Below are 54503 nucleotides of genomic sequence, written 5' to 3'. Positions count from 1 at the left end.
CGGCAACATCAACGACGGCAAGGCCGGCCGCACGGTTTGGCGCGGCAAGCGTCCGCACAATCGCGGCGTGACCATGAACCCGGTCGACCATCCGCACGGCGGCGGCGAAGGCCGCACCTCCGGTGGCCGTCATCCGGTCAGCCCGTGGGGCAAGCCGACCAAAGGCAAGAAGACGCGGTCCAACAAGGCGACCGACAAGTTCATCCTGCGCTCGCGCCATCAGCGCAAGAGCTAAGAAGAGGTAACGCCAAGTGACTCGTTCTATTTGGAAAGGCCCCTTCATCGACGGCTACCTTCTCAAGAAGGTGGATAAGGTTCGTGAAGGTGGTCGCAATGAGGTGATCAAGATGTGGAGCCGTCGCTCCACCATCCTGCCGCAGTTCGTCGGCTTCACCTTCGGTGTCTACAACGGCCAGAAGCACGTTCCCGTCGCGGTGAACGAGGACATGGTCGGTCACAAGTTCGGTGAATTCGCTCCGACGCGGACCTATTACGGTCACGGCGCGGATAAGAAGGCGAAGAGGAAATAATCATGGGCAAGGCCAAAGCTCCGCGCAGGCTTGCTGACAACGAAGCGCGCGCCGTGTTGCGCACGATCCGTATCAGCCCGCAGAAGCTGAACCTGGTTGCCGCGCTGATCCGCGGCAAGAAGGTCGCGACAGCGCTTTCCGATCTCGAATTTTCGGCCAAGCGGATTTCCGGCACGGTCAAGAAGACGCTGGAATCGGCAATCGCCAACGCGGAAAACAACCACGACCTCGACGTCGATGCGCTGATCGTGGCGGAAGCCTATGTCGGCAAGTCGATCGTCATGAAGCGGTTCCACGCTCGTGGCCGCGGTCGCGCCAGCCGTATCGAGAAGCCGTTCTCGCACCTCACGATCGTCGTTCGTGAAGTCGAAGAAAAAGGGGAGGCCGCATAATGGGCCAGAAAGTCAATCCGATCGGTCTTCGCCTCGGCATCAACCGCACCTGGGATTCGCGCTGGTTCGCGAACACCGGCGAGTACGGCAAGCTGCTGCATGAGGACATCAAGATCCGCAAGTATCTTGAGAAGGAACTCAAGCAGGCCGCGATCTCCAAGGTCGTGATCGAGCGCCCGCACAAGAAGTGCCGCGTCACCATCCATGCCGCGCGCCCGGGTCTGATCATTGGCAAGAAGGGCGCCGACATCGAGAAGCTTCGCAAGAAGCTGATGGAGATGACGAAGTCCGAGACGCACCTCAACATCGTCGAAGTGCGCAAGCCGGAAATCGACGCGACCCTGGTCGCCCAGTCGATCGCCCAGCAGCTCGAGCGCCGCATCGCGTTCCGCCGCGCCATGAAGCGTGCCGTGCAGTCGGCCATGCGCCTCGGTGCCGAAGGCATCCGCATCAACTGCGCCGGCCGTCTTGGCGGCGCCGAGATCGCGCGCATGGAATGGTACCGTGAAGGTCGCGTTCCGCTGCATACGCTGCGCGCCGATGTCGACTACGGCACGGCCGAGGCGAATACGGCCTACGGCATTTGCGGCGTCAAGGTCTGGGTATTCAAGGGCGAGATCCTCGAGCACGATCCGATGGCTTCGGAGCGTCGTGCGACTGAGGGTGATGCCGCGCATGGCGGTGGTGGTGATCGCGAACGCGGTCGTCGTCGCGAAAACGCCTGAGACATTTAGGAATTTGGAGTTAGAACGATGCTGCAGCCAAAGCGCACAAAGTTCCGCAAGCAGTTCAAGGGCCGTATCCATGGTACCGCAAAGGGCGGCACCAACCTGGATTTCGGTGGTTTCGGGCTGAAGGCGCTTGAGCCGAACCGCGTCACCGCGCGTGAGATCGAGGCGGCCCGCCGCGCGATCACTCGCGAAATGAAGCGCGCTGGCCGCGTCTGGATCCGTATTTTCCCGGACGTGCCGGTCACGTCGAAGCCGACCGAAGTCCGCATGGGCAAGGGCAAGGGCGCTGTCGACTACTGGGCGGCGCGCGTCAAGCCGGGCCGCATCATGTTCGAGATCGACGGCGTCAATGAAGAAACCGCCCGTGAGGCGCTGCGTCTCGGCGCGGCCAAGCTCTCGGTCAGGACGCGCTTCGTACAGCGCATCGCAGAATAAGGACGGGCTGATCATGAAAGCCGAAGACATCCGGACCAAGACCCAGGACCAGCTGACCGACGACCTGGCCAGCCTGAAGAAGGAGCAGTTCAACCTGCGCTTCCAGAAGGCCACCGGCCAGCTCGAGAAGACCGCGCGCGTGAGGCAGGTTCGTAAGGACATTGCGCGTATCAAGACCATCGCTGCGGAAAAGTCCGCGGCCAAGAAGGCTTAAGGACGAAAACCATGCCAAAGCGCATTCTGCAGGGCACCGTCGTCAGCGACAAGAACGAGAAGACGGTTGTCGTCAAGGTCGAACGGCGCTTCACGCATCCCGTGATGAAGAAGACCGTGCGCATGACCAAGAAGTACAAGGCGCACGACGAGAACAACGCCCACAAGGTCGGCGATCAGGTGTTCATCCAGGAATCGAAGCCGATTTCCAAGGATAAGCGCTGGATCGTCGTGTCCTCGGACCAGGCGTAAACAAACGAATTTTGGACAGACCGGGGAGGGGCTTCGAGCCCGTCCCGTTAGAAAAGAAGAAGGCGGCCAGTCATGATTCAGATGCAAACAAACCTCGACGTGGCGGATAATTCCGGTGCGCGTCGTGTCATGTGCATCAAGGTGCTGGGCGGCTCGAAGCGGAAATACGCTTCCGTGGGCGACATCATCGTGGTGTCGATCAAGGAAGCCATTCCGCGCGGCCGCGTTAAGAAGGGCGACGTGATGAAGGCGGTCGTGGTTCGCACGGCCAAGGACATCCGCCGCCCGGACGGCAGCGTGATCCGTTTCGACAAGAACGCGGCCGTTCTCGTCGACAACAAGAAAGAGCCGATCGGCACGCGTATCTTCGGACCGGTTCCGCGCGAACTTCGCGCCAAGAACCACATGAAGATCATCTCGCTCGCGCCTGAAGTGCTGTAAGGAGCCGGACCAATGCAAAAGATTAGAAAAGGCGACAAGGTCGTCGTGCTGGCCGGCAAGGACAAGGGCCGTTCGGGCGAAGTCCTCTCGGTTCAGCCGAAGGATGACACCGCGCTGGTGCGCGGCGTCAACATGATCCGTCGTCACCAGAAGCAGTCCCAGTCCCAAGAGGGCGGGATCATTACCAAGGAAGCGCCGATCCAGCTGTCGAACATCGCGCTGGCCGACCCGAAGGATGGCAAGCCGACCCGCGTCGGTTTCATCTTCCAGAAGGACGGCAAGAAGGTGCGCGTCGCCAAGCGCTCGGGAGAAGTCATCAATGGCTAAGGCTCAAACCAAGCAGGCGACTGCCAACAACACGCCGCGCCTCAAGCAGGTCTACAACGAGACCATTCGCAAGGCGCTGCAGGAGCAGTTCGGCTACGACAACGACATGCAGGTTCCGCGCCTCGACAAGATCGTGCTGAACATGGGTGTCGGCGAAGCGACCGCCGATTCGAAGAAGCCTTCGGTCGCCGCCGAAGACCTGGCGATGATCGCCGGCCAGAAGGCCGTCGTCACCCGCGCCCGCAATTCGATCGCTGGCTTCAAGGTCCGCGAGAACATGCCGATCGGCGCCAAGGTCACGCTGCGCAAGGAACGTATGTACGAGTTCCTCGACCGCCTCGTGAACATCGCGCTGCCGCGCGTCCGCGACTTCCGCGGACTGAACCCCAAGAGCTTCGATGGCCGTGGCAACTACGCCATGGGCATCAAGGAGCACATCGTGTTCCCGGAGATCAACTACGACAAGGTTGATCAGATCTGGGGCATGGACGTCATCGTTTGTACGACTGCGAAGACGGACGACGAAGCCAGGGCTTTGCTCAAGGCTTTCAACTTCCCCTTCCGCCAGTAACGGCAGCGAGAAAAGGAAAAATCTGAAATGGCAAAGACCAGCTCAGTCGAGAAGAACAACAGGCGCCGCAAGCTTGCAGACCAGTACGGTCCCAAGCGCGCTGCGCTGAAGGCGATCATCATGGATCAGTCCAAGCCGATGGAAGAGCGCTTCCGCGCTCAGCTGAAGCTTGCTGCCCTGCCGCGCAACTCGGCCAAGATCCGCATCCGTAACCGCTGCGAAGTCACCGGCCGTCCGCGGGCCTATTATCGCAAGCTCAAAGTATCGCGCATCGCGCTTCGGGATCTCGGCAACAACGGCCAGATCCCGGGCCTGGTCAAGTCGAGCTGGTAAGGAGGACATAACATGTCATTGAGCGATCCTCTCGGCGATATGCTGACCCGCATCCGCAACGCCTATGGCCGCAAGAAGTCGAGTGTCTCGACGCCGGCCTCGCGTCTGCGCACCCGCGTCCTCGACGTGCTGAAGGCTGAAGGCTATATCCGCGATTACAGCCAGACCGACTTCGACAACGGCAAGTCCGAGATCGAAATCGAGCTGAAGTATTTCGACGGTGCTCCGGTCGTGCGTGAAATCGCCCGCGTTTCGAAGCCCGGCCGCCGCGTTTACGTTTCGGCCAAGTCGATCCCGCACGTCGCCAACGGCCTCGGCATCGCCATCCTTTCGACACCGAAGGGCGTGATGGCCGACCACGAAGCACGCGAGCAGAACGTCGGCGGCGAGATCCTCTGCCAGATCTTCTGATCTGGCAGCTCACCGCAAATTGGAATCCGGTCTTCGGATCGTTCCGAAGACAGAGACCTGAAACAAGAGAAGTGACGAGGACAACAAAATGTCTCGTATTGGAAAGAAACCCGTTTCGCTGCCGCAGGGCGTGACCGCGACCGTCAACGGCCAGACCGTGACGGCGAAGGGCCCCAAGGGCGAGCTGAAGTTCGTGGTGAACGACGAAGTGCTGGTCAAGATGGAAGGCAGCGAGATCGCTGTCCAGCCGCGCGACCAGACCAAGACCGCCCGCTCCAAGTGGGGCATGTCGCGCACGCAGATCGTCAACATCCTGCAGGGTGTGAAGGACGGCTTCGAGAAGAAGCTCGAGATCACCGGCGTCGGCTATCGCGCCGCTTTGCAGGGTAAGAACCTGCAGCTGGCTCTTGGCTTCAGCCATGATGTCGTCTACGAGACGCCGGCCGGCATCACGATCACCGTGCCGAAGCCGACCGAAATCACCGTGGCCGGCATCGACAAGCAGCAGGTGGGCCAGGTTGCCGCGGAGATCCGCGAATACCGCGGTCCCGAGCCTTACAAGGGCAAGGGCGTCCGTTACGCTGGCGAGAAGATCGTCCGCAAGGAAGGCAAGAAGAAGTAATCGGCTTGGCTTGGAAAAGTCGCGGACTTTTCGGACAGGACCAAGCCACGGAAGTGTAACGCCGCGGGGAGCGGTCGCGGGAGGCGCTTCGCCTACCGCATATGACGGCCCCCGTTTTTTGAAGGCAAGGAAGACATCATGGGTACCAAGGAAGCCATCCAGCGCCGTGCGCAACGCGTCCGTCGCCAGATCAAGAAAGTTGCCGGCGAACGTCCGCGTCTTTCGGTGCACCGCACGTCGAAGAACATCTACGTTCAGGTGATCGATGACGCCAAGGGCCACACCATCGCTGCCGCCTCGACGCTCGAGAAGGACCTCAAGGGGTCGCTCAAGACCGGCGCCGATACCGCCGCCGCCGCCGCAATCGGCAAGCTGATCGCCGAGCGCGCCACCAAGGCCGGCATCAAGGAAGTCGTTTTCGACCGTGGCCCGTACATCTATCACGGCCGCGTCAAGGCGCTGGCCGAGGCTGCCCGCGAAGGCGGTCTCAGCTTCTGATTTTTCACCGTCGGCGACCCAAAGTGGCGCCGGCAATCAGCAACCCGTGCTTCCGGAAAAGAACAAGGAACAGGATATGGCACAGGAACGTAGGGAAGGCGGCCGCGGCCGCGAGCGTGAAGAGCGCGATGACGGCATGGTGGACAAGCTGGTCCACATCAATCGCGTCGCCAAGGTCGTCAAGGGTGGCCGCCGCTTCGGCTTCGCCGCGCTCGTCGTCGTCGGCGACCAGAAGGGCCGCGTCGGCTTCGGTCATGGCAAGGCGCGCGAAGTGCCGGAAGCCATCCGCAAGGCGACTGAATCGGCCAAGCGCGACATGATCTTCGTGCCGCTGCGCTCGGGCCGCACGCTGCATCACGACGTCGAAGGACGCTGGGGTGCGGGCCGCGTGCTGCTGCGCGCCGCCAAGCAGGGTACCGGCATCATCGCCGGCGGCCCGATGCGCGCTGTCTTCGAGACGCTCGGCATGCATGACGTGGTCGCCAAGTCGATGGGGTCGTCGAACCCCTACAACATGGTTCGCGCCACCTTCGACGCGCTGAAGAGCCAGATGCATCCCAAGGATGTGGCTGCCGCGCGCGGCATCAAGTATTCGACCCTTCAGGCCCGCCGCGGCACCGCCGTTGCGGCTGAAGAATAGTCGATCTGACCAGGGATTTTGACCATGGCCAAGAAAGCAACCAAGACCATCACCGTTGAGCAGATCGGTTCGCCGATCCGCCGCCCGAAGGAACAGCGCGCGACGCTGGTCGGCCTCGGCCTCAACAAGATGCACAAGCAGCGCACGCTGGAAGATACGCCCTCCGTGCGCGGCATGATCGCCGCCGTCCAGCACCTCGTCCGCGTCGTGGACGAGGGCTGAGCCAAAGCGCAGGAGAAGCAAGATGAAACTCAACGATCTGCGTGACAAGGACGGCGCGACGCACTCCAAGAAGCGTCTCGGCCGCGGTATCGGTTCCGGTTCGGGCAAGACCGCCGGTCGCGGCGTCAAGGGCCAGAAGGCGCGCTCCGGCGTTGCCGTCAACGGCTTCGAGGGTGGCCAGATGCCGCTTTACCGGCGCCTGCCGAAGCGTGGCTTCAACAACATCTTCGCCAAGAGCTTCGTTGTCGTCTCGCTGGCCCGCATCCAGGAAGCCGTCGATGCCAAGAAGCTCGACGCCAAGGCGACCGTGACGGCCGAGGCGCTTGTCGCCGCCGGCGTCATCCGTCGCGTCAAGGATGGCGTGCGCGTGCTGTCCGATGGCGAACTCAAGGCCAAGCTCGCCTTCGACGTCGCTGGCGCCTCCAAGGCCGCGATCGAGAAGATCGAAAAGGCCGGTGGGTCGGTCAAGCTGCCGGAAAAGGCAGCTGCCGAGTAACGGCAATTTGAAGCGCGGTCGGCAAGAGTGGCATCCGTTTTTGCTTTCGATAGCGCTTTGATCTGCTCAATTTAGCGGCCGCGTCAACGCGGCCGCTTGCATGTTTACAGCCCGGAGCTTATCTCGTGAGCTTCGGTGAAACGCACCGCCTGACCTCACGGGCCATCAAGCGTTACCAAGCGGAGAATCAGGCATGGCTTCGGCTGCTGAACAACTAGCCTCGAATCTGAATTTCTCGGCCTTCGCCAAGGCGGAGGACCTGAAGAAACGCATCTGGTTCACCATCGGCGCGTTGCTCGTCTATCGCCTCGGCACCTACATCCCGCTTCCCGGCATCAATCCCGATGCCTTCGCCCAGGCCTTCTCCTCGCAGAGCAAGGGCGTGCTCGGCATGTTCAACATGTTCGCCGGCGGCGCCGTGCAGCGCATGGCGATCTTTGCGCTTGGCATCATGCCCTACATCTCCGCCTCCATCATCATGCAGTTGATGACATCGGTCATTCCCTCGCTGGAAGCGCTGAAGAAGGAAGGCGAGCAGGGCCGCAAGGTCATCAACCAGTACACGCGCTACGGCACCGTGCTGCTGGCGCTGGTGCAGGCCTACGGCATTTCGGTGGGGCTGGAGAACGGCAACGGCATCGTCAGCGATCCCGGCATGTTCTTCCGCATCTCCACCGTCGTCACGCTGGTCGGCGGCACCATGTTCCTGATGTGGCTCGGCGAGCAGATCACCGCGCGCGGCATCGGTAACGGTATCTCGCTCATCATTTTCTCCGGCATCGTCGCTGGTCTTCCGCACGCCATTTCCGGCACGCTGGAACTCGGCCGCACCGGCGCCCTGTCGACCGGCCTGATCCTGGCGATCATCGTGCTGGCCATCGTCGTCATCGCGCTCATCGTCTTTTTCGAGCGCGCCCAGCGCCGCCTGCTGATCCAGTATCCGAAGCGCCAGGTCGGCAACCGCATGTTCCAGGGCGATACCTCGCATTTGCCGCTCAAACTCAACACGTCGGGCGTCATCCCGCCGATCTTCGCGTCGTCGCTTCTCCTGCTGCCGGCCACCGTCGCCGGCTTCTCGCAGACGACTAACATGCCGGCCTGGGCGAGCACCATCCTGGCCTCGCTCGGCCACGGCCAGCCGCTCTACATGGCATTCTACGCGGCGATGATCGTGTTCTTCGCCTTCTTCTACACTGCGATTGTCTTCAACCCGAAGGACACCGCCGACCAGCTCAAGAAGCATTCGGGCTTCATCCCGGGCTATCGCCCGGGCGAGCGCACCGCCGATTACATCGATTACGTTCTCACCCGCATCACCGTCGTCGGCGCCATCTATCTGGTGCTGGTGTGCCTGCTGCCGGAGTTCCTGATCTCGGCGACTGGCGTACCATTCTACCTTGGTGGCACATCGCTTCTGATCGTGGTCAGTGTCACGCTCGATACGGTTGCGCAGATTCAGGGTCATCTGATCGCGCACCAGTATGAAGGCCTGATCAAGAAGTCGAAGCTGCGCGGGGGGAAGAAAGCCAGATGAGGTTGATTTTGCTTGGGCCGCCGGGGGCGGGCAAGGGGACACAAGCACAAAGACTGGTAGAAAAACACGGCATTCCCCAGCTCTCGACGGGTGACATGCTGCGTGCCGCCGTCCAGGCGGGTACCGAGGTCGGCAAGCGCGCCAAGGCGGTGATGGATGCTGGAGAATTGGTATCCGACGCCATCGTCAACGCCATCGTCGCAGAACGTATCGATCAGGCCGACTGCGCCAAGGGGTTCATCCTCGACGGCTACCCGCGTACGCTTGTGCAGGCCGATGCGGTTGAATCGATGCTCTCGGAGCGCGGCATTGGTCTCGATACGGTTATAGAACTGGTCGTCGATGACAGGGCTTTGGTCGGCCGCATCGTCAAGCGCGCCGATGATGCCAAGGCCGCCGGCCAGCCGGTGCGCAAGGACGACAATCCCGCTGTGTTCGAAGAGCGCCTGCGGGAGTACTACAAGAAGACCGCTCCGCTGACCGGCTACTACTATGCCAAGGGCAAGCTCAAGACTGTGGACGGCATGGCCAGTATCGACGCGGTGACCGCCGAGATCGAGACCGTGCTCGCCGCGGCCGCAAAGGCGCGGTAAGGGAATTTAAAGATTAAGCTTGACGGAGACGGTTCGCTGCGGTATGGCGGCCCGTCTTCCTATCAGGTGCGCACTTTGCTTGTCCGCAAGGGCAAGGCAGTCGCTTTGAACTGGAAACTCCCGCAAGGGCCGGCCTCCACCGGACGCGGGGCAATTTGAACAGCGCCGGGATCTGCCTTGTTTAAGGTCGTCCGGTCCACATGGAGAAGAGAAGAACATGGCTCGTATAGCCGGCGTCAACATTCCGACCAACAAGCGCGTCGTCATCGCGCTTCAGTACATTCACGGCATTGGCAAGAAGTTCGCCCAGGAGATCGTCGACAAGGTCGGCATCCCGGCCGAGCGCCGCGTCAACCAGCTGACCGACGCGGAAGTGCTGCAGATCCGCGAGACCATCGACCGCGATTACCAGGTCGAAGGCGACCTGCGTCGCGAAGTGTCGATGAACATCAAGCGTCTGATGGATCTCGGCTGCTACCGCGGCCTGCGTCACCGCCGCTCGCTGCCGGTTCGCGGTCAGCGCACCCATACCAATGCACGTACCCGCAAGGGCCCGGCCAAGTCGATTGCCGGCAAGAAGAAGTAATTTTTTAGGGGAATAAGGGAGTAGGGGAGTAAGGCAGTAGGGAATGCCCGTCGATCGGGTCGCATTTTTCCCTACTCCCTTACTGCCCTATTCCCCTACTCCCTTGGTAAGGTGGAGCCGCTGGCATTACGGCGGTGTAGAGATCAACTGAAAGGACTACCATGGCCAAGGAAGCCGCACGTGTTCGCCGCCGCGAACGCAAGAACATTTCGTCGGGCGTTGCCCACGTCAATTCGACCTTCAACAACACGATGATCACCATCACTGACGCGCAGGGCAATTCGATCGCCTGGTCGTCGGCCGGTGCCCAGGGCTTCAAGGGTTCGCGCAAGTCGACCCCGTTCGCCGCCCAGATGGCTGCCGAGGACGTTGCCAAGAAGGCCCAGGAACACGGCATGCGCATGCTCGAAGTCGAGGTCTGCGGACCGGGCTCCGGTCGTGAATCGGCGCTGCGCGCCCTGCAGGCGGCCGGCTTCACCATCACCTCGATCCGTGATGTGACGCCGATCCCGCACAATGGCTGCCGCCCGCGCAAGAAGCGCCGCGTCTAACATTATTGAACGCCGCGCGAACGCTCACAAAAGCGTTCCTCCACGGTATTCCAGGTCGCCCGCCACGATTGGATGGTGGCGGGTCAACGGAAGGAAAGCATCATGATCCAGAAAAATTGGCAGGAACTGATCAAGCCGAACAAGATCGAGTTCTCGTCGAAGAAGAAGACGCTGACCACGCTGGTCGCCGAACCGCTCGAGCGTGGCTTTGGTCTTACCCTCGGCAACGCGCTGCGCCGCGTGCTTCTGTCTTCGCTGCGCGGTGCGGCTGTCACCGCCGTGCAGATCGACGGCGTCCTGCATGAATTCTCGTCCATCGCCGGTGTGCGCGAGGACGTGACCGACATCGTCTTGAACATCAAGGAAATCGCCATCCGCATGGAAGGCGACGGCCCCAAGCGCATGGTCGTGCGCAAGCAGGGCCCGGGTGCGGTTCTCGCCGGCGACATCCAGACGGTTGGCGACGTCGAGATCCTCAACCCCGACCACGTCATCTGCACGCTGGACGAAGGCGCTGAAATCCGCATGGAATTCACCGTCGACACCGGCAAGGGTTACGTGCCGGCCGAGCGCAATCGCGCCGAGGACGCGCCGATTGGCCTGATCCCGGTCGACAGCCTCTATTCGCCGGTCAAGAAGGTCTCCTACAAGGTCGAGAACACCCGTGAGGGCCAGGTTCTCGACTATGACAAGCTGACCATGACCATCGAGACCGATGGCTCGATCTCGGGCGAGGACGCGGTGGCTTTCGCCGCCCGCATCCTGCAGGACCAGCTTGGCCTGTTCGTCAACTTCGACGAGCCGCAGAAGGAAGTCGCCGCCGAAGCCGTCACCGAGCTCGCCTTCAACCCGGCGCTGCTCAAGAAGGTCGACGAACTCGAGCTTTCGGTGCGTTCGGCCAACTGCCTGAAGAACGACAACATCGTCTATATCGGCGATCTCATCCAGAAGACCGAAGCCGAGATGCTGCGCACCCCGAACTTCGGCCGCAAGTCGCTGAACGAGATCAAGGAAGTGCTGGCGGCTATGGGCCTGCACCTCGGTATGGAAGTGCCGGACTGGCCGCCGGAAAACATCGAAGACCTCGCCAAGCGTTACGAAGACCAATATTGAGCATGAACTCCAAGGATCGGCGGCGTGAGCCGCTCGATCCGACGGTCATGCGGAAAGCCATCAGAGGCCGTGGCCTCTTGAACAACTGAAGAAGGAAAAGAGCCATGCGCCACGGTTTCAAAGGCCGCCGCTTCGCCCGCAGCATAAGCCACCGCAAGTCGATGTTCGCCAACCTGGCGGTGTCGCTGCTCGAGCACGAGCAGATCGTCACCACCTTGCCGAAGGCGAAGGACCTGCGTCCGATCGTCGAGAAGCTGGTGACGCTCGGCAAGCGCGGCGACCTGCACGCCCGCCGCCAGGTGATCGCGCAGATCGGCAATGAAGGCGTCGTCAAGCGCCTGTTCGACACCATCGCCCCGCGCTATGCCACCCGCAACGGCGGCTACCTGCGCATCATGAAGGCGGGCTTCCGTCACGGCGACAATGCCGCGATGGCCGTCATCGAGTTCGTCGACCGCGACACCGACGCCAAGGGCGCCGGCGACCGCGCCCGCCTTGAGGCGGAAGGCACGGACGAAGCCGCGGCCGCATAAGGCTTCGTCCTTTCCAGATTGAATTAAAGGGGCCTGCGGGCCCCTTTTTCATATTCTGTGCGCGCCAAGCCGTGCCCAAAACTATTGATTGGCGCGAAAATAATCGGATTTCAGCGGCTTAGCCTTTCATTTTGCACATTCGTCGGGACAATGCGCCCGAACTCGCCTTGGAGGATTCGCGAATGCTCGCCAAAAGACTGTCCCTTGTTCTGCTTTGCGCCTTCATGGTGTTCGCAGCCGCACCGGCAGTCCGGCAGGCGCTGGCCGAGGACGCCGCCAAGCCCGCCGATCCGGGGCTCTCCGATGTGCTGACCGACCTGCTGCATGGCGTTGAAGGCGAGAATGCCACTTCAGGCCCGGACAAGCGCGTGCCGTTCGGTCGTGAGGAAGTGCAATTGTCGTTCGCGCCTCTGGTCAAGCAGACCGCGCCGGCCGTGGTCAATGTCTATGCCTCGCAGACAGCCAAGGTGACATCGCCTTTCGAAGGCGATCCGTTCTTCGAGGAGTTTTTCGGCCGCGCCCAGCCGCGTGCTCAGTCTTCCCTGGGCTCGGGTGTGCTCGTTGATCCGAGCGGTGTCATCGTCACAAATTTTCACGTCATCAAGGACGCCGACGAGGTCAAGGTGGCGACCGCCGATGGCCGTGAATTCGCCAGCAAGGTGATGCTGAAGGACGAAACGCTCGACCTTGCCGTGCTCAAGATTGAGTCCGACAAGCCGTTCCCGGTGATCGCCATCGGCGATTCCGACGCGCTCGAAGTCGGCGACCTGGTGCTGGCCATCGGCAATCCCTTCGGCGTCGGCCAGACCACCACCAGCGGCATCGTTTCCGCCCTTGCGCGCAGCCATATCGGCGTCTCGGACTCGGGCTATTTCATCCAGACCGACGCCGCCATCAATCCCGGTAATTCCGGCGGCGCGCTGATCAACATGGGCGGCCAACTGGTCGGCATCAACACCGCCATCTACAGCCGCAGCGGCGGCTCGATCGGTATCGGCTTTGCGATCCCAGCCAACATGGTGCGGGCTTTCGCCGATGCCGCCAAGGCCGGCCTCGATTTCTTCGAACGGCCCTATATCGGCGCCGAGTTCGAAGCTGTGACGCCGCAGATCGCCGAATCGCTCGGCATGGAAAAGCCGACCGGGGCGCTGGTCTCGTCCGTCGACGCGACAGGCCCCGCCGGCAAGGCAGGACTGAAGCCGGGCGATGTCGTGCTGCAGATCAATGGCAAGCCGGTCGAGAGCATCGAGGCGCTCGACTATCGCATGGCGACGCTGTCGATCGGCGCCAAGGCGAATTTCGCGATCCTGACCAAGGGCCAGCAGGCAGCGATGGATATCGCGTTGGAGCGGGCGCCGGAGGGTGCGAAAGCCTCGGAAGTGACGCTGCATGGCCGCAGCCCGTTCTCGGGCGCCAAGGTCTCGGAACTGTCGCCGCGGCTTGCCCAGAAGCTCGGCCTGCGCACGGACCTCAAGGGCGTGACGGTGATCGACATCAACCGTGATTCGCCGGCCGCCGATTTCGGCTTCCAGCCGGGCGACATCGTGCGCGAGGTCAACGGCACCAGCATCGACACCGCCGCAACGCTGGCGCAGGTAGCCCAGCAGGATACGCGCTGGTGGCGCTTTACCGTCGAGCGCGGCGGGCAGATACTGCGCCAGGTGTTGCGTTACTGAGTTCGATCTGAAGGATCGCGCTCCAAACCAAAAGAAGTGCATGGCCGATCTGTTCAGTGTCGATGAACCGGAAAAGGTGCCGCCCGGGCGGCCGCTGGCCGACAGGCTGCGGCCGAAAAACCTTGGCGAGGTCGTCGGCCAGGAGCATCTGACGGGTCCCGATGGCGCGCTGACCCGGCTGATCGGTTCCGGTTCGCTGGGGTCGATGATCTTCTGGGGTCCGCCCGGCACCGGCAAGACCACGGTGGCAAGGCTGCTTGCCGGCGAAACCAGCCTTGCGTTCGAGCAGATATCGGCCCTGTTTTCCGGCGTCGCCGACCTGAAGAAAGTGTTCGAGGCGGCCAAGCTGCGCCGCGCCAACGGGCGCCAGACGCTGCTTTTCGTCGACGAGATTCACCGCTTCAACCGTGCCCAGCAGGACTCTTTCCTCCCCGTCATGGAGGACGGGACGGTCGTCCTGGTCGGCGCCACCACCGAAAATCCATCCTTCGAACTCAACGCGGCCTTGTTGTCGCGCGCACGGGTCATGGTCTTCCATTCGCTCGGCGAAGACAGCATCGCCAAGCTGATGATAAGGGCGGAGGAGACGGAGGGCAGGGCGCTGCCGCTCGATGACGAGGCGCGGGCGATGCTGATCCGCATGAGCGATGGCGACGGACGTGCATCGCTGACATTGGCCGAGGAAGTCTGGCGTGCAGCCAAGCCTGGCGAGATATTCGATCCCGAAGGGCTGCAGCGCATCGTCCAGCGCCGTGCGCCAATCTACGACAAGGGCCAGGATGGCCATTACAATCTGATCTCGGCGCTGCACAAGTCGGTGCGCGGCTCGGATCCGGATGCCGCGCTCTACTATCTGGCGCGCATGTTCGATGCCGGCGAGGATCCGCTCTATCTTGGCCGCCGGCTGGTGCGTATGGCGATGGAGGACATCGGGCTGGCCGATCCGCAGGCACTGGTCGTCGCCAACGCCGCCAAGGATGCCTATGACTATCTCGGCTCTCCCGAGGGCGAGCTCGCTTTCGCCGAGGCCACCGTCTATCTCGCCACCGCGCCGAAATCCAACGCCGTCTATACGGCCTTCAAGGCAGCCACGCGGGCCGCGAAGGAACATGGCTCGCTGCTGCCGCCCAAGCATATCCTCAACGCGCCGACCAAGCTGATGAAAGAGGAGGATTACGGCGCCGGCTACCGTTACGACCATGATGAGCCGGACGCCTTTTCAGGCCAGGATTATTTTCCCGAAAGAATGGGTCGACAGACCTTCTACGATCCGCCCGAACGTGGTTTCGAGCGCGATATCAGGAAGCGGCTCGACTACTGGGCAAAGCTGCGCAAAGAGCGGGAATAGCCGGTTTGCGGAGTCCGGTGGCCTTGGCGGTGCGAAACGAGGCCTCGCCCTGGGGGATTTCCACTTCGGTTCTCCTGCACGCGCTGCTCGCCGCCACGGTTATGTTGATACCACTGCAGAAGCCCCCGAACCGGCGTGAGGAGGAGGAGCGCGTGTCGGTCGCCATCCTGACGCCACAGCAGTTCGAGGCTTCGACAAGACCCCCTTCACCGCCCGCTGAGGAGGCGCCCAGCGCGCCTATGCCTGAGGCACCGGTGGCGGCGCCAAGCGCTCGTCAGTCTCCCGCCGCGCCGGCCATGATTCGCCCGACGCGGATGCTGTCGGCCAAGACGCTCGCCGATCCGCGCAGCAAGCAGGCCCGCGCCGATCTCGAGACCTTCGCGTCCGACGAGCGCATGGTGCAGCTTTGCAATCTGGAGGCCATGGATCAGATCCGCCAATGGCGCGCGGATTTCCAGCCGGAGCGGGTGGTGCCCTATGCAACCGCCGAGGAAAAGATCGCCGGCACGACGATCGCCGCCGATGGTGCGGCTTTTCGCAGCGGTAAAAACTGGTACAGTCTGAAGTTCAAATGCCAGCTCGCGCAGGACGGCGAAAGTGTCATCGGCTTTGAGTTTCTGGTCGGCGATCCCGTGGCCAGGGACAAATGGGACGAGCTTGGCTTGCCGGCGGTGCATTGACAGCCCGGCATGCTCCACCAGGCAGCCAGCCCGGCCGGATACCATGGCCGTTGTGCGGTGACCCAAAAAACCTTATCAAGGCGCACGGTCGGGCGGTGGCCGTTGCCATGATTTGGGCACCTCATTCGCAACAGGATCGCGCGTCGCGCGTGGAAAAATGACAAAAACCCTTCGCAAATCCCTTCGCAAATTCGCCATTGCCATCCCGCTTCTCGCCCTTGGCTTCTATTTCATCCCGATGCTGACGACGATCTTCATCGTCTGTGGCCTGATCGACGTGCTGCGCAACAACAGGAAGGATCTGGCGCTGTTCAGCGGCTACTTCCTTGGCAACGGGCTCTTCACCTGGTTGCTCTCACCCTTCAACCTGCTGGTCGATCTTCTGTGCTACAGAAATCCGGGCGTGTGGAAGCTGGAGCAGTTTCCCGCCGACTATCAGCGTGAGGTCAACGAGGTCCTTGATGTCTTCAAGGCGCGCAAGGACGAGATCATCGCCGACATCGACGCCAATTTCGGCACCGGCCGGCGTGGCATGTATGTCTATCAATGGTACGGCAAGCACCGGATCGACAACGTCGCTGAATTCAACAAGGATTTCAAATACATCAAGACCATTGCCGTTTCGGTCTTCAGGGGCAAGGAATCGACCTCCTGGCATTTCGGGCCGCTGCGGCTCAGCCTGCGCATTCTCTACAATCTGCTGCCGGTAAAGGCGGAGGTTTTCGTCGAGTGCAACAACGCCAGGAACTACTGGCATGACAATCCGCTCTACATTTTCGACGACACGCTGCTGCATCGTTCGGTCAACGAATATGACGGCCGCCGCTACTGCGTGTTCATGGACATTGTCAGGCCGTCGCCATTCCCGGGCCTCATCGCGGGGCTTCTCGCCATCGTCTCGGTGAGCGTCGAGCGCATCAATTCGATGTTCTACAAGAACTGGAAGATGATTGGCTCCACAAAGCCGAAGAAGGTCGAAACCACCTGAGTTGAAGATCCATCGATGCTGCCGGCTCTGCCGGCAGCATCCTGAATGCGTTAGGGCAGTTCCAGGAAACGCAGACGGCTTTCCGTCGCGAATTGCGTCAAACCAAGAGCCGCTGCCGGCGCTCCTGCATTGGTTTGAGCACCGCCAGGCAATGCTCTGACAAGCCATGCTCTGACAAGACGGGCAGCTTTAGCGTTACATCGGTTCAGACCTCGGCCTCTTTGGGCCGTCGCCAATTCATTATATGACCTATGTCGCAGGATTCGCATTTGCCCGCACGGCTCCGGCTGCGTCAGGGTATCTCGATTCTGCCCTCGGCAGTTCTGTCTCTTCCTTCCTTGGCGGATCCAAGTGTCAAAGCACAAAGCCTTCGGAGTCTGGGCGGGAACCTACATATGCACCGTGATGCTAGGCATTGCTATCAGCGCCGCGTACATAAATCTTGAAGAACCGGTCTACTATTGGGACTACGCTGCTTATTTCAATGTGTTCAACCAGCAGGGCGCGCTCCTGGTCGAGAGCCCCTTCAACTGGCTGAGCCAGGTGGGTACCTCCATTGCCACGCAGGACTATGGTGTGGCTATCCTGGTGCCGTTGATGCCCTTTCACATCGTCTTCGGTGGTTCGAGGCTTTCCTTCGTCGCTGGAATAGTCTCGGTCTACCTGGTTCCAGCGGTTCTTTTCATAGGCAGGATAAGTTATCTCGAGGCGGTCTCCGAGGCACCTTCTCGCAGCTGGCCAGCCGTTTGGATCGCGGCTTTGCTCTACACGCCGTTCTGGGCGCCGACACTGCGTGGAATGCCTGATGTTGCCGGCTGTCTCGCTCTCACCGCGGCAACCTATTTCCTGTGGAAGTCAAAATTCCTGACCCGCGAACCGGTGGTGGGCGGAATATCGGTCGGCGCCAGCCTATGGTTGGCCTTCATGCTGCGGCGCTGGTACGCCTACGCCGCTATCGGGGTCACCCTTTCCGCGGCGTTCCTGGGCCTGCTGCAGATCGCAAGGGATCGGGATCTTCCGGCATTCCGCGCTGCGGCTGGGGGTGGCCTGTGTGCGATCTTCGTTGTCACCGCAACCGCATTGAACTTCCAGCTGCCGCTGATCGCCAGAATTCTGGGAACGAGCTACGGCGACCTCTACAGCGGATACAAGACGACCTTTGGCACTGAACTCGGTGAAATGGGGAGCCGGCTCAGCTATGTGAATTGGCTGCTGATCATTGCCGGGCTTTACATCTCCATTGCTCGCCGCAACAGGTTCTCCCTGTTCTGCGCCATCGCCTCGCTGCTGACATTTTTGATTTTCACCCGGACGCAGGATCCGGAACCCCATCATTCACTGCCGATGTTCCTTTGGCTTTTCCCTGCATACGCCCAAGCCATTGTCGCGATCGTTTCCGTGCCGGCGCTGAAATCGCGATGGTGGACCGCAGGCATGGCGGTTGCCGCTGGGCTCGCTTTCCTGGGCACATTTTTCCCGACAGGTCGTCAGCTCCTGTCTCCGGTCGATTTCTTTTTTGCGCGGGAGGCCACGCTCCCGCTCCATCTCGATAATCTCCCCGAATACAGGCGCATGATCGATGATCTGGCCGGCAGAATGGGGCCACAGGATCGCTTTTCGGTTTTTGCCTCGGGGGCAGTCATGAGCGACGCGCTGTTGTTCGGGATGGATCGGGACCTCGTTCCCCATATCGGCTGGATTTGCCAGGTGGATAGTCGTGATCGGTTTCAGCCGGACGCATTGAAATCCAGATTTGTGATTGTGACCGACCCGCCGGTTACTCATCTGCAACCGGGCGCGCAGATTTGCGTCACGCTTCCGAACCAATATATTCTTGACGGGCAAGGCATCGGTGCCGCGTACAAGCGCATTGCGCGGTACCAATTGTCCGGCGGCGTTACCGGCTATCTCTATGAGCAGATGCGTCCAGTCACGCAGCAGGAACTCAATGCGCTGTACGGCGAATTCAAGAAGAGATATCCGGACTGGACAACACCTGTCTGGTGAACCGCGACAGGCGGATCTGGCGCTGACCGAGCCCAAGGGATTGACGCCGGCGCCCTCTCAGGGGCAGTAACGGCTATGTTCAATCTGCTTCTTGTTGCCGTTGGCGGCGGCATCGGTGCCGGCATCCGCCATTTGACCAGTATGGGCGCGCTGCGCCTCGTCGGCCCCAACTATCCCTGGGGCACGATGGCGATCAACATCATCGGCTCCTTTGCTATGGGGCTGTTCATCGCCGTTCTGGTGCGCCGCGGCGGATCGAACGAGCTCAGGCTATTCGTCGCCACCGGCATCCTTGGCGGCTTCACCACCTTTTCCGCTTTTTCGCTCGATTTCGCGACGCTGTGGGAGCGGGGCGCCACGTTGCCGGCGTTTGGTTACGCGCTTGCAAGCGTCATTGGCGCGATCATTGCCCTGTTTCTGGGACTTTGGCTTGCAAGAAGCCTGCCATAAAGCATGCCATGGCGTGCTTTATGGTTTTGGGCGGCGTGCATTAATGCTATTGCCGCGCCAAACGCAGGCCAAGAGCCCTGCTCGGGAAACGGATAAGCGAAAAAGACATGGCAGGCGTTGAACAGATCACGGTGGAGGCCGGCGAGGCGGGCATGCGGCTCGATCGCTGGTTCAAGACCCATTTCCCGGGTCTTGGCTTCGGCCATCTGCAGAAGCTGTTGCGCTCCGGCCAGATCCGCGTCGATGGCGGTCGGGTCAAGGCCGACACCCGCGTCGAGCCGGGCCAGATGGTGCGTGTGCCGCCGCTCGAGGTGGACAAGAAGGGCGAGAGCGCGCTCACAGGCCACTCGATCCGCAACCAGGGTGACGCCGATGTGCTCGCCAAGATGCTGATCCATGAGGATCCGAAGGTCTTCGTCTTCAACAAGCCGGCGGGCCTCGCCGTTCAGGGCGGCTCCGGCGTCACGCGCAATGTCGACGACATGCTGGAAGCCTGGCGCAACCAGAAGGGCGAGAAGCCGCGGCTGGTGCATCGGCTCGACCGCGATACGTCGGGCGTGCTGGTCGTCGCCCGTACCAGGCTGGCCGCCATGAAGCTCTCCGAGGCGTTCCGGGCACGGGAAACCAAGAAGACCTACTGGGCGCTGGTCAAGGGCGTGCCGCCCAAGCGCGAGGACAAGATCTCGACCTGGCTGATCAAGGAGGCGACGCCGGACGGCGACCGCGTGCGCATCGCCGCGCATGGCGAAAAGGGCGCCGACCACGCCGTGTCCTATTACCGCATCATCGAGCAGGCGGCGCAGACCATGACCTGGCTGGAGATGGAGCCTTATACGGGCCGCACGCACCAGCTCCGCGTCCACGCCGCCTATATCGGCTGTCCGATCATCGGCGACCCGAAATACTTCGAAGCCGACACCAACTGGGATTTTCCCGGCGGCATTCAAAACCGCCTGCACCTGCACGCGCGCCGCATCATTATTCCGCACCCGGACAAGGGCGTCATCGATGTCACCGCGCCGATGCCGCCGCACATGCGCCAAAGCTGGAACCTGATCGGCTTCGACGACGCCAGCGCGGAGGATTGACCGTGAGCGGCGCCACCGACGCGCTTGATCGGCGCGACGCTGTCGATATGGCCGCCGCCGCCATCATGGTCGGCCTGACCTTTTCCTGGGGGCTGAACTACGTCGCCGCCAAAATCTCCTATGCCGGCTACGACCCGGTCTTCCTGTCGATCGCGCGTTCGGTCATTGGTGGTTTCTGCGTTTTCCTCTGGTGCCGATGGCGCGGCATCGCGCTGTTCACCAGGGATGGGACACTGCTGGCCGGCATCGCGGTCGGCGTGCTTTTCGGCGTCGAGTTCCTTTGCCTCTATGTCGGCCTGGAGCATACGACCGTTGCCCGCAATACGCTGCTGGTCAACTCGATGCCGTTCTGGATGCTGATCGGCGGCCACTTGCTGCTCGGCGAACGGATCACCACGCGCAAATTCCTTGGCCTGCTGTTGGCCTTTGCGGGTCTCGCCACCGTTTTTTCCGACAAGCTCGGCGGTAGCGGAGACATGCTGTTCGGCGATCTCCTGAGCCTTGGTTCCGGGTTTTTCTGGGCTCTGACCAACATCCTCATCAAGCGATCGAAACTGGTCGAGGCAACCGCGGAGAAGCTGCTGCTCTATCAACTCGCCGGCGCGGCGGTTGTTGGCGTGTTGGTGATGCCTCTCGCGGGCCCGCCGGTTCGCGATCCAGCCTTGCTGCCGACATTGGCGCTGCTTTTCCAGGCGATCTATATCGTGGCCTTTACCTATGTGCTGTGGTTCTGGCTGCTGCGCCGCTATCCGGCCTCCGGCCTGTCGAGCTTCACCTTCCTCTCGCCGGTTTTCGGTGTTTTATGCGGCGCGATGTTCTTGAATGAGCCGCTGACCATTCGCATCTTCCTGGCACTTGGTCTCATCGCGGCGGGCCTGATCATCGTCAACCGGCCGGCGCGCAAGCTGACGCCGGTGTGAAAGAGATTTTCATGCGCGATATCCTCAACGACCTCGAAGCGGGCAAGTATCTTTCCGATCCGGATCCGGTGCGTCGCGCCCAGATCCAGATGAAGACGCCGCTGCCCAAGCGCTTCTACAAGGAGGTTTCGGTCGTGCCGGTGGAAGCTGGCTTTGCCGTGCAACTCGACGGCAGGCCGGTGCGCACCCCGGGCAAGGCGTTGCTGGCGCTGCCGACCGAGGCGGCCGCGACGCTGGTTGCAGGCGAGTTCGCCGAACAGGGCGAGACGATCAATCCGGTGACGATGCCGGTGATGCGGCTTGTCAACACCGCCATCGATGGCGTGGCCAGCGATCCGCAGGCGGTGCTGGAAGACATTCTGCGTTTCGCCTCGTCGGACCTGCTCTGCTATCGCGCCGACGCCCCACAAGGGCTGGTCGAGCGGCAGAACGAGCAGTGGGATCCCGTCATCGACTGGGCGCGCGCTTCGCTCGGCGTTCGCTTCAACCTTGCCGAGGGCATCATCCATGTCGAGCAGCCGCGCGAGACCATTGCCGTGCTGGGCAGCCGTCTGGCGCAGCGCGCCCAACCGCTGCGCCTTGCCGCCATTCATGTCATGACGTCGCTGACCGGCTCGGCACTGCTGGCGCTGGCGGTCGATTTCGGCGAGCTCGACGGCGAGGAAGCCTGGGCCGCCGGCCATGTCGACGAAGACTGGCAGATCGCCCAGTGGGGACAGGACGCCGAAGCCGTCGCGCGCCGCACCGCGCGCAAACGAGATATGATGGCCGCCGTCAGCCTGCTCGAAGCGCTGCAGGCCTGAGCGCTTCGCTCCGCCTTCGCACTGCACCTAATACGAAAGTCATAATCCCATCGTCGCGGTGCCTTTCCCCGGCGCTTTCTGCCATTTTTCCTGTGTTGGCTGCGTCTTGTGAGTCCGCGTTCCGAGGAGAACGCGGACGTTGGCGCACAGCATCGAGGACTGGGTCTCACGGGAGGATAACTCAATGGCAATGGCATCGACCGCCGGCGGAACGAGCCGCGGCATGACGCGAGAGGAGAAGAAAGTCATCTTCGCTTCCTCGCTCGGCACCGTTTTCGAATGGTACGATTTCTATCTCTACGGCTCGCTGGCGGCTTTCATCGGCTCGACCTTTTTCAGCCCGACCATTCCCGAGGCAACGCGCAACATCTTCGCGCTGCTTGCCTTTGCCGCGGGCTTCCTGGTGCGCCCGTTCGGCGCGCTGCTGTTCGGTCGCATCGGCGACCTCGTCGGCCGCAAATACACATTCCTGGTCACCATGACGATCATGGGTCTCTCGACCTTCCTGGTCGGCCTTCTGCCCGGCTATGCGACCTTGGGCATCGCGGCTCCGGTGATCCTGATCGCCCTGCGCATGCTGCAGGGCTTGGCGCTGGGCGGCGAATATGGTGGTGCGGCCACCTACGTCGCCGAGCACGCGCCCGATGACCGCCGCGGCTTCTACACCTCATGGATCCAGACGACCGCGACGCTAGGCCTGTTCCTGTCGCTGATCATCATCCTTATCGTGCAGGGATCGCTGAGCAAGGAGACTTACGCCGCCTGGGGCTGGCGCATTCCTTTCATCGTCTCTTTCCTGCTGCTCGCCGTCTCGATCTGGATCCGGTTGTCTCTGTCGGAGTCCCCGACCTTCCAGAAGATGAAGGAAGAAGGCAAGGGCTCCAAGGCGCCGCTCTCGGAAGCCTTTGGTCAGTGGAAGAACGCCAAGATCGCGCTCCTGGCGCTGCTCGGCCTCACCGCCGGTCAGGCCGTCGTCTGGTACAACGGCCAGTTCTACGCGCTGTTCTTCCTGCAGAACGTGCTGAAAGTCGACGCGCAGTCGGTCAACATCATGATCGCCATCGCGCTGGCGCTAGGCTCGATCTTCTTTGTCGTGTTCGGCTGGCTCTCCGACAAGATCGGCCGCAAGCCGATCATCATGGCTGGCCTTGCGCTGGCCATCGTCTGCACCTTCCCACTCTTCAAGGCGTTGACCTGGGCCGCCAATCCGGCGCTCGCCAAGGCACAGCAGAGCACCCGGGCAACGGTGACGGCGGCACCCGGCGACTGCAGGTTCCAGTTCAATCCGGTCGGCACGGCGAAATTCACGACATCCTGCGACATCGCGACTTCGTTCCTGACCAAGAACTCGGTTCCGTACGATGTGGTGTCGACGGCGGCCCCCGGGACGGCTGCGTCAGTCAAGATTGGTACAGAGACGGTGCCGTCCTACGATGCGGTCGCGGCCGGCGATCAGGCCAAGGCCAAGGACGCGGTCTTCGTCAAGGCCGTCAACATGTCCCTGCGGGACAGCGGTTATCCGCTGAAGCGTGCGGCAATTAAGGTTGCGGACCAGAAACTCGATGCCTTCATCGCAGCCAATCCTGAACTCAAGCTCGACGCAGCCGCGATCCGCGGCGGCGAGAAGGCAGCGGTGCCGACCGATCAGGCGGTCAAGGACAAGCTCTTGACCGCCGATGAGGCCGCGGGCGCACCCGAGGTCACCGTCTACAACATACCGGGCGGCGGTGCCTTTGCCATGTTCGCCGATCCGGCGGCGGTGAACTGGCCGATGACAATCGGTATCCTGTTCATCCTGGTGCTGTTCGTGACCATGGTTTACGGGCCGATCGCGGCGATCCTTGTCGAGATGTTCCCGACTCGCATCCGCTACACCGGCATGTCATTGCCCTACCACATCGGCAATGGCTGGTTCGGCGGCCTGCTGCCGGCGACGGTGTTCGCGCTCAGCGCCTACAAGGGCGACATCTACTATGGCCTTTGGTACCCGGTGGTCATCGCGGCGATGACGCTGATCATCGGCATGATCTTCGTCAAGGATACGCTGGGAACCGACCTGCACGCCAAGGAGTAGTCGATAGGCTCTTACGAACGAAAAGCCCGGCGCGAGCGATCGCGCCGGGCTTTTTCATGCGAGATCGACGTGGAGCGGCTTCAGCTTTTCCGTTGCGGGTTTTCTTCCTCGACGGCGGCCTCGTGGTACCAACCATCGAAATCGGCGTGCTCGCCGCGAAGCGCGGCAAGCTCTGCCGCGAATTTGGCCTTGGCGCCTAAATTTAAGGCAGTCCTGCGCGCTGCCAGCGGGAACATCAGGATTTTCGCCGACGGACGCGATTGCGTGACTTGCATTGCCGATCTCCCTGCTTTTTCAGAAGCTCGTCGATTCAGTTCTCACCAAAATAGGTTCTGCGATTCATTTAGGCAATATGCCTACGAAAAGATCATGATTTGCCTATGATTTAAGCAGTATTGCCGCTTGTGCGATCCGGACGCATTGCTGAGACGGCTCAGCAAAATCAAAGCCTTGGCATGAGCATTTTGCCGCACCCGTCGGAGGCCGAGTGGCATACGAATTGCTTTTTAATCATCGGCAGGCCGGCCTGTTTCGGCCATGCATCGACACCGCCTGCTTGCGGTGTCCAAGCAACGAGAGGCTCTAGAATGACCAAATACAAGCTCGAGTATATCTGGCTCGATGGATACACCCCGGTCCCCAATCTTCGCGGCAAGACGCAGATCAAGGAATTCGCCGAGTTCCCGACGCTCGAGCAGCTGCCGCTGTGGGGCTTCGACGGGTCCTCGACACAGCAGGCCGAAGGGCATAGCTCCGACTGCGTGCTGAAGCCGGTCGCGGTCTATCCCGATCCGGCCCGCACCAACGGCGTGCTCGTCATGTGCGAAGTCATGATGCCCGATGGCGTGACGCCGCATGCATCCAACAAGCGCGCCACCATCCTCGACGACGAAGGCGCCTGGTTCGGCTTCGAGCAGGAGTATTTCTTCTACAAGGACGGCCGTCCGCTCGGCTTCCCCGAGAGCGGCTATCCCGCACCGCAGGGCCCGTACTATACCGGCGTCGGCTATTCGAACGTCGGCTCCGTCGCGCGCCAGATCGTCGAGGAACATCTTGATCTCTGCCTCGCGGCCGGCATCAACCACGAAGGCATCAACGCCGAAGTGGCCAAGGGCCAGTGGGAATTCCAGATTTTCGGCAAGGGTTCCAAAAAGGCCGCCGACCAGATGTGGATGGCCCGCTATCTGATGCAGCGCCTGACCGAGAAATACGGCATCGACATCGAATACCATTGCAAGCCGCTCGGCGACACCGACTGGAACGGCTCGGGCATGCATGCCAATTTCTCGACCGCCTATATGCGTGAAGTCGGCGGCAAGGCCTATTTCGAAGCGCTGATGGCGGCTTTCGATAAGAACCTGATGGACCACATCGCCGTCTACGGCCCGGACAACGACAAACGTTTGACCGGCAAGCATGAGACAGCGCCGTGGAACAGGTTCAGCTATGGAATCGCCGATCGCGGCGCCTCGATCCGCGTCCCGCATTCGTTCGTCAAGAACGACTACAAGGGCTATCTGGAAGACCGCCGTCCGAACTCGCAGGGCGACCCCTACCAGATCGCCTCGCAGATCCTGAAGACGATCGCTTCGGTGCCGGCGAGCGCGGAGGTTTCGGCCGCCGCCTGATGTCTTTGCGGCGCATGCAACTCCGCGCCGCGAACGGATGCCCATTATGAAAAAGGCCCGGGCGGAAGCGCCCGGGCCTTTTTCGTCAAGCAGTTTGCCGGATTGGCCTCCGTTACTGTCAATCGGCCATGACTCCACGCGCGTTCAGTGCCGTCACCACCTTGGCATGCGGCAGGGCAGGGCTCCGATTGCCGTCGCGGCCGATCATGTCGCTGTTGGCAACAAGCGCGTTGAGCACGGCCTCTTCGGCTGCTTGCACGACGGCTGCGTAGAAATCATCCATGCGACCCCACGGGATGAAATCCATGTGCCCATAGCTGTGTTCGGTCGCCGGTCCTTGCGGGAAGCGGCCGTTGAGGGCGTCGCGGTTGGCGGTCGAGAAAGCGAGAAAGATATCGCCGGAGAAATGCGAGCCGGTGGTGCCTGTCCGTGCGAGGCCGAGCGGCACGCGCCTGGCCAGCGCCTTGCACTGGCCAGGCAGCAGCGGCGCATCGGTGGCGACGATGCCGATGCAGGATCCGGCGCCCGTCGGGCCGCCGCTGAAATAGGCCTCCATCGGGTTGTCGTCGACCAGTTCGTTGCCGATTGGCGCGCCGGCAACGGTGAGTTCGCGGCGCGAGCCGAAATTGGCTTGCAGGAAGACGCCGACCGTGTAGGCGCGATGGCCGTAGTCGACGATCCTTGAAGCCGTGCCCGAGCCGCCCTTGAAGGCGTAGCAGTTCATGCCCGTGCCGCCGCCGACCGAGCCTTCCTCGATGTGCCCGCTCGTCGCATTGTCGATCGCCGCGATCGCATGGTCGACCGTGACATGCGAGCCGTTGATATCGTTGAGATAGCCATCCCAGGTTTCGGCCACCACCGGCAGCAGCCACTGGTTGGCGACGTCGGGCTTGTGGCGCGCCACCCAGTCGATGATGCCGCGATGACAGGGGCCGACCGCATGGGTGTTGGTGATCAGGATCGGCAGGCTGATGCAGCCGGCTTCCTCTATCCACGAGGCGCCGGTCATTTCGCCATTGCCGTTGAAGGAGTGATAGCCGGCGGCGCAGGCCATGCCGACGCCGTCATGGCCGAACGGCAGTATGGCCGTCACGCCGGTGCGCACCGGTCCCTGTCCGAGCGTGAGCCTGCCTTCGCCCTTGATGATCGTGGAGTAGCCGACCAGGACGCCTCTGACATCGGTGATGGCATTGGCGGGGCCGGGCGTGCCCTGCAAGGGAATGGCGAGCGCCCGGGCGCGGGCCTTGCCGGCTGGCGTGGTGGTATGGGTCGGCAGTTGGTCCATGCTGGGGTTCCGCTCCGTTGACTGATATTCTGGCTCAGCGAAGGCTGCAGCCCGTCGCAAGCTCGGCATAGCTGGTCAGGATCGCCATCGCCGAAGGCTGATCGACCGCGGGCACGACATTGACGAGATGCAGCCCCAGGCCGTCCTCCAGCACGACCAGGCTGCGTGCGATCGTCTCGCTGGTCGCCCGTAGTTTAAAGATGCCGGTGGCGGCGCCCGCCTCCAGTATGCCGACATAGATCGACACCTGCCGCTCGAACAAAGTGATGTGGCGGGCCGCGTAGCTCGCATCCGAGCGCGAATAGGCGCCAAGTTCGAGCAGCAGCCGGCAGAGCTGATCGTCCGTGTCCGTCGGCAGTCCGCTTTCAATCATCGTTTTCAGCCGCAGCCGCGGATCGGCGATCTCGGCAGCCGACGCAGCGCGTATGGTGCAGAACCGCTCGACGGCTTTGCGTTGCACATCGTCCAGCAGGTCCTTCAGCCCCGGATAATAGTAGAGCAGGGCGCTCGAACTCATCCCTGCTTCATTGGCGACGTCGCGCAACGTGACGCCGGCAAGGCCGCGCTTGGCGATCATCGATTCCGCTGCCGCGACGAGCGTGAGGCGACGATCGGTCTGGGTTTTGGGTCGTCCCATCTTCGTTTCCTGAATTTGATTCAGTTTAAAACAGCCTCATGAAATTTCGCAAGCACCAATGCGCTATATTTATTGACGATATCTGACTCCGTCGATAGGTTCCTCATCGGAGGAAATTTTTATTTTATTAAAAAAAGAGGAGGAAGATGTCTACAAACGAAGCAACGACAGGGGCAACCGCCAAGGCCGCGCCCGCCGCCAAGGGACTGGATCGGGCACTGAATGCGCTCGGCACGCTGATGATCGTGCTGTCGGCAGTGACGCCGGCATCCTCGGTGTTCATCATCGTGCCGGGCGTCATCGCGCTGGCCGGCACCGGTTCATTCCTCAGTTTCGTCATTGCCGCGGTCATCGGGCTGTTCATGGCCTTCGTGTATGCCGAGCTCTCGTCGGCCTATCCGATGGCCGGCGGCGAATACACCATGATCGGCCGCACGCTCGGCCGCTTCTGGGGCTTCGTCACGCTGGTGCTGGTGTTTGTCTCGATCGTGCTGATCGTCGCCGTCATCGCGCTTGGTGTCGGCACCTATCTCGGCGTGCTCATCCCCAACCTCAGTCCGCAATGGGTCGGCGTGGTGACGATCGGGCTGGCCGGCACGGTCGCGGCGATGCGAATCAAGCTCAATGCCTTCGTCACCGGCATTTTCCTCGGCATCGAGATGCTGGCGCTGCTGATCCTGACGGGTCTCGGCTTTGCCCATGTCGAACGGCCGCTCTCCAGCCTGTTCACCTCGCCGCAATTGCTCGACGCCACCACGAACACGCTTGTTCCGGCCTCGGCCGGCATCATCCTGGCATCAACCGCTGTTTCGCTGTTTGCCTATAACGGCTATGGCGCGGCCGCTTATCTTGGCGAGGAGACGCAGGATGCCAGGCGCAACATCGGCAAGGTGGTGCTCTGGGCATTGGTGATTACCGTCGCGGCCGAACTCATTCCGCTGACGGCGGTGCTGCTGGGGTCTCCGGACCTTCCCGGCCTGCTCGCGGCACCCCAGAAGATCGAGTATTTTCTGGAAGCGCGCGGCGGCCATGCGCTGACGGTTCTGATCAGCCTTGCCATCGTCGTCGCCATCTTCAACGCCGTCATCGCCATCATCCTGCAGGCCGCCAGGCTGCTGTTCAGCTCCGGCCGCGACAAGACCTGGTTCGGCCCAATCAACGCCGCCGTCGCCTCGGTCCATGGCAGCTACGCATCGCCCTGGATCGCCACCATCGTCGTGGCGGTGCTGGCTGCGCTCGCCTGCTTCATCGATCTCAATCTGCTGCTGGTGGTCAGCGGCACGTCGCTGGTGGTGATCTACGCGCTTTTGTGCGTGGCGGTGTTTGCCGGCCGCCGCAATGGCACCACGGCTGGCGGACACTACCGCATGCCGCTGTTCCCGGTGCCGGCCGTCCTTGCCTTTGTGGCGCTGGTCTATGTCGCCTACCAGAACCTGCTCGATGCCGCTTTCGGGCGCCCGAGCCTGATCGCGACGCTGCTGATCATGGCAGTGGCGGCAATCTACTACCTGCTGATCCTGGCCAGGCGAACGGACTGGAAGCTGCACGGTCCCGACGAGCTTGCTGGATAGGCGTTACCCTCCGACGCTCTGTCCTTGCGAGAACCCCGGCCGTCGCCGGGGTTCTCTTTTGTGGCGGCCCGTCCATTCCGGAGAGACTCGCTCCGGGATGCCACGTTAGCAGCGAGTGGGCGGAACAGGCGCTGAACGTCCATCAAAACCGATCGAACGGCTGCGACTTGAATACACCCAAAAAAAGTCAGGCTGAAAAGGTCGGGTCAGCTTCAGCGAATGAGGAGGCTTTTGGCCGGCATGCCATACCCTTCATCGATGGCTTGCTTTTCTGTATTTGGTGAAAAAGCCCGGAAAACTGCCTGTTTCCGGCTCGTCCGTACACCAACGAACCCTTGTATAAGCCACTGTTCATGCAAGGAAATCGCCAGTTGGTGCCATACCTCCGTGGCGTTGACATATGACGCCGCGGCATGCGTATTCATGGCTATGGGTTACGCCAAGCGATGCTGTTCGAACGGGGCGGGGGTTTCGTGAACGACTGCATTGGCGGGGGCGCCGGACGAGCGGGCATTGCAGCCTGAGGCAGTGCGCCGCTCGCTCCTGGCGTTCGATTGCGCTCGAAAGGCTACGGCTACTTGCTCGAATGGGCACTGGCTGGGTCCTGCCGCCCGTGACCTGAGGTCTTTCGCCGGCGGCCGCCGCGAGGCCCGGCAGCTCCAGCTGCGATCCGTCCTTCAAAACCTAAGCAAGTTGACCATCGTGCGTGGCTGTCCGCAAACAATCCATCGACAGAGCCCTTTGGATCAGCAAAAAGCCCTTGAAGGGGGAAATCCTTCAAGGGCTTTGAAACATTATCCGAACGGAATCCTAGACCGAATAGTACATGTCGTATTCGACCGGATGCGGGGTCATTTCGAAGCGCATCACTTCCGCCATTTTCAGTTCGATGTAGCTATCGATCTGGTCGTCGTCGAAGACGCCGCCGGCCTTCAGGAAGCCGCGATCCTTGTCGAGGCTTTGCAGCGCTTCACGCAGCGAGCCGCAGACGGTCGGGATCTTCTTCAGCTCCTTCGGCGGCAGGTCGTAGAGATCCTTGTCCATCGGCTGTCCCGGATGGATCTTGTTCTTGATGCCGTCGAGGCCGGCCATCAGCATGGCGGCGAAAGCGAGATAGGGGTTCGCGCCCGGATCCGGGAAGCGGACCTCGACGCGCTTGGCCTTTGGCGACGAGCCGAATGGGATGCGGCAGGAGGCCGAGCGGTTGCGCGCCGAATAGGCGAGCAGCACCGGCGCTTCGTAGCCAGGCACCAGACGCTTGTAGGAGTTGGTCAGCGGGTTGGTGAAGGCATTGATCGCCTTGGCATGCTTGATGATGCCGCCGATGTAGAACAGGCAGCTCTCCGACAGACCGGCATATTCATTGCCGGCGAAGGTCGGCTTGCCGCCCTTCCAAATCGACTGGTGGACGTGCATGCCCGAGCCGTTGTCGCCGAAGATCGGCTTCGGCATGAAGGTGGCGGTCTTGCCATAGGCGTTGGCGACCTGGTGCACGACATACTTGTAGATCAGCATCTTGTCGGCGTTGCGGACCAGCGTGTCGAACTTGATGCCCAGTTCGTGCTGGGCGGCGGCCACCTCATGGTGATGCTTTTCGACGCGCACGCCCATTTCGGCCAGCACCGTCAGCATTTCGGAACGCATGTCCTGCGCCGAATCGATCGGCGGCACCGGAAAATAGCCGCCCTTGATGCGCGGCCGGTGACCGAGGTTGCCGGTTTCGTAGTCGGTGTCGTCGTTCGACGGCAGTTCGGTCGAATCGAGCTTGAAGCCGGTGTTGTAGGGATCGGCCTTGTACTTGACGTCGTCGAACACGAAGAACTCGGCTTCCGGGCCGACGTAGATGGTGTCGCCGATGCCTTCCGCCTTCATGTAGGCCTCGGCCTTCTTGGCCGTGCCGCGCGGATCGCGGTTGTAGGATTCGCCCGAGACCGGGTCGAGGATGTCGCACAGGATAACCATGGTCGACTGCGCGAAGAACGGGTCCATGTGGACCGTGTCCGGATCGGGCATCAACACCATGTCGGACTCGTTGATGGCCTTCCAGCCGGCGATCGAGGAGCCGTCGAACATGACACCGTCGGCGAACATGTCTTCCTCGACCTCGACGACATCCATCGTCACGTGCTGCAGCTTGCCCTTCGGGTCGGTGAAGCGCAGGTCGACGAATTTCACGTCGTTGTCCTTGATCTGCTTCATGATGTCTTTGGCTGTCGTCATGTCATGTATCCCTGTGTGCTGACGTTTTTTGATGGATGACGTTTCTTAGAGGATGGCCGGGTCGGATCAAACCGCGTCCATGCCGGTTTCGCCGGTGCGGATGCGCACGACTTCCTCGATGTTGGAGACGAAGATCTTGCCGTCGCCGATACGGCCGGTCTGGGCCGCCTTGCGGATGGCCTCGATCGCGCCTTCCACGGCATCGTCGCCGAGCACGACCTCGATCTTCACCTTGGGCAGGAAGTCGACGACATATTCGGCGCCGCGGTAGAGTTCGGTGTGACCCTTCTGGCGCCCGAAACCCTTGGCCTCGGTCACGGTAATGCCTTGCAGTCCAGCCTCCTGAAGCGCTTCCTTCACTTCGTCCAGCTTGAATGGCTTGATGATCGCTTCGATCTTTTTCATGTAAAAGGTGGCCTCCACTGCCAAAAAAACGGGTTGTGAGCCCCCGCTTGCGCCTCCATCAAGCACGAACTGTGCCAGTCGGAGGGAACAGAAGCGGTGTCATACGATTTCAAAGCCATGTCACCCCCAGATGTAAATTCGCGTCATTCGCTGCATTGGAAGCGGCATGAAGGGCAACAGCCTATCCGGCGTCACTGTACGTGTCTGCCCAATATCTGGGCAAATTGCTCATCTTGCGGGCAGCTTGGTGCCTGCGATCCTTGCGCCGATCGACGTGGCCATGACAGCGGCAACTCCTCCCCGTTTGCGTCGAGCCGAAAACTGGACAATGCTTGATCGAATGCGGATCGGCAATCCATGAGCCACGAACTTCTTACTTCCGCCGATATGGGCGAGGCGGATCGGCTGACTATTGCAGCAGGTCCAACCGACGGCATTGGATTGATGCGCCGTGCCGGGCAAGCCGTCGCGGCGCAAGTGCTCAGGCGCTATCCCGCGGCGGCGCACGTCCATGTGTTGTGCGGCCCGGGCAACAATGGCGGCGACGGTTATATCGTTGCCCAGGTCCTTGCCGGCAGCGGCGTCGCCACCACGGTCTGGGCGCATGGTCCGCCAAGGCCGGATAGCGACGCGGCACTCGCCGCCGCGGAATGCTCCGTCAGGCCCCAGCCGCTATCGGACTTTAATGCCGGACCCGGCTCGATCGTGGTCGATGCGCTTTACGGGGCAGGGCTGTCCAAGCCGCTGTCCGGCGAGGCTGCCAGGGCGGTCGATCTCGTGAGCGACCTGCATCTGCCGGTTGTCGCGGTCGACCTGCCTTCCGGTATCTCCGGTGACAGCGGCAAGGTGCTCGGCACATCGTTCTCAGCCGACCTCACCGTGACCTTCGCGCGCAAGAAACCCGGCCATATGCTCCTGCCCGGCCGGGAACGATGCGGCGAGATCGTGCTTGCCGATATCGGCATCGGCGCGCAGATCATCGCAACGCTCCAGCCCCGGACATTCGAGAACGGACCGGAGCTTTGGTTGCGCGGTTTGCCGGTGCCGGCCGTCGACGCGCACAAATACAAGCGCGGCCATGTCGGTGTCTTTTCCGGTGGACCCAACGCTACCGGCGCGGCGCGGCTCTCGGCGCTTGCCGCCGCCCGAAGCGGGGCAGGGGCGGTGACGCTTCTGTCGCCGGGCAACGCCATGCAGGTCAATGCCGCGCACCTGACCTCGATCATGTTGCGCAGGACCGACGACACTGCCGACATTGAGGCATTTGTCGGGGAACGTCGGCCATCGGCCTTTGTTCTCGGACCCGGCTTTGGCGTCGGTGAAAAAACCAAGGCGTTCGCGCTCGCGCTGCTCGCGTCGGGCAAGCCAGCGGCCGCCTCCACCGGAATTGACGGCCTGGTCTTCGACGCCGACGCGATCACGAGTTTTCGGGAGGCGCCAGACGTTTTGTTCGAAGCCGCCCGTGGGCCGGACGCGCCGGCGCTGGTGATGACACCGCATGAAGGCGAGTTCGCCAGGCTGTTTCCTGGTATCGCCGACGACAATGCCTCCTCGAAGCTGGACAAGGCACGCTCGGCTGCCGCGAATGCCAATGCCGTCATCGTCTACAAGGGCGCCGATACGGTGATCGCCGCTCCGGATGGCAGGGCGGCGATCAATTCCAACGGCGTGGCCTGGCTTGCCACAGCGGGGTCGGGCGATGTGTTGTCCGGCATCGCGGCCGGACTGCTTGCCCAAGGCATGCCGGCATTCGAAGCGGCCTGCGCGGCGGTCTGGATCCATGCCGAGGCGGGCAGTCGGTTTGGGCCGGGGCTGATCGCCGAGGACTTGCCGCTGGCGCTGGTGCCGGTGCTGCGCGACCTGGTGGCTGCAGGAGACGGGCGCTGATCAACCGCGATGCCCGCGACACCAGTTCACAGCGGAATGTTGTCGTGCTTCTTCCAGGGGTTCTGCATGTCCTTGTTGCGCAGCATGCGAAGCGCCCGGGCGATACGGCGGCGGGTCGAGTGCGGCATGATCACCTCGTCGACATAGCCGCGCTCGGCGGCCACGAAAGGCGACAGGAAGCGATCCTCGTAAGCCTTTGTATGGGCAGCGATCTTTTCGCCATCGCCGATGTCCTTGCGGTAGATGATCTCGACCGCGCCTCTGGCGCCCATCACCGCGATCTGCGCCGTCGGCCAGGCATAGTTCATGTCGCCGCGCAGATGTTTTGACGCCATCACGTCATAGGCGCCGCCATAGGCCTTGCGGGTGATGACGGTGATCTTCGGCACGGTCGCCTCGGCATAGGCGAAGAGCAGCTTGGCGCCATGCTTGATCAGGCCGCCATATTCCTGCGCGGTACCCGGCAGAAAGCCGGGAACATCGACGAAGGTGACGATTGGGATTGAAAAACAGTCGCAGAAGCGCACGAAGCGTGCCGCCTTGCGGCTGGCGTCGGAATCGAGCACACCCGCCAGCACCATTGGCTGGTTGGCGACAAAGCCGACCGTGCGGCCCTCGACCCGGCCGAAACCGGTGACGATATTCTTCGCAAAGCTCTGCTGGATCTCGAAGAAATCGCCCTCGTCGGCGACCTTCAGGATCAATTCCCTGATGTCATAGGGCTTGTTGGCGTTGTCGGGGATCAGCCGGTCGAGCGACATGTCATGATCGGTGACCGACTGGTAGCATTCGATCTCGGGAATCTCTGATGTGTTGGAAGCCGGTAGCAGGTCGATCAGCCGGCGCATCTGCAGGAGTGCTTCGACGTCATCGTCATAGGCGCCATCGGCGATCGAGGATTTCGTCGTGTGGACGGAAGCACCGCCGAGGCTCTCGGCTGTCACCGTCTCGTTGGTCACGGTCTTCACCACGTCCGGCCCGGTGACGAACATGTAGGAGGTGTCGCGCACCATGAAGATGAAATCGGTCATGGCCGGCGAATAGACGTCACCGCCGGCACAAGGGCCCATGATGACGGAGATCTGCGGTATGACGCCCGAAGCGAGCACGTTGCGCTGGAAGATTTCGGCATAGCCGCCGAGTGCCGCCACGCCTTCCTGGATGCGCGCCCCGCCGGCATCGTAGAGGCCGATGATCGGCGCACGGTTGCGCAGCGCCATCTCCTGCACCTTGATGACCTTTTCGGCATGGGCTTCCGACAGCGAGCCGCCGAACACTGTGAAATCCTTGGCGAAGAGATAGACCGGGCGGCCATTGACCGTACCCCAGCCCGTGACGACGCCATCACCTGCGATCTTGGTCTTCTCCATGCCAAAATCGGTCGAGCGATGCTCGACATACATGTCGAACTCCTCGAACGAGCCTTCGTCGAGGAACACCTCGATTCGTTCGCGCGCGGTGAGCTTGCCCTTCTTGTGCTGGGCGTCGATGCGGGCCTGGCCGCCACCCATGCGGGCGATGTCGCGCCGCCGCTCGAGTTCCTTCAGCACGTCCTTCATCGCTCGGTCCCCAGAAAACGGAAGCTGCGTTTGTGGTAATGATGCCCGACGGGGAGCGCAAGCGTCGGCTTTTTGGTCCGTTTTTGTTGCGCTGCAACATGGAGCCCTTGCATTTCGGGGCGAACTCAGCCATATGCAGCGGCATAGGCGCTTGGGCCGGACTCACCGGCCTTCTCGACGAATGAGACTGGTTGCGTCTGTTTTCCCTCTTTCCGGTATATCGGCCCCTCTTTCCGGTACATCACAAAGTGGCGAAAAAGCCCCGTGGCATGATGCCTGCGGGCACGACAGCGCAGCCGCGCGGACAATCCTGTCCGCCGCCTTGTCGTTCCATGACAGTTTATCCGACGGCAGGTTGCGCCCTGCCGCCATTGATGTTTGCGGCCAGAGGCCGCGTGAAAGAAGATTATTTTGACCAACGAACATACTTTGCCCGGCAATGAAACCGCGGAACTCTCCGGTTTCGCGGCGCTGGGAATTACGGGTGCGCTGCTCAAGGCAACCCACAATGCCGGCTTCGCCGAACCGAAGCCGATCCAGATGCAGGCGATCCCGCCGCAGCTGGAAGGCCGTGACATTTTCGGCATCGCGCAGACCGGCTCCGGCAAGACCGCGGCCTTCGCGCTGCCGATCCTGTCGAAGATCATTGCGCTCGGCACCAAGCGGCGCGCCAAGACGACCCGTGCGCTGATCCTGGCGCCGACCCGTGAACTCGCCGTGCAGATCGAGGACACGATCAAGATCCTCGCCAAGGGCGCGCATGTCTCGACGGCACTCGTACTGGGCGGCGTCTCGCGCTTCAGCCAGGTGAAGAAGGTTGCTCCCGGCGTCGATATCCTCATCGCCACGCCCGGCCGCTTGACCGACCTCGTGCGCGAGGGCGACCTCATCCTCTCGGACACCAAATGGCTGGTGCTGGATGAGGGCGATCGCATGCTCGACATGGGCTTCATCAATGACGTCAAGCGCATTGCCAAGGCGACCGCGCCCGACCGCCAGACGGCACTGTTCTCGGCCACCATGCCGGACGAGATCGCCGAGCTCGCCAAGGGCCTCCTGAAGAACCCGGTCCGCATTGAAGTTTCGCCGCAAAGCACCGCGGCGGCCGAGATCGTGCAGGGCGTCGTCTTCGCCCGCACCAAGCAGAAGCGCCAGGTTCTGTCGACGATGCTCGCTGACGCGGCGATGAAGTCCGTCATCATCTTTTCGCGCACCAAGCATGGTGCGGACCGGGTGACCAAGGACCTCGAGCGCGACGGCTTCAAGGCCGCCGTCATCCATGGCAACAAGTCGCAGAATGCCCGCCAGAAGGCGCTGAATGACTTCCGTGACGGCTCGGTGCGCATTCTGGTCGCGACCGACATCGCGGCGCGTGGCATCGACGTGCCCGGCATCAGCCATGTCGTGAATTTCGACCTTCCGGATGAGGCGGAAAGCTACGTCCACCGCATCGGCCGCACCGGCCGCAACGGTATGGAGGGCATCGCGATCACGCTTTGCGATCCTTCGGAGAACAGCAAGCTGCGCCAGGTCGAGCGGATCATCCGCACCAAGCTGCCTGTTGTTGCCGACCATCTCGGCAGCCCCGATCCGGCACGCAATCCGGCTGAGAAGAACGAGCGCTTCGAACCCGCCAACGATCGCAGCGACCGTAACGGCCGTCGCGACGGCCGGCGGCCGGGCGGCGAGAAGAAGCAGAACAACGGCTTCGGCAAGAAGCGCTTCGGCGACAAGCCGGCCTTTGCCGGCGAGCGCAAGCCCGAAGGCGCCAAGCCCTTCAAGGGCAACAACAAGCGCCGCTTCGGCGGCAAGCGTCCGGCAGCGCGGGCTGCTTGATAGGCCTCACGGACGCCTCCAATCCCTGGGGTTGGCTGGTTGACCGGATAACAAAGAAGAGGGCGGCCGAGGCAATGCTTCGGCCGCCCTCTTCTTCTTGAAGCCTATTTCGCCACCGCTTCGATCCAGACGGCAATCCGTTGCGCCAGGAACGCCGTGGTGGATGGCGACAGCGCGTCGCCGGCAATGACATGATTGTCGGGATCGCCGGTGCTTTCCATGGGCACCAGCTCATGCGCGCCACCCCAGCGTGCGGCGATTTCGCGGGTGCGGTCGGGCCGTACTACCTTGTCGATATCCGAGAAGATGAACAGGGCAGGGATGGTCGCCTTCTCCACAGGCGCGCCATAGGCAAGCTCGGTCAGGGCCTGCATCGGCATCGTCGCGGCGATCGGATATCTGGTGGTCCACAATTTCTCATGCAGCGCATTGCGTGGCACGAAGCTGCGCTCCTTGCCGGCGACGAGTTCGGCGATCTGCTTGCCCCAGGGCATGGTCAGGATCTCTGCGCCGGATGCTTTCACGCCGAAATTGGGCGAGATGAATGCAATGGCCGCCACACCCTCGGATGCCCCGGGCTGCGTCGCCGCCCAGGCCGCCAGCGAGCCGCCGGTCGACGTCGAGATGACGATCACCTTGTCGCCGATTGCCCGGCCGATGGCGATCGCCTCCTCATAGTCGTTGATCCAGGCATTGACGCTGCCTTGCGTCATCGCTTCGCCGTCTTGGCCATGACCGGTGAGGCGGGTGTAGAACAGGTTGGCGTCGAGCTGGTCGGCCACGTCGTCTGGTAGCGGGCGCAGCTCGCCCTTCGATGCGGAAAAGCCGTGGATGTAGACGATCGACAGCGGGGTCTTGGCATGCACCATCGGGTTGGCCCAGACGATCTCCTTTTCCAACCCGTCGCGGTTATTGGGTACGGCGGCCTCCACTTTTGCCACATAGGCTTGTGGGTCGTCGCCGATGACGGAAGGATCGAAGCGGATCGTGGTGTCGATCGCTACGCGTGGACCCAGTACCAAGGTCAGTGCAAGGATGGCGACCAGGCCCAGCACAGCAAGCACGATCCGTCGCCCCATCGCAGACTCCACGCAACAATATTCAACCTATGGCGGTGGCCATGGACAGGCAACGGCCGTTCAGGCAGCCATGCCAGCAATCCTGTGGGCATCTATTCGTTGGGCGGTTTGCGCTCGTAATGCAGCGGCCGTGCCTTCCAGCTGGTCGTCAGGATGATCACCCATCGGCATAAAGGCCTTGGCAGCATGCCAAGAATTTTCAGCGGCCAGCTCGTCCGGTAAGGGAAGGTCACTTCGAAGCCACCGGACTTGATGCCCCGCACCATGCGGCGGGTCGCGCGGCCGACCGGCATCAGGCCCGGCATCGGCAGCATGTTCTTTTCGGTCAATGGCGTATCGACAAAACCGGGATTTATCACCTGAACGCGGATGTTCATCTTGTCGAAATCATACTTCAGCGACTCGGCCAGGATGTTGATGGCGGCCTTGGTGCCGCCATAGGCGGCCGTGGTCGGCCAGCCAAAATAGGCGGTCACCGAGCCGACCAGAACGACATGGCCGCGCGCGCGCACCCGCATATGCTCGACGACAGGCACCAGCCCATTGATGATGCCGAAATAGTTGACCTCGAAGGAGCGGCGGAAGTCCTTGACGACGAGGGATTCGCCGGGTGTCGAGATGTAATTTCCAGCATTGAATATGGCGAGCACGATCGGTCCGAGGTCCTTCTCGATCGCGGCGACCGTTCTTGCCATGCGCGGCTCGTCGGTGACGTCGCAGGGAAAGGACACGACCTTGCCCGGCATCTGCGCGGTCTCGACGATGAGCGTGTCGATCGGATCGTCGTCCAGCGCTGTCACCGCCACCGCATAGCCTTGTGACGCCAGGTCCCTGGCCAGCGAACGGCCAATGCCGCTGCTGCCGCCCGTGACCCAGGCGACGCCGTGTTTCGGATCGGCCCGATAGAGTGTCATGCTGCGCCCTGCCGAGTTGTTGGTGCTTTGCTCTAGCGGTGAAGAAATCGAATGAAAAGAGTGCTTTTCCACCACAGGTGCAAATGAACTGTGTGATATCGAGCCCGGTCGCGGCAAGGTCGGCACCCGCAGGGCCGGAAATGCGACTGGACCAGACGAATTCTTGCCTTGAAACCGCAGCGTTGGGTTTCTAGGGTTTCGGCGCATGTACACAAGGAATCCTGAATGCCCCGTTCTGTGATCGACGCGATCGGCAACACGCCTCTGATCCGCCTCAACAAAGCTTCCGAGGAAACCGGCTGCGATATCCTGGGCAAGGCCGAGTTCATGAATCCGGGACAGTCGGTCAAGGATCGCGCCGGCCTGTTCATCATCCGCGACGCCGAACAACGTGGCCTGTTGAAGCCGGGCGGTGTCATCGTCGAGGGGACAGCCGGCAACACCGGCATCGGGCTGACGCTCGTCGCCAAGGCGCTCGGCTACCGCACCGTCATCGTCATCCCGGATACGCAAAGCCAGGAAAAGAAGGATACGATCCGGCTGCTCGGCGCCGAGCTGATCGAAGTGCCGGCCGTGCCCTACAAGAACCCCAACAATTACGTGAAACTGTCGGGACGGCTGGCCGAGCAGATGGCGAGGAGCGAGCCGAACGGCGCCATCTGGGCCAACCAGTTCGACAATGTCGCCAACCGCGATGGCCATATCCGCACCACGGCCGAGGAAATCTGGACCCAGACCGGCGGCAAGGTCGACGGTTTTGTCTCGGCGGTGGGTTCGGGTGGAACGCTGGCCGGTGTCGGGCTCGGATTGAAGGCCAAGAGCAAGAACGTCAAGATTGCGCTCGCCGACCCTCTTGGCGCCGCGCTCTACAGTTTCTACACCAGCGGTGAGCTGAAGTCCGAAGGCAGTTCGATCACCGAGGGCATCGGGCAGGGGCGCATCACCGCCAATCTCGAAGGTTTCACGCCTGACTTCTCCTACCAGATCAAGGACGAGGACGCGCTGCCGATCGTCTTCGACCTGATCCAGGAGGAAGGCCTGTGCGTCGGCGGCTCGACCGGCATCAACATTGCCGGCGCGATGCGGCTGGCCAGGGAATTGGGCCCGGGCCACACCATCGTGACCATCCTTTGCGACTACGGCACGCGCTATCAGTCGAAATTGTTCAACCCTGACTTCCTGCGCGACAAGAAGCTGCCGGTGCCGGGCTGGATGGAACTGCAGAGCAAGATCTCGGTGCCGTTCGAAAAGGTTGCGTGATGGCGCACAAGACGGAAGCGCTGTTTCGCGACGATGCCTATCTCAGGACGGCTGACGCCACGGTCGTCGCCATCAATGAGCGCGGCGGCATCATTCTCGACCGGACGATCTTCTACGCAACCTCGGGCGGGCAGCCGGGCGACACTGGTCGTATCGAACGTGCCGATGGCAGCCGCATCGCGATCGCCGCCACGATCACCGGCGAGACCAAGGACGAGATCATCCATGTGCCGGCGCCGGAGCAGGCCATGCTGCGGATCGGTGAGCGCGTGAACCTGCAGATCGACTGGGAGCGCCGGCACCTGCTGATGCGCATGCACGCTGCCTGCCATCTGCTGACAGTCGTCTGTCCATTCCCGATCACCGGGGCGGCGGTCTCCGAGGACGACAGCCGTGTCGATTTCGACATTCCGGACGCCAGCTTCACCAAGGAAGAGGTGACTGCCGGCATGATGGACCTGGTGCAGGCTGATCATCCCATCTTTACCAGGCTGATCAGCGACGAGGAATTGGGCGCCAATCCCGGCCTGGTAAAATCCAAGAATGTCAGACCGCCTGTTGGCACGGGCAAGATCCGTCTCGTCTGCATCGGTGAGAACGCCTCGGTGGACAGCCAGCCCTGCGGCGGTACCCATGTGAAGAGCACCGGCGAGATCGGCGAAATCCACATCGGCAAGATCGAGAAGAAGGGCCGGGAAAACAGGCGCTTCCGCATCCGCTTCGGCCCGATGCCGGTAAATTGAACAGACAGAGCGGCAGGAGAAAAGATGGCCGAAGACAGCGCTTTCACCGTCGATGCGGACTGGCTGCAGGAGCGGTTGGGCCAGCCGGGCCTGACGATCGTAGACGCCTCCTGGTATCTGCCGGCGCAAAAACGCGACGCGCGCGCCGAGTATGATGCAGCCCATATTCCAGGCGCCCGTTTCCTGGACCAGGATGCCGTTTCGGACCCCGACGCCGCCTTGCCGCATACGCTCGCATCGCCGCAGCATTTTGCTCAGTATGTCGGCGCGATGGGCGTTTCTGCGGATGACACCATCGTCGTCTATGATGGCCCAGGCTTTTTCTCCGCGCCCCGGGCATGGTGGATGTTCCGCGTCATGGGCGTCTTCCAGACCTATATTCTGGACGGCGGCTTCGATGGCTGGAAGGCGTCCGGCCGGCCGATAACGGCCGAACCGACCAAGATCGCGCCAAGTGTCTTTCATGCCGATTTCGACGCTGGTCGCGTCGTCGGCCTAGCCGACATGCGCCGGATCGTCGATACGGGGGCAAGCCAGATTGCCGACGCGCGTGGGGCAGGGCGCTTTACCGGTTCAGAGCCCGAGCCCCGCGTTGGCATCCGCTCCGGCCACATGCCGGGGGCACGCAATATCCCCTATTCGGCGCTTTCCGAAAACGGCAGGCTGCTGCCGAAGGACCGTTTGCGCAAGGTGATTGAGGACGCCGGCATCGACCTGTCGAAGCCCGTTGTCACATCCTGCGGCTCCGGTGTCACGGCCGCGGTGGTCACGCTGGCACTGGAGACGGTTGGCCACACCGACAACAGGCTTTATGACGGCTCATGGACCGAGTGGGGCGGATTGCCCGATACGCCAGTCGTGACCGGCCCAGCCACTACCGGCAAGGAATGAATTGATGGAAAACGGAGTGCTGCAGGACATTGAAGTCACGGTGACTTTTCTCGAAATGCATGCACCTCCGGCCGCCTCGCCACCGGTGCCCTACAACCGCCAGGTCGCACTGCTGAAGACCAGGGACATCCCCTTGCATTTCTACCGCTACCTGATGGACCGGGTGGGGCGCAAATGGCACTGGGTCAATGTTCTGAGGCTGAATGACGATGAGCTGTCGGCCGGAATCCACCGCGAGGATCGCGACATCAGGGTGCTCTATCTCGACGGCTCGCCGGCAGGCTTCTTCGACCTCAAGCCGCATCTGTCTGAGGAAGTCGAGCTCGCCTATTTCGGCATGATGGAACACGCCACCGGGCAAGGCATCGGCCGCTGGTTCCTTGGCTCGGCGATTGCCGCGGCATGGTCGCATGGGCCGAAAAGGGTGACGGTGCAGACCTGCACGCTCGACCACCCCGCAGCCCTGCCGCTCTACCAGAAGCTTGGTTTCAAGCCGGTCGCGCAGAAGAAGGAAATCGTGCATCCCCTGCCTTTCGCCGAGCGCTCGGCAAGCGTCATGCGGCCGTAACTCCAGCCGGAATCTGAACCTTCCGTTCATCGGCGCTTCAGCCTGTCTTTGGCATGTTGCCCGCATTGCCAATGCGGCCGAGGCCGAAGGAGAAAGACATGCTGACCCGACGTACTCTTGCCGCCGCGCTGATTGCGGCGATTGCCATGCCGAGCCTTGCCGCTGCCCAGGCGACGACGCCCTCGGCCGCGACGATCGAGCGAAAGCTCGAGGCGGCACCCCGGGTCAAGCTGCGGCCGAACGAGCGCGTCACCATCCGTGAATTCAAGCGCCGGCCGGACCTGCGCCGCATGGCGCGCTCGATCGATATCCAGTCGATCAATTTCGCCTTTGGCTCCGCGGCGATTTCCAGTTCGCAGTATAACAAGATCGATAACATCGCCGATGCGCTGCGCCGCATCCTGCGTCGCGACCCCGGCGCGCGTGTGCTCATCGAGGGTCATACCGACGCTGTCGGATCGTTTCAGTCGAATCAGGTTCTTTCCGAACAGCGCGCCGCTTCGCTGAAGCGCACGCTGGTGCGTGAATTCGGCGTGCCCGGTTATGCATTGGAGACTGTCGGTTACGGCGAGGAATTCCTGCTGGTGCCGACTCAGAGCGAGAACTGGCAGAATCGCCGGGTGACATTGCGCCGCTTCGACGATTTCATCCGCTGAACGCAGGCGCCGATTCAAACTAATTAGCCGGCTTATATTGTCCCGGCTGGCAATATCGGCGCTTATCCCATTTGGTCTCGGGCCCGATTTGCCGACCGCAGGTCGGCCCTCGACTCTTGGCAGGAATCGGGTGGGAAGCATCGAAGGGGAAGCATAATTTCCGCTCAACCACACCGGAGATCATGCGATGACCATCCAGTTCAAAGCTCTGCCGACCGAAGATGTGCAAGCGCTGCAGGGGGGTGGGCCAGACGCCTATGGCAACACGCCCGAGCGCCAGGTTTCCGACGGTGACGGCATGCCTTGCCGGCATTGTTTGAAGAACATCGCCGCCGGCGATGACTACCTCGCCCTGGCCTACCGGCCGTTCCCGCAGCTTCAGCCTTATGCCGAGACGGGCCCCATCTTCCTGCACGCGCAGGAATGCGAACGCGCTGTTGAGGCGGAGATCATTCCCGAGATACTGGAAAGCGCCGACTATATCGTGCGCGGCTACGGCAAGGACGACCGCATTGTCTATGGCAGCGGCGGCGTCATCCCAACCGACGCTATAGTAGCGCGGGCGGAAACCCTGTTTGAGCGTGAAGACATTGCCTATGTGCATGTCCGCTCGGCGCGCAACAATTGCTACCAATGCCGGATCGAGCGCGCGTGAGGGCCAGGGATTGGCGATAGAAAGCTTCTGTCGCACTGCTGTCGCACGAACGCGCTAGAAAGCCATTGTCGATCGATTGGCCGACCGCGGATGAACCGGCGGCAATCTCGATATCGAGGAAGCGGGGCTTTGGCTCCGCTTTTTTGTTGCCCAGATTTCACCGCGCCATATCTCAAGCAACGAAAAAGCCCGCCGGCAACGCCGGCGGGCTTTTTGTAGGTTTGCCTGGAGGGCTTAGTTGAACTTGTACTTCGCGCCGATACGCACGGTATGGAAGGACGACGTAGAGGTAATGGAGTCGTCAGGCAGCCCCACCTCGGATGAGAAATCTTTCTTGGCGAATTGCGAGTAGCGATACTCAACACCCAAGGTAACATTGCTGGATATTGCCGTTTCCAGACCACCACCAACAGAGAAACCGCTGGAGCCCCAATCGAGGATGTCGCCGACCGGGTCCGAAGCGTTCAAGTCGAAATGCTGCCAACTGTAGCCAGCCAGCGCGTAGGCGAGGGTCGATTCATTCATTTTCATGCCGGCGCGGCCAAGCACATCGAAACCGTAGTCGGTATCGACATTGATCGATCCGCCGCCGAGGTCCAGCTTCGAGGTCATGCCGGAATAGCGGGCGTCCACCATGATGCCAGCGACCCAGCTGCCGAAGTCGTGGTCATAGCCGACATTCAGCTCGCCAAGCACGCCTTCACCGCCGAGGCCGTTGAACTTCGCGCCGCCAAGCGGTGGGATTTCGATCTGGTGCACCGACGCACCCGCGCCCAAACCGCCACCGATATAGAAGCCGGACCAGTTATAGGCGGGCGTTTCAAACGAAGTGGCGGCACCGTTCTGCGCCCCGAAGCGATAGCTGGCGGCAACCTGGAATGTGTGCCGCGACGTATCGAGATTGAGAAGGCCATCCGGAGCCCCGATAAGGCCGGCCTCGGAAAGGAGATCGTCCTTGGTGCCGAAGCGTGTATAGCGATACTCGGTCTTGATCGTCCAATTGCTGTTAATGGCCGTTTCGAGACCACCACCGACGAAATATCCGCTCTGGTCCCAATCGAAACCAAAGCCGGCGTTGGAATCAAGCTTGTACTTCTGCCAGGAATAGCCGCCCAGCACGTAGCCCAGCGTGTTCGGGGTAAGCAGATACCCTACGCGCAGACCAGCGTCGAAACCGTATGTCTCCTGGATCGAGGCGTTGAAACCACCGGCGTCGAGCTTGGTTTTGATGTCGCCGGCATGGACGTCCAGCAATCCGCCGAGCAGGAAGCGGGGCGAGACCATGTAGTCGTAGCCAGCGGTAAGTTCGCCGTAAACGCCTTCACCGCCAATGCCATTCAATGACAAGGGAGCAAAATCGCTGCTCAACTTATGGACGTTGGCTCCGGCGCCTACGCCGAAGCCGACATAAACGCCGCTCCAGTTAAAACCGGATGCCTCTACCGGCTGCACGACGTCGGCCGCATGAGCCGCCGACATCAAAGCCACGACAGAAACCGCGCCGAGAAGAATAGATTTCGCAGTAATGCGAACAAACATAGCCCGTACCCCTAATGAATAAACCCGGGGTGTTCCTAGCAGGGAGTCGGCCAATACAGGTATGACAAAAATGCAACAGCGGGAGGCTAAGTGCCCTTACGGCACACGCTTCGATGGATCCCCTGGGAAGCAGGTTTGGAGCATCATTGCCAAAAGAAAAAGCCCGCCGGAGCGAACCGGCGGGCAAAAATGTAAGTTGACTTTTTCTGGGTGTATCAGGCCGCGAGCACGGCTTTCGGCTCAACCAGTTCGTAGCCGAGCGCTTCGGCGACCGCGCGGTTGGTGATCTTGCCTTTGTGGACGTTGAGGCCGTTGCGCAGATGATGGTCGTCGACCAGCGCCTTCAGGCCCTTGTCGGCGAGCTGCAGGCCGTAATGCAGCGTTGCGTTGTTCAGCGCATGGGCCGAAGTGACCGGCACAGCGCCTGGCATGTTGGCGACGCAGTAGTGGATAACGCCGTCGACTTCGTAAGTCGGCTCGGCGTGGGTGGTCGCATGAGAGGTCTCGAAGCAGCCGCCCTGATCGATGGCGACATCGACCAGCACCGAGCCCTTCTTCATGCCGGACAGCATTTCACGGGTGACCAGCTTCGGCGCGGCCGCGCCCGGGATGAGCACGGCGCCGACGACGATGTCGGCCGAGAAGCATTCTTCCTCGAGCGCCTCGACGGTCGAGTAACGGGTGTGGACCCGGCCGGCGAAGAGGTCATCGAGCTGGCGCAGACGCGGGATCGAGCGGTCGATGATGGTGACATCGGCGCCAAGGCCGGCGGCCATGCGGGCCGCATGCAGGCCTACGACGCCGCCGCCGAGCACGGTGACCTTGCCTGGCAGCACGCCGGGCACGCCGCCAAGCAGCACGCCGCGGCCGCCATTGGCCTTCTGCAGCGCCGTGGCGCCGGCCTGGATCGACAGGCGACCCGCGACTTCCGACATCGGCGCCAGCAGCGGCAGCCCGCCACGATCGTCGGTCACGGTTTCATAGGCGATCGCCGTGACGCCCGAAGCGAGCAGGCCCTTGGTCTGCTCCGGATCCGGGGCCAGGTGGAGATAGGTGTACAGGATCTGGCCTTCGCGCAATTGCACCCACTCATTGGGCTGCGGCTCCTTGACCTTGACGATCATGTCCGACTTGGCGAACACGTCGGCGGCGGTCTTGGCGATGGTGGCGCCTGCAGCACGATAGGCGTTGTCGTCGGCGCCGATACCGGCACCGGCACCAGCCTCGACCAGCACTTCGTGGCCGTGGGCCACATATTCGCGGACCGAACCCGGCGTAAGGCCGACACGGTATTCGTGGTTCTTGATTTCCTTGGGGCAGCCGACGCGCATTTTCTTCTCCTGATCCGGGCCCTTTTGGGCTCACTCCCTGATTGTCGGAGTGAACCATGAATCGGCTCGCAAGTGTTTGCGAATGCGCTTGCGCGAACAGGAGGGTTTCGATAATCGTTGCGTGAAATAGCAGTATATTCGCAGGATTCACGAAGAATGCCGCTCGACAGGATTGATATCGCCATTCTGGAGACATTGCAGAAGGATGGCCGGATGCCGAATGCGGCCCTTGCCGAAAAGGTCGGCCTGTCGCAATCGGCCTGTTCGCGCCGGCTTGATAATCTGGAAAAATCCGGAACCATCCGCGGCTACCACGCCCGGTTGTCCAATGCGGCCCTTGGCCATCAGATGACGGCGATCGTCCACATATCCCTCTCCGGCCAGTTCGAGAAGACGCTGTCGGATTTCGAGGCGGCGATCAAACGCTGTCCGAACGTGCTGTCGTGCCACCTGATGTCGGGCGAGTACGACTATATCCTGCGGATCGCGGCCAAGGATCTCGTCGACTACGAGCGCATCCACAAGGAATGGCTGTCGGCGATGCCGCATGTAACGAAGATCAATTCGTCCTTCGCCTTACGTGAAATCGTCGACCGGACGGCCATGGGGCTAAAGCCGGAAATGGCTTAACGCCAAAGGCACACCCGGACGTCCTTCCCAATATAGCATGCGCCTTCGCGGTGAAGGTCTTCCCAACGTTCATCACCGTGAGTCGCGCGAATATCCGAGTTACCATAGCCGTCCCAAATATCGCCGTCCTTGTAGACGGCTGCCCAGTAATCCTCGGACATTTCACCAGCCCCACTATGCGTGTCAGGATAGTCGATACCCGCGAAAACTTGCCGGGGTCCCTGGATATTGAAATCGCCGCCCTTCTCGATTTGATAGGAGCATTTTCCGGATATGCGGGTCTGACCGTCAACAACAAGCAGGCAACGGCCCCATTTGTAACCGCTCGGCAAACGATGTCGTTGCGCGAGCGCGGGCGAAAAGGAAACAGCGGTTGCAACGGCAGCCGCCATGGTACGCCCGATCATCTTGTCACCCATCGTGAAGCAGCCACTGTGAGGAGCGACCGGACAGTGTTGGTTCCCCAGGGCGCATGTCTAGGCAATCCTCCGCGGCACCGTGCTTTGAAAATCAGATTATTTATCGACCAAGTCGGATTTTTGTCACGTGACATTTGCGCTGCTTCCGCGCGGGGTAACCAGAAATCCGACCGGTCTCATTGGACCAAACAGGCTCTTACGCCTCCGTCACGATCCGATCCATCGGGATGTCGTGAGGTTGCGGATAGATGGTCGCGATGCGCTGCAATTCGTAGCCAACGCCGATGACCAGCGGCTTGAACGGCATGGCGGCCAGCGTGCGGTCGAAGAAGCCGCCGCCATAGCCCAGCCGATAGCTTGCCGGATCGATGCCGACAATGGGCGAGATGACGATGTCCGGCAGTACCGGATCGCCTTCGGCCGGGATCGGGATGTTCCAGACGCCTTTTTCCAACCGGTCGCCCGGTTTGTAGGCGCGGAAGATCAACGGTTGACCCTTTTCGACGACGATGGGCAGCGCGGTGCGGCCATCGCGTTCGTTGATAGACGCCATCCATGGCCGTAAATCCGGCTCGCCCCGAAACGGCCAGTAAAGGCTGACCATCCGGCCCGCTATGTCACCGATGATCGTGTCGAGGCCTTCCGCGATGCGCCGCGACATTGCGGTTCGGGCATCGGCGGAAACGGCAAGGCGCGCCGCGATCAGGCGTTCACGCTCGGCCTTTCGCCAGCGTCTCACGTCGGTCCAGTCGCTGAGTGGTGCCTGGAACGCGGGATCGAGTTCATGCATGAAGCAGGGCGGCGAAGAATACTGCGCCGGTCCTTCGTCCTCATGATCGTTGGTCATGCCTCACCTCATCTCGTGTTCGATGACGCTATACCTCGCGATACGATACAACATGTGCGTTCACGACATGGAACGACGAGTCTCGGGCACTGTCCTGCCATTGTTGCATTGCACAAAAACACCTACATCCAGGGCAGGCAATCTTGCCCATCAGGGGTGATGAAATGAGCGATGCCAGACATCATCTCGTCGTCGTCGGCGCCGGGTTCGGCGGCCTCGAATTCACCCGCGCGCTGGCTGGCGCGCCGGTGCGCATCACCATGATCGACAAGCGCAACCATCATCTGTTCCAGCCGCTGCTCTATCAGGTGGCAACCACGGCGCTGGCGACCTCGGAGGTGGCCTGGCCGATCCGCCATCTCCTGCGCAAGCGCAAGGATGTGACCACGCTGCTGGCCAATGTCACAGGAGTAGACCGGACCGGCAAACGTGTTGTGCTCGATGATGGCAGCGCCGTCGCCTACGACACGCTGGTGCTCGCCACCGGCGCGCGGCACGCCTATTTCGGCCATGACGAATGGGAGCCTTTCGCGCCGGGCCTGAAGACGCTGGAGGACGCCACCACCATTCGGCGCCGCATCCTTCTGGCCTTCGAGCAGGCGGAACGGGAACCCGACCCTGCCAGGCGCCAGGCGCTGCTGACCATTGCCATCGTCGGCGGCGGGCCGACCGGCGTCGAACTTGCCGGAACCATTGCCGAACTGGCGCATGACACGCTGCGCGGCGAATTCCGCAACATCGACACGCGCCAGACGCGCGTGGTGCTGATCGAGGCCGGCGACAGCATCCTGGCCAATTTCGCGCCGAAGCTCTCCAATTATGCCGGGAAGGCGCTGGAGCGGCTTGGTGTTGTGGTCGAGCTTGGCCGGGCCGTTACGCGCTGCGATGCCGAAGGCGTGGTTTTTGGCGATACCGTTCTGCCGGCCCGCACGATCCTGTGGGCAGCCGGCGTTGCCGCTTCGCCCGCCGCTGAATGGCTGGGCGCGAACGCGGACCGGGCCGGCAGGGTATTGGTCGAGCCTGATCTCAGCGTGCCCGGCAGCCCGGAGATTTTTGTCATCGGCGACGCCGCCCTTGTGCTGCGGCCCGACGGGCGGCCGGTGCCCGGCGTGGCGCCTTCCGCCAAGCAGGAGGGCCGCCATGTTGCCGCGACCGTCAGGGCCAGGCTTGCCGGCGACACGGGGCCGCGGCCTTTCCACTACAAGCATGCCGGTGATCTGGCGACGATCGGCAAGCGCGCCGCCGCGATCGATTTCGGCTGGATCAAGCTGACCGGCTGGCTCGCCTGGTGGCTGTGGGGCATTGCGCATATCTATTTCCTGATCGGTTTCCGCAACCGGCTTGCCGTTTCGCTGAGCTGGCTATGGATCTATGTCACGGGCCAGCGCAGCGCCCGGCTGATTACCCAGGGCGACGACGACAAGACCTGACTTTCTTCACCGAGCCTTTCATCCGGCCGTCATCTGTTGCTGATGGATTGGCGTGCCGATGCGCGCGACTTCTTGAGTGGACTTGAGCCGATTTCAGCGCGAAGTTCGCTTCGGGGCAGGGGCATGTCAGGTCGTCGAAGAAGGAGAAAACATGTCGCAACTGCTCCATCCCGTCTCTCGCCGTGGTCTCCTTGCGGGGGTCGCCGCCACAGGGGCGCTGATCATGCTTCATCCCTTCTCCGCCCGTGCGCAGGCCAACCAGGCGCATCTGAGGATCATGGAGACCACCGATATCCATGTGAACGTGCTGCCCTATGATTATTACGCCGACAAAGCCAATGACACGATGGGCCTGTCGCGCACGGCGTCCCTCATCGACGCGGTGCGCAAGGAAGCCGCCAATTCGATGCTGATCGACAATGGCGACCTATTGCAGGGCAACCCGATGGGCGACTACATTGCCTATGAGAAGGGCCTGAAGGAGGGCGATCTCCATCCGATCATGAAAGGCATGAACCTGCTCGGTTACGAGTGTTCGACACTTGGCAACCACGAGTTCAACTACGGCCTGTCCTTCCTGGACAAGGTACTGGCCGGCGCCAATTTCCCGTTCGTCTGCGCCAATCTGATCCGGGGCACCGAGCTTGCCGCCAATCCGCGCGACGACAAGCTCTACCTCAAGCCCTACATAATCCTGGACAAGAAGATCAAGGACGGTTCAGGCACCGAGCAACCGATCAAAATCGGCATCATCGGCTTCGTACCGCCGCAGGTCATGGTCTGGGATCTCAAGAATCTCGAAGGCAACGTCAAGACGCGCGACATCGTCGAAGCGGCGAAGGCCTGGGTGCCGCAGATGAAGGAGGAGGGCGCCGACATCGTCATCGCGCTCTCGCATTCCGGCATCGACGTCAAGCAGGGTGACATGATGGAGAACGCCTCGTTCTTCGTCGCCGGCGTCGAAGGCATCGACGCGGTCTTCACCGGCCACCAGCACCTGGTCTTTCCCGGCAAGAAGGATTTCCAGGGGCTCGAGGGCGTTGATACACAGAAGGGTACGCTGCAGGGCAAGCCCGCCGTCATGGGCGGTTTCTGGGGCTCGCATATGGGCCTGATCGACCTGATGCTGGAACGCGATGGGTCGAAGTGGAAAGTGGTCTCGGCGACCTCGGAGGCGCGGCCGATCTTCGAGCGTGTCGACAACAAGAACAAGCCGACTGTCGCCGACGACAAGCGCATCATCGCTGCTCTCGAGCAGGACCACCAGGCGACGCTCGCCTATGTGCGCCGCCCTGTCGGCAAGACCTCGGCGCCGCTCTATTCCTATTTCGCGCTGGTGGCCGATGATCCTTCGGTGCAGATCGTCAACCAGGCGCAGAGCTGGTATCTCAAGGATATCCTGAAGAGCACCCAGTGGAAGGACGTGCCGATGTTATCGGCGGCGGCGCCCTTCAAGGCCGGCGGGCGCAACGGCGCCGACTACTACACCGACGTGCCGGTGGGCGATGTCGCAATCAAGAACGTCGCCGACCTCTATCTCTATCCGAACACGGTTCGCGCGGTTGAGATCACGGGTGCCCAGGTCAAGGAATGGCTGGAGATGTCGGCCGGCATCTTCAAGAAAATCGAGGCAGGAAAAGCCGACCAGCCGCTGATCGACACCGAATTCCCATCCTATAATTTCGACGTCATAGATGGCGTAACCTACAAAATAGATTTGTCGCAGCCACCGAAATACGATGCCAAGGGCGCCGTCGCCAATGCCGGTTCCAATCGCATTGTCGACCTGAAATTCGACGGCAAACCGATTGATCCAGCAGCGAAATTCGTCGTTGCGACCAACAACTACCGTGCCGGCGGCGGTGGCAACTTTCCCGACATCAATGCCTCGAAGATCATCTACGAAGCGCCGGACACCAACCGCGACGTCATCGTCCGCTACGTCGTCAGCCAAGGCACCATCAACCCGTCGGCGGATGGCAACTGGTCGTTCGCGCCGCTGCCAGGAAGCAGCGTCGTCTTCGAGACAGGCGTCAAGGCAAAGGACTTCATCGCCGATGTGAAGTCGCTCAAGATCGAGCCGGTGGGCGAGGGCGAATCTGGTTTCGCCCGATACCGCATCCTTCTCTGATCGACTATCAGGGCTGGATGCGGCCGGTCTTGGCCGCATCCCCGTGCGGAAGATGACCTCGCCATAGCGAGGGAGGAGCAGTCGGATCGCTCGGCACGGTCAAGAGCCTCATCCCCGCGGGTGCATGGACCTCGTGGATGGTCGATGTCCGGGTGTTGTCGATGAGATCGCTGTCCCCAGCCTACGCCTTGTAGACCACCTGGCGCACGTCGATATAGCTGGTGCGGAAACCGGCCTCGCAATAATGCAGGTAGAATTCCCAGAGCTTCTTGAAACGGTCGTCGAAGCCGAGCGGCACGATCTTCTCCCACGACCCCCGGAAACGCTGGCGCCATTCGGCAAGCGTGCGGGCATAGTCCTCGGGGAAAACGTGTTCGCGTAAATGGGCAAGGCCGTGCGCGGCGCCAAGCGACTTCAGGATGGACGGCGTCGGCAGCATGCCGCCCGGGAAGACGTAGCGCTGGATGAAATCCGGCCTGGCGCGATAGGTGTCGTAGGCGGCTTCGTTGATGGTGATGATCTGCAGGCCCGCGGTGCCGCCGGGCTTCAGGCAGGCCTTCATCTTGGAGAAGAATACCGGCCAGTATTTCTCGCCGACCGCCTCGAACATCTCGATCGAGGCGATGCGATCGTAGGTCCCGGTTTCATCACGGTAATCCTGCAACTTGATGTCGACCTTGTCGGCAAGCCCGGCCTTGGCGATGCGTGCCTTGGCGAAATCGTGCTGCTCGCGGCTGATGGTCAATCCGGTAACCCGGCAGCCGATTTCGCGTGCCGCGAACTCGGCAAAGCCGCCCCAGCCGCAACCTATCTCCAGCACGTGATCCTTTCCGCCGATGCCCGTATCCCTGGCCAGCGCCCGGTATTTGGCGGCCTGGGCGCTCTCGAGATCATTGGCGCCATTGGCGTAAAGCGCCGAGGAATAGGTCATGCTCGGGTCGAGCCATTCCTTGTAGAAGGCGTTGCCGAGATCGTAATGCGCCGAGATATTGCGCTTTGACCCTTTGCGTGTGTTCTCGTTGAACCAGTGGCGGATGCGCTGGGCCGTGTTGATGAGCCAACTGGCGCCGCCCGCGACGCGTTCGCCGATCGCCGAATTGACCACGAACAGTTCGAGGAAGCTGGTGACGTCAGGGCTTTCCCAATCGCCGTCCATATAGGATTCGGCAACGCCGATCGTGCCGCCGGAAAAGGCGCGGCCCGGCAGACGCCAGTTCTTGAGCACAAGTTCGGCGTCGGGGCCTGGCGCCTTGCCGCCGACGAGGACGGCACGGCCGTCCGGCATCCTGACTTTCAGCGAACCACGCGGCAGGTTCATGGCCGCCGACAGCACCATGCGCGCCTTGGCCGGCAGGCCCTTGACGATCTCGGCGAAATTGAATTCGTCGAGCCTGACCGCGTCGCCCGGCGCTATGCCATGATGTTCCCCGTGTGCCATTCCATGCCCCTGGATCTCCGTGCTGTCGGCGCAATTGCCAAGCCACGGTTCTCTTGGATCATCCGCCGGGTTCAAACACCGTTGCCTGGTCCCGGCAGCTGCGGGTTCGACGGCAGGCGGGCTCGAACGAAAGCGCGCGCCCCTTAGCAGAGCTTCAGCGCTTCCCAGTGAATGCCTGCCACAATCTTCCACGCCATGAGGGGGAACTTCAAGAGGCATGCCGAGAGCTGGACTGTGCCACGCGGCGCCCGGCATCTGCCGCCCTGCGTCAGGCCGCTGCGGCCCGAAATCAAAAACGCCTATGGCAGCCGCATCGCTTGTGCGATAGCTTTAGCCATGCGTTATGTAATCGTGATTGCCGCCATCGCGTTCTTCCTGATCTGGGACGGTCTCTACAATCAAGGCCGGTATCTCGACGTCGCGGTCAGGGAAGTTTCCCATGCGGTGCGCTACGTCACCGGCAAGGCCTAGACGTCCCTGGGCAGGCCGGCGCTTCATCCCTGATCCGCGCGAACCGAGGTCCAGCACCGATCGAGGCGCGTCGCAAGGACGCGTGGCGCCATGACCGGTTGACGCAAAGGGACCGCCGTCACAAAAGACCCCGACATTCAGATCGAGGAGGCGGGATTGATCCGGCATATCGTTTTCTTCAGCGCGCGGCGCAAGGAAGATGTGGAAGCTGTTCGTACCGGGCTGCTGGCGCTCGGCGACATTCCTCATTGCAGCCTCTTCGAGGTCACGCTGAACACCAAGGTCGACCCGCTGTCGGATGAAGTCGATGTCGTCGTTTACGCGGAATTCGCCGATGACGCGGCGCTGGCAGCCTACAAGGCGCACCCGCTCTATGCGCGGACCACCAGCAAGGTCAAACCATTGCGCGAGCTGC

The 54503-nt window shown here is 61.9% G+C and carries 62 protein-coding genes (2 of these 62 running past the window's edge); 48 read left to right on the top strand and 14 right to left on the bottom strand.

Annotation, left to right across the window (positions count from 1 at the left end; genetic code table 11):
* The 33 genes from rplB to EN851_RS05780 form a co-directional block, all read left to right on the top strand.
* Positions 1-235, top strand: partial view of a 50S ribosomal protein L2 gene (rplB, locus tag EN851_RS05940; protein ID WP_127278266.1) — the 3' end only. Its footprint begins 599 nt before the window's first position; only the last 235 of its 834 coding nucleotides appear in the window; its start codon lies beyond the left edge, outside the window; the stop codon is at positions 233-235.
* A gap of 16 nt (positions 236-251) precedes the next feature.
* Positions 252-530, top strand: coding sequence for a 30S ribosomal protein S19 (gene rpsS, locus EN851_RS05935; protein ID WP_027044977.1), 279 nt, complete (start codon positions 252-254; stop codon positions 528-530).
* 2 nt (positions 531-532) lie between these two features.
* Positions 533-922 (top strand): 50S ribosomal protein L22, encoded by a 390-nt coding sequence (rplV, locus tag EN851_RS05930; protein ID WP_006205462.1) that lies wholly within the window; start codon positions 533-535, stop codon positions 920-922.
* A complete protein-coding gene (gene rpsC / locus EN851_RS05925) occupies positions 922-1647 on the top strand; it encodes a 30S ribosomal protein S3 (protein ID WP_013895697.1) in 726 nt (241 codons plus the stop codon). Before rplV ends, rpsC begins: the two co-directional genes overlap by 1 nt.
* A 27-nt stretch (positions 1648-1674) precedes the next feature.
* Positions 1675-2088 carry a 50S ribosomal protein L16 gene (rplP, locus tag EN851_RS05920; protein ID WP_006205460.1) on the top strand — a complete coding sequence of 138 codons (414 nt, stop codon included), beginning with the start codon at positions 1675-1677 and terminating at the stop codon, positions 2086-2088.
* Positions 2089-2101: 13 nt separating this feature from the next.
* Positions 2102-2302 (top strand): 50S ribosomal protein L29, encoded by a 201-nt coding sequence (gene rpmC / locus EN851_RS05915; protein WP_006205459.1) that lies wholly within the window; start codon positions 2102-2104, stop codon positions 2300-2302.
* A gap of 11 nt (positions 2303-2313) precedes the next feature.
* Complete coding sequence (gene rpsQ, locus EN851_RS05910) at positions 2314-2553, top strand: 30S ribosomal protein S17 (RefSeq protein WP_010909280.1); 240 nt, start codon at positions 2314-2316, stop codon at positions 2551-2553.
* Between the two features lie 72 nt (positions 2554-2625).
* A complete protein-coding gene (rplN, locus tag EN851_RS05905) occupies positions 2626-2994 on the top strand; it encodes a 50S ribosomal protein L14 (RefSeq protein ID WP_006205457.1) in 369 nt (122 codons plus the stop codon).
* Positions 2995-3006: 12 nt separating this feature from the next.
* Positions 3007-3321, top strand: coding sequence for a 50S ribosomal protein L24 (gene rplX / locus EN851_RS05900; protein ID WP_006205456.1), 315 nt, complete (start codon positions 3007-3009; stop codon positions 3319-3321).
* Entirely contained in the window at positions 3314-3892 is a 579-nt protein-coding gene (rplE, locus tag EN851_RS05895) for a 50S ribosomal protein L5 (RefSeq protein WP_127278265.1), read from the top strand. Before rplX ends, rplE begins: the two co-directional genes overlap by 8 nt.
* 27 nt (positions 3893-3919) lie before the next feature.
* The gene (gene rpsN, locus EN851_RS05890) at positions 3920-4225 is read left to right on the top strand and encodes a 30S ribosomal protein S14 (RefSeq protein WP_010909282.1); all 306 of its coding nucleotides are present in this window, start codon (positions 3920-3922) and stop codon (positions 4223-4225) included.
* A 12-nt stretch (positions 4226-4237) separates the two neighbouring features.
* Positions 4238-4636, top strand: a complete 399-nt coding sequence (rpsH, locus tag EN851_RS05885) for a 30S ribosomal protein S8 (RefSeq protein ID WP_006205453.1) — start codon at positions 4238-4240, stop codon at positions 4634-4636.
* 88 nt (positions 4637-4724) lie between these two features.
* Entirely contained in the window at positions 4725-5258 is a 534-nt protein-coding gene (gene rplF / locus EN851_RS05880; protein ID WP_013895694.1) for a 50S ribosomal protein L6, read from the top strand.
* 138 nt (positions 5259-5396) lie between these two features.
* Complete coding sequence (rplR, locus tag EN851_RS05875; protein WP_027145576.1) at positions 5397-5756, top strand: 50S ribosomal protein L18; 360 nt, start codon at positions 5397-5399, stop codon at positions 5754-5756.
* A 76-nt stretch (positions 5757-5832) separates the two neighbouring features.
* Positions 5833-6396, top strand: a complete 564-nt coding sequence (gene rpsE / locus EN851_RS05870) for a 30S ribosomal protein S5 (protein ID WP_032933400.1) — start codon at positions 5833-5835, stop codon at positions 6394-6396.
* A gap of 24 nt (positions 6397-6420) precedes the next feature.
* Complete coding sequence (rpmD, locus tag EN851_RS05865; RefSeq protein WP_006205449.1) at positions 6421-6618, top strand: 50S ribosomal protein L30; 198 nt, start codon at positions 6421-6423, stop codon at positions 6616-6618.
* 22 nt (positions 6619-6640) lie between these two features.
* On the top strand, positions 6641-7114 hold the full coding sequence (gene rplO / locus EN851_RS05860; RefSeq protein WP_095775807.1) for a 50S ribosomal protein L15: 474 nt from the start codon (positions 6641-6643) through the stop codon (positions 7112-7114).
* 193 nt (positions 7115-7307) lie between these two features.
* Positions 7308-8648, top strand: coding sequence for a preprotein translocase subunit SecY (gene secY / locus EN851_RS05855; RefSeq protein ID WP_015317976.1), 1341 nt, complete (start codon positions 7308-7310; stop codon positions 8646-8648).
* Positions 8645-9241, top strand: coding sequence for an adenylate kinase (locus EN851_RS05850; RefSeq protein ID WP_127869365.1), 597 nt, complete (start codon positions 8645-8647; stop codon positions 9239-9241). Before secY ends, EN851_RS05850 begins: the two co-directional genes overlap by 4 nt.
* A gap of 217 nt (positions 9242-9458) precedes the next feature.
* Positions 9459-9827 (top strand): 30S ribosomal protein S13, encoded by a 369-nt coding sequence (gene rpsM / locus EN851_RS05845; protein ID WP_006205445.1) that lies wholly within the window; start codon positions 9459-9461, stop codon positions 9825-9827.
* A 161-nt stretch (positions 9828-9988) separates the two neighbouring features.
* Positions 9989-10378: a 30S ribosomal protein S11 gene (gene rpsK, locus EN851_RS05840; protein WP_006205444.1), complete on the top strand. Its 390-nt coding sequence runs from the start codon at positions 9989-9991 to the stop codon at positions 10376-10378.
* 102 nt (positions 10379-10480) lie between these two features.
* Positions 10481-11491: a DNA-directed RNA polymerase subunit alpha gene (locus EN851_RS05835; RefSeq protein WP_006205443.1), complete on the top strand. Its 1011-nt coding sequence runs from the start codon at positions 10481-10483 to the stop codon at positions 11489-11491.
* A gap of 104 nt (positions 11492-11595) precedes the next feature.
* Positions 11596-12024: a 50S ribosomal protein L17 gene (gene rplQ, locus EN851_RS05830; protein ID WP_127279754.1), complete on the top strand. Its 429-nt coding sequence runs from the start codon at positions 11596-11598 to the stop codon at positions 12022-12024.
* Positions 12025-12206: 182 nt separating this feature from the next.
* Positions 12207-13700, top strand: coding sequence for a DegQ family serine endoprotease (locus tag EN851_RS05825; protein ID WP_127869364.1), 1494 nt, complete (start codon positions 12207-12209; stop codon positions 13698-13700).
* A gap of 40 nt (positions 13701-13740) precedes the next feature.
* Positions 13741-15048 carry a replication-associated recombination protein A gene (locus EN851_RS05820; RefSeq protein ID WP_135928762.1) on the top strand — a complete coding sequence of 436 codons (1308 nt, stop codon included), beginning with the start codon at positions 13741-13743 and terminating at the stop codon, positions 15046-15048.
* Between the two features lie 17 nt (positions 15049-15065).
* Positions 15066-15728, top strand: a complete 663-nt coding sequence (locus EN851_RS37010; protein WP_245520696.1) for a DUF930 domain-containing protein — start codon at positions 15066-15068, stop codon at positions 15726-15728.
* Between the two features lie 157 nt (positions 15729-15885).
* On the top strand, positions 15886-16716 hold the full coding sequence (locus EN851_RS05810; RefSeq protein ID WP_135880292.1) for an aspartyl/asparaginyl beta-hydroxylase domain-containing protein: 831 nt from the start codon (positions 15886-15888) through the stop codon (positions 16714-16716).
* A 351-nt stretch (positions 16717-17067) separates the two neighbouring features.
* The gene (locus tag EN851_RS05805; RefSeq protein ID WP_135918569.1) at positions 17068-18723 is read left to right on the top strand and encodes a hypothetical protein; all 1656 of its coding nucleotides are present in this window, start codon (positions 17068-17070) and stop codon (positions 18721-18723) included.
* Positions 18724-18798: 75 nt separating this feature from the next.
* Positions 18799-19173, top strand: coding sequence for a fluoride efflux transporter CrcB (gene crcB, locus EN851_RS05800; RefSeq protein WP_135867739.1), 375 nt, complete (start codon positions 18799-18801; stop codon positions 19171-19173).
* Positions 19174-19280: 107 nt separating this feature from the next.
* Complete coding sequence (locus EN851_RS05795; protein WP_135880295.1) at positions 19281-20261, top strand: RluA family pseudouridine synthase; 981 nt, start codon at positions 19281-19283, stop codon at positions 20259-20261.
* 47 nt (positions 20262-20308) lie between these two features.
* The gene (locus tag EN851_RS05790) at positions 20309-21181 is read left to right on the top strand and encodes a DMT family transporter (RefSeq protein ID WP_189521811.1); all 873 of its coding nucleotides are present in this window, start codon (positions 20309-20311) and stop codon (positions 21179-21181) included.
* A gap of 11 nt (positions 21182-21192) precedes the next feature.
* Positions 21193-21984 (top strand): ATP12 family chaperone protein, encoded by a 792-nt coding sequence (locus EN851_RS05785; RefSeq protein WP_135880297.1) that lies wholly within the window; start codon positions 21193-21195, stop codon positions 21982-21984.
* A 184-nt stretch (positions 21985-22168) separates the two neighbouring features.
* Entirely contained in the window at positions 22169-24058 is a 1890-nt protein-coding gene (locus EN851_RS05780) for an MFS transporter (RefSeq protein ID WP_135918568.1), read from the top strand.
* 80 nt (positions 24059-24138) lie between these two features.
* Here EN851_RS05780 and EN851_RS05775 read toward each other — a convergent pair whose 3' ends face one another.
* The gene (locus tag EN851_RS05775) at positions 24139-24333 is read right to left on the bottom strand and encodes a DUF2735 domain-containing protein (protein WP_135880299.1); all 195 of its coding nucleotides are present in this window, start codon (positions 24331-24333) and stop codon (positions 24139-24141) included.
* Between the two features lie 312 nt (positions 24334-24645).
* Between EN851_RS05775 and EN851_RS05770 the strand changes: the two genes are divergently transcribed.
* Positions 24646-25686, top strand: coding sequence for a glutamine synthetase beta-grasp domain-containing protein (locus EN851_RS05770; protein WP_127280110.1), 1041 nt, complete (start codon positions 24646-24648; stop codon positions 25684-25686).
* A gap of 118 nt (positions 25687-25804) precedes the next feature.
* Here EN851_RS05770 and EN851_RS05765 read toward each other — a convergent pair whose 3' ends face one another.
* Positions 25805-26971, bottom strand: coding sequence for a P1 family peptidase (locus EN851_RS05765; protein ID WP_135880300.1), 1167 nt, complete (start codon positions 26969-26971; stop codon positions 25805-25807).
* A 34-nt stretch (positions 26972-27005) separates the two neighbouring features.
* Positions 27006-27608, bottom strand: coding sequence for a TetR/AcrR family transcriptional regulator (locus EN851_RS05760; protein ID WP_127869354.1), 603 nt, complete (start codon positions 27606-27608; stop codon positions 27006-27008).
* 146 nt (positions 27609-27754) lie between these two features.
* Here EN851_RS05760 and EN851_RS05755 point away from each other — a divergent pair, with 146 nt between their 5' ends.
* Complete coding sequence (locus EN851_RS05755; protein WP_135928761.1) at positions 27755-29179, top strand: APC family permease; 1425 nt, start codon at positions 27755-27757, stop codon at positions 29177-29179.
* An 810-nt stretch (positions 29180-29989) separates the two neighbouring features.
* Here EN851_RS05755 and glnA read toward each other — a convergent pair.
* Entirely contained in the window at positions 29990-31399 is a 1410-nt protein-coding gene (gene glnA, locus EN851_RS05750; RefSeq protein ID WP_127279623.1) for a type I glutamate--ammonia ligase, read from the bottom strand.
* A gap of 66 nt (positions 31400-31465) precedes the next feature.
* A complete protein-coding gene (locus EN851_RS05745) occupies positions 31466-31804 on the bottom strand; it encodes a P-II family nitrogen regulator (RefSeq protein WP_006205430.1) in 339 nt (112 codons plus the stop codon).
* Positions 31805-32161: 357 nt separating this feature from the next.
* On the opposite strand from EN851_RS05745, the gene EN851_RS05740 reads away from it, so the two are divergent.
* Positions 32162-33691 (top strand): NAD(P)H-hydrate dehydratase, encoded by a 1530-nt coding sequence (locus EN851_RS05740; protein WP_135928760.1) that lies wholly within the window; start codon positions 32162-32164, stop codon positions 33689-33691.
* A 26-nt stretch (positions 33692-33717) separates the two neighbouring features.
* Here the strand turns inward: EN851_RS05740 and EN851_RS05735 are convergent, their stop codons facing one another.
* Positions 33718-35250 carry an acyl-CoA carboxylase subunit beta gene (locus EN851_RS05735; RefSeq protein WP_135928759.1) on the bottom strand — a complete coding sequence of 511 codons (1533 nt, stop codon included), beginning with the start codon at positions 35248-35250 and terminating at the stop codon, positions 33718-33720.
* A gap of 411 nt (positions 35251-35661) precedes the next feature.
* Here EN851_RS05735 and EN851_RS05730 point away from each other — a divergent pair, with 411 nt between their 5' ends.
* On the top strand, positions 35662-37086 hold the full coding sequence (locus EN851_RS05730) for a DEAD/DEAH box helicase (protein WP_135928758.1): 1425 nt from the start codon (positions 35662-35664) through the stop codon (positions 37084-37086).
* A 104-nt stretch (positions 37087-37190) separates the two neighbouring features.
* Here EN851_RS05730 and EN851_RS05725 read toward each other — a convergent pair whose 3' ends face one another.
* Together EN851_RS05725 and EN851_RS05720 are read right to left on the bottom strand one after the other, a co-directional pair.
* Entirely contained in the window at positions 37191-38165 is a 975-nt protein-coding gene (locus tag EN851_RS05725; protein WP_135928757.1) for an alpha/beta fold hydrolase, read from the bottom strand.
* Positions 38166-38257: 92 nt separating this feature from the next.
* Positions 38258-39079: an SDR family oxidoreductase gene (locus EN851_RS05720; RefSeq protein ID WP_127280474.1), complete on the bottom strand. Its 822-nt coding sequence runs from the start codon at positions 39077-39079 to the stop codon at positions 38258-38260.
* A gap of 225 nt (positions 39080-39304) precedes the next feature.
* On the opposite strand from EN851_RS05720, the gene EN851_RS05715 reads away from it, so the two are divergent.
* The 6 genes from EN851_RS05715 to EN851_RS05690 all read left to right on the top strand — a co-directional run bounded on the left by EN851_RS05715 (position 39305) and on the right by EN851_RS05690 (position 43852).
* Positions 39305-40339, top strand: a complete 1035-nt coding sequence (locus EN851_RS05715) for a cysteine synthase A (RefSeq protein ID WP_135928756.1) — start codon at positions 39305-39307, stop codon at positions 40337-40339.
* Positions 40339-41082 (top strand): alanyl-tRNA editing protein, encoded by a 744-nt coding sequence (locus EN851_RS05710; protein ID WP_135928755.1) that lies wholly within the window; start codon positions 40339-40341, stop codon positions 41080-41082. The genes EN851_RS05715 and EN851_RS05710 overlap by 1 nt, the downstream gene beginning before the upstream one ends.
* A gap of 24 nt (positions 41083-41106) precedes the next feature.
* On the top strand, positions 41107-41973 hold the full coding sequence (sseA, locus tag EN851_RS05705) for a 3-mercaptopyruvate sulfurtransferase (protein WP_127280901.1): 867 nt from the start codon (positions 41107-41109) through the stop codon (positions 41971-41973).
* A 4-nt stretch (positions 41974-41977) separates the two neighbouring features.
* Positions 41978-42541 (top strand): GNAT family N-acetyltransferase, encoded by a 564-nt coding sequence (locus EN851_RS05700; protein ID WP_135928754.1) that lies wholly within the window; start codon positions 41978-41980, stop codon positions 42539-42541.
* A gap of 98 nt (positions 42542-42639) precedes the next feature.
* Complete coding sequence (locus EN851_RS05695; RefSeq protein ID WP_127869346.1) at positions 42640-43197, top strand: OmpA family protein; 558 nt, start codon at positions 42640-42642, stop codon at positions 43195-43197.
* A 187-nt stretch (positions 43198-43384) separates the two neighbouring features.
* The gene (locus EN851_RS05690) at positions 43385-43852 is read left to right on the top strand and encodes a DUF1203 domain-containing protein (protein ID WP_135928753.1); all 468 of its coding nucleotides are present in this window, start codon (positions 43385-43387) and stop codon (positions 43850-43852) included.
* Positions 43853-44086: 234 nt separating this feature from the next.
* Here EN851_RS05690 and EN851_RS05685 read toward each other — a convergent pair whose 3' ends face one another.
* Positions 44087-45391 carry an outer membrane beta-barrel protein gene (locus EN851_RS05685; protein WP_127869344.1) on the bottom strand — a complete coding sequence of 435 codons (1305 nt, stop codon included), beginning with the start codon at positions 45389-45391 and terminating at the stop codon, positions 44087-44089.
* Between the two features lie 215 nt (positions 45392-45606).
* Complete coding sequence (gene ald / locus EN851_RS05680; protein WP_019858003.1) at positions 45607-46722, bottom strand: alanine dehydrogenase; 1116 nt, start codon at positions 46720-46722, stop codon at positions 45607-45609.
* A gap of 156 nt (positions 46723-46878) precedes the next feature.
* On the opposite strand from ald, the gene EN851_RS05675 reads away from it, so the two are divergent.
* Positions 46879-47352 carry an Lrp/AsnC family transcriptional regulator gene (locus EN851_RS05675; protein ID WP_015317948.1) on the top strand — a complete coding sequence of 158 codons (474 nt, stop codon included), beginning with the start codon at positions 46879-46881 and terminating at the stop codon, positions 47350-47352.
* On the opposite strand, the gene EN851_RS05670 is transcribed toward EN851_RS05675, so the two are convergent.
* On the bottom strand, positions 47349-47771 hold the full coding sequence (locus EN851_RS05670; RefSeq protein ID WP_135918556.1) for a hypothetical protein: 423 nt from the start codon (positions 47769-47771) through the stop codon (positions 47349-47351). The two genes, EN851_RS05675 and EN851_RS05670, sit on opposite strands and share 4 nt — an antisense overlap.
* Positions 47772-47967: 196 nt before the next feature.
* Positions 47968-48618, bottom strand: coding sequence for a 5-formyltetrahydrofolate cyclo-ligase (locus EN851_RS05665; RefSeq protein ID WP_127280883.1), 651 nt, complete (start codon positions 48616-48618; stop codon positions 47968-47970).
* A gap of 164 nt (positions 48619-48782) precedes the next feature.
* Here EN851_RS05665 and EN851_RS05660 point away from each other — a divergent pair, with 164 nt between their 5' ends.
* A complete protein-coding gene (locus tag EN851_RS05660; protein WP_135928752.1) occupies positions 48783-50048 on the top strand; it encodes an NAD(P)/FAD-dependent oxidoreductase in 1266 nt (421 codons plus the stop codon).
* 151 nt (positions 50049-50199) lie between these two features.
* Positions 50200-52179 (top strand): bifunctional 2',3'-cyclic-nucleotide 2'-phosphodiesterase/3'-nucleotidase, encoded by a 1980-nt coding sequence (locus EN851_RS05655; RefSeq protein ID WP_135928751.1) that lies wholly within the window; start codon positions 50200-50202, stop codon positions 52177-52179.
* 181 nt (positions 52180-52360) lie between these two features.
* Here the strand turns inward: EN851_RS05655 and EN851_RS05650 are convergent, their stop codons facing one another.
* A complete protein-coding gene (locus EN851_RS05650; RefSeq protein ID WP_127280092.1) occupies positions 52361-53617 on the bottom strand; it encodes a cyclopropane-fatty-acyl-phospholipid synthase family protein in 1257 nt (418 codons plus the stop codon).
* Positions 53618-53760: 143 nt separating this feature from the next.
* Positions 53761-53829, bottom strand: a complete 69-nt coding sequence (locus tag EN851_RS37805) for a hypothetical protein (RefSeq protein ID WP_348629826.1) — start codon at positions 53827-53829, stop codon at positions 53761-53763.
* A gap of 124 nt (positions 53830-53953) precedes the next feature.
* Here EN851_RS37805 and EN851_RS37675 point away from each other — a divergent pair, with 124 nt between their 5' ends.
* Positions 53954-54088: a hypothetical protein gene (locus EN851_RS37675; RefSeq protein WP_272482999.1), complete on the top strand. Its 135-nt coding sequence runs from the start codon at positions 53954-53956 to the stop codon at positions 54086-54088.
* Positions 54089-54244: 156 nt separating this feature from the next.
* A protein-coding gene (locus EN851_RS05645; protein ID WP_127280091.1) for a Dabb family protein crosses the window boundary here: on the top strand, positions 54245-54503 show its 5' portion. Its footprint extends 32 nt past the window's final position; only the first 259 of its 291 coding nucleotides appear in the window; its start codon is at positions 54245-54247; its stop codon lies beyond the right edge, outside the window.

Origin of the sequence: Mesorhizobium sp. M8A.F.Ca.ET.208.01.1.1 (assembly GCF_004791315.1) — a bacterium.
Classification (GTDB): Bacteria; Pseudomonadota; Alphaproteobacteria; order Rhizobiales; family Rhizobiaceae; genus Mesorhizobium.
Note: the sequence above shows the minus strand (reverse complement) of the source record. Positions and strands in the feature narration are given on the sequence as shown.

What these genes read in the sequence shown, in the direction of transcription:
- rplV (WP_006205462.1), top strand. Translation starts at nt 533, where the DNA reads ATGGGCAAGGCCAAAGCTCCGCGCAGGCTTGCTGACAACGAAGCGCGC.
- rpsC (WP_013895697.1), top strand. Translation starts at nt 922, where the DNA reads ATGGGCCAGAAAGTCAATCCGATCGGTCTTCGCCTCGGCATCAACCGC.
- rplP (WP_006205460.1), top strand. Translation starts at nt 1,675, where the DNA reads ATGCTGCAGCCAAAGCGCACAAAGTTCCGCAAGCAGTTCAAGGGCCGT.
- rpmC (WP_006205459.1), top strand. Translation starts at nt 2,102, where the DNA reads ATGAAAGCCGAAGACATCCGGACCAAGACCCAGGACCAGCTGACCGAC.
- rpsQ (WP_010909280.1), top strand. Translation starts at nt 2,314, where the DNA reads ATGCCAAAGCGCATTCTGCAGGGCACCGTCGTCAGCGACAAGAACGAG.
- rplN (WP_006205457.1), top strand. Translation starts at nt 2,626, where the DNA reads ATGATTCAGATGCAAACAAACCTCGACGTGGCGGATAATTCCGGTGCG.
- rplX (WP_006205456.1), top strand. Translation starts at nt 3,007, where the DNA reads ATGCAAAAGATTAGAAAAGGCGACAAGGTCGTCGTGCTGGCCGGCAAG.
- rplE (WP_127278265.1), top strand. Translation starts at nt 3,314, where the DNA reads ATGGCTAAGGCTCAAACCAAGCAGGCGACTGCCAACAACACGCCGCGC.
- rpsN (WP_010909282.1), top strand. Translation starts at nt 3,920, where the DNA reads ATGGCAAAGACCAGCTCAGTCGAGAAGAACAACAGGCGCCGCAAGCTT.
- rpsH (WP_006205453.1), top strand. Translation starts at nt 4,238, where the DNA reads ATGTCATTGAGCGATCCTCTCGGCGATATGCTGACCCGCATCCGCAAC.
- rplF (WP_013895694.1), top strand. Translation starts at nt 4,725, where the DNA reads ATGTCTCGTATTGGAAAGAAACCCGTTTCGCTGCCGCAGGGCGTGACC.
- rplR (WP_027145576.1), top strand. Translation starts at nt 5,397, where the DNA reads ATGGGTACCAAGGAAGCCATCCAGCGCCGTGCGCAACGCGTCCGTCGC.
- rpsE (WP_032933400.1), top strand. Translation starts at nt 5,833, where the DNA reads ATGGCACAGGAACGTAGGGAAGGCGGCCGCGGCCGCGAGCGTGAAGAG.
- rpmD (WP_006205449.1), top strand. Translation starts at nt 6,421, where the DNA reads ATGGCCAAGAAAGCAACCAAGACCATCACCGTTGAGCAGATCGGTTCG.
- rplO (WP_095775807.1), top strand. Translation starts at nt 6,641, where the DNA reads ATGAAACTCAACGATCTGCGTGACAAGGACGGCGCGACGCACTCCAAG.
- secY (WP_015317976.1), top strand. Translation starts at nt 7,308, where the DNA reads ATGGCTTCGGCTGCTGAACAACTAGCCTCGAATCTGAATTTCTCGGCC.
- EN851_RS05850 (WP_127869365.1), top strand. Translation starts at nt 8,645, where the DNA reads ATGAGGTTGATTTTGCTTGGGCCGCCGGGGGCGGGCAAGGGGACACAA.
- rpsM (WP_006205445.1), top strand. Translation starts at nt 9,459, where the DNA reads ATGGCTCGTATAGCCGGCGTCAACATTCCGACCAACAAGCGCGTCGTC.
- rpsK (WP_006205444.1), top strand. Translation starts at nt 9,989, where the DNA reads ATGGCCAAGGAAGCCGCACGTGTTCGCCGCCGCGAACGCAAGAACATT.
- EN851_RS05835 (WP_006205443.1), top strand. Translation starts at nt 10,481, where the DNA reads ATGATCCAGAAAAATTGGCAGGAACTGATCAAGCCGAACAAGATCGAG.
- rplQ (WP_127279754.1), top strand. Translation starts at nt 11,596, where the DNA reads ATGCGCCACGGTTTCAAAGGCCGCCGCTTCGCCCGCAGCATAAGCCAC.
- EN851_RS05825 (WP_127869364.1), top strand. Translation starts at nt 12,207, where the DNA reads ATGCTCGCCAAAAGACTGTCCCTTGTTCTGCTTTGCGCCTTCATGGTG.
- EN851_RS05820 (WP_135928762.1), top strand. Translation starts at nt 13,741, where the DNA reads ATGGCCGATCTGTTCAGTGTCGATGAACCGGAAAAGGTGCCGCCCGGG.
- EN851_RS05810 (WP_135880292.1), top strand. Translation starts at nt 15,886, where the DNA reads ATGACAAAAACCCTTCGCAAATCCCTTCGCAAATTCGCCATTGCCATC.
- crcB (WP_135867739.1), top strand. Translation starts at nt 18,799, where the DNA reads ATGTTCAATCTGCTTCTTGTTGCCGTTGGCGGCGGCATCGGTGCCGGC.
- EN851_RS05795 (WP_135880295.1), top strand. Translation starts at nt 19,281, where the DNA reads ATGGCAGGCGTTGAACAGATCACGGTGGAGGCCGGCGAGGCGGGCATG.
- EN851_RS05790 (WP_189521811.1), top strand. Translation starts at nt 20,309, where the DNA reads ATGGCCGCCGCCGCCATCATGGTCGGCCTGACCTTTTCCTGGGGGCTG.
- EN851_RS05785 (WP_135880297.1), top strand. Translation starts at nt 21,193, where the DNA reads ATGCGCGATATCCTCAACGACCTCGAAGCGGGCAAGTATCTTTCCGAT.
- EN851_RS05780 (WP_135918568.1), top strand. Translation starts at nt 22,169, where the DNA reads ATGGCAATGGCATCGACCGCCGGCGGAACGAGCCGCGGCATGACGCGA.
- EN851_RS05775 (WP_135880299.1), bottom strand. Translation starts at nt 24,333, where the DNA reads ATGCAAGTCACGCAATCGCGTCCGTCGGCGAAAATCCTGATGTTCCCG.
- EN851_RS05770 (WP_127280110.1), top strand. Translation starts at nt 24,646, where the DNA reads ATGACCAAATACAAGCTCGAGTATATCTGGCTCGATGGATACACCCCG.
- EN851_RS05765 (WP_135880300.1), bottom strand. Translation starts at nt 26,971, where the DNA reads ATGGACCAACTGCCGACCCATACCACCACGCCAGCCGGCAAGGCCCGC.
- EN851_RS05760 (WP_127869354.1), bottom strand. Translation starts at nt 27,608, where the DNA reads ATGGGACGACCCAAAACCCAGACCGATCGTCGCCTCACGCTCGTCGCG.
- EN851_RS05755 (WP_135928761.1), top strand. Translation starts at nt 27,755, where the DNA reads ATGTCTACAAACGAAGCAACGACAGGGGCAACCGCCAAGGCCGCGCCC.
- glnA (WP_127279623.1), bottom strand. Translation starts at nt 31,399, where the DNA reads ATGACGACAGCCAAAGACATCATGAAGCAGATCAAGGACAACGACGTG.
- EN851_RS05745 (WP_006205430.1), bottom strand. Translation starts at nt 31,804, where the DNA reads ATGAAAAAGATCGAAGCGATCATCAAGCCATTCAAGCTGGACGAAGTG.
- EN851_RS05740 (WP_135928760.1), top strand. Translation starts at nt 32,162, where the DNA reads ATGAGCCACGAACTTCTTACTTCCGCCGATATGGGCGAGGCGGATCGG.
- EN851_RS05735 (WP_135928759.1), bottom strand. Translation starts at nt 35,250, where the DNA reads ATGAAGGACGTGCTGAAGGAACTCGAGCGGCGGCGCGACATCGCCCGC.
- EN851_RS05725 (WP_135928757.1), bottom strand. Translation starts at nt 38,165, where the DNA reads ATGGGGCGACGGATCGTGCTTGCTGTGCTGGGCCTGGTCGCCATCCTT.
- EN851_RS05720 (WP_127280474.1), bottom strand. Translation starts at nt 39,079, where the DNA reads ATGACACTCTATCGGGCCGATCCGAAACACGGCGTCGCCTGGGTCACG.
- EN851_RS05715 (WP_135928756.1), top strand. Translation starts at nt 39,305, where the DNA reads ATGCCCCGTTCTGTGATCGACGCGATCGGCAACACGCCTCTGATCCGC.
- EN851_RS05710 (WP_135928755.1), top strand. Translation starts at nt 40,339, where the DNA reads ATGGCGCACAAGACGGAAGCGCTGTTTCGCGACGATGCCTATCTCAGG.
- sseA (WP_127280901.1), top strand. Translation starts at nt 41,107, where the DNA reads ATGGCCGAAGACAGCGCTTTCACCGTCGATGCGGACTGGCTGCAGGAG.
- EN851_RS05700 (WP_135928754.1), top strand. Translation starts at nt 41,978, where the DNA reads ATGGAAAACGGAGTGCTGCAGGACATTGAAGTCACGGTGACTTTTCTC.
- EN851_RS05695 (WP_127869346.1), top strand. Translation starts at nt 42,640, where the DNA reads ATGCTGACCCGACGTACTCTTGCCGCCGCGCTGATTGCGGCGATTGCC.
- EN851_RS05690 (WP_135928753.1), top strand. Translation starts at nt 43,385, where the DNA reads ATGACCATCCAGTTCAAAGCTCTGCCGACCGAAGATGTGCAAGCGCTG.
- EN851_RS05685 (WP_127869344.1), bottom strand. Translation starts at nt 45,391, where the DNA reads ATGTTTGTTCGCATTACTGCGAAATCTATTCTTCTCGGCGCGGTTTCT.
- ald (WP_019858003.1), bottom strand. Translation starts at nt 46,722, where the DNA reads ATGCGCGTCGGCTGCCCCAAGGAAATCAAGAACCACGAATACCGTGTC.
- EN851_RS05675 (WP_015317948.1), top strand. Translation starts at nt 46,879, where the DNA reads ATGCCGCTCGACAGGATTGATATCGCCATTCTGGAGACATTGCAGAAG.
- EN851_RS05670 (WP_135918556.1), bottom strand. Translation starts at nt 47,771, where the DNA reads ATGGGTGACAAGATGATCGGGCGTACCATGGCGGCTGCCGTTGCAACC.
- EN851_RS05665 (WP_127280883.1), bottom strand. Translation starts at nt 48,618, where the DNA reads ATGACCAACGATCATGAGGACGAAGGACCGGCGCAGTATTCTTCGCCG.
- EN851_RS05660 (WP_135928752.1), top strand. Translation starts at nt 48,783, where the DNA reads ATGAGCGATGCCAGACATCATCTCGTCGTCGTCGGCGCCGGGTTCGGC.
- EN851_RS05655 (WP_135928751.1), top strand. Translation starts at nt 50,200, where the DNA reads ATGTCGCAACTGCTCCATCCCGTCTCTCGCCGTGGTCTCCTTGCGGGG.
- EN851_RS05650 (WP_127280092.1), bottom strand. Translation starts at nt 53,617, where the DNA reads ATGGCACACGGGGAACATCATGGCATAGCGCCGGGCGACGCGGTCAGG.
- EN851_RS37675 (WP_272482999.1), top strand. Translation starts at nt 53,954, where the DNA reads ATGCGTTATGTAATCGTGATTGCCGCCATCGCGTTCTTCCTGATCTGG.